At 64.8% G+C, this 57,671-nt stretch carries 48 protein-coding genes (2 of these 48 running past the window's edge); 35 read left to right on the top strand and 13 right to left on the bottom strand.

The window, feature by feature from the left end; all coding sequences use genetic code 11:
- Nucleotides 1–1,514: the 3' portion of a DNA repair helicase XPB gene (locus DL240_RS01665; RefSeq protein WP_111728115.1), read on the top strand. It extends 172 nt beyond the left edge of the window; the window shows 1,514 of its 1,686 coding nt (coding positions 173–1,686); its start codon lies off the left edge, out of view; its stop codon occupies nt 1,512–1,514.
- A gap of 143 nt (nt 1,515–1,657) precedes the next feature.
- Nucleotides 1,658–2,020, top strand: a complete 363-nt coding sequence (locus DL240_RS01660) for a phage holin family protein (protein ID WP_111728114.1) — start codon at nt 1,658–1,660, stop codon at nt 2,018–2,020.
- Between the two features lie 35 nt (nt 2,021–2,055).
- Here DL240_RS01660 and DL240_RS01655 read toward each other — a convergent pair whose 3' ends face one another.
- The 3 genes from DL240_RS01655 to DL240_RS01645 are packed head-to-tail and all read right to left on the bottom strand — an operon-like array spanning nt 2,056 to nt 4,840.
- The gene (locus DL240_RS01655; RefSeq protein ID WP_111728113.1) at nt 2,056–2,640 is read right to left on the bottom strand and encodes a hypothetical protein; all 585 of its coding nucleotides are present in this window, start codon (nt 2,638–2,640) and stop codon (nt 2,056–2,058) included.
- A 35-nt stretch (nt 2,641–2,675) separates the two neighbouring features.
- A complete protein-coding gene (locus DL240_RS01650) occupies nt 2,676–3,554 on the bottom strand; it encodes an ATP-grasp domain-containing protein (protein ID WP_158542281.1) in 879 nt (292 codons plus the stop codon).
- Nucleotides 3,551–4,840, bottom strand: a complete 1,290-nt coding sequence (locus DL240_RS01645; RefSeq protein ID WP_158542280.1) for a serine/threonine-protein kinase — start codon at nt 4,838–4,840, stop codon at nt 3,551–3,553. The genes DL240_RS01650 and DL240_RS01645 overlap by 4 nt, the downstream gene beginning before the upstream one ends.
- Nucleotides 4,841–5,222: 382 nt before the next feature.
- Here DL240_RS01645 and DL240_RS01640 point away from each other — a divergent pair, with 382 nt between their 5' ends.
- From DL240_RS01640 to DL240_RS01620, 5 genes are all read left to right on the top strand, one after another.
- Nucleotides 5,223–6,140, top strand: a complete 918-nt coding sequence (locus DL240_RS01640) for a response regulator (protein ID WP_111728110.1) — start codon at nt 5,223–5,225, stop codon at nt 6,138–6,140.
- Between the two features lie 199 nt (nt 6,141–6,339).
- The gene (locus tag DL240_RS01635) at nt 6,340–9,135 is read left to right on the top strand and encodes a valine--tRNA ligase (protein ID WP_199589698.1); all 2,796 of its coding nucleotides are present in this window, start codon (nt 6,340–6,342) and stop codon (nt 9,133–9,135) included.
- Between the two features lie 33 nt (nt 9,136–9,168).
- Entirely contained in the window at nt 9,169–9,930 is a 762-nt protein-coding gene (locus DL240_RS01630) for a M48 family metallopeptidase (RefSeq protein ID WP_111728108.1), read from the top strand.
- Nucleotides 9,931–9,938: 8 nt separating this feature from the next.
- Nucleotides 9,939–11,666 carry a multiheme c-type cytochrome gene (locus tag DL240_RS01625; RefSeq protein WP_158542279.1) on the top strand — a complete coding sequence of 576 codons (1,728 nt, stop codon included), beginning with the start codon at nt 9,939–9,941 and terminating at the stop codon, nt 11,664–11,666.
- Between the two features lie 194 nt (nt 11,667–11,860).
- Nucleotides 11,861–13,561, top strand: coding sequence for a hypothetical protein (locus DL240_RS01620; protein WP_146618040.1), 1,701 nt, complete (start codon nt 11,861–11,863; stop codon nt 13,559–13,561).
- Between the two features lie 28 nt (nt 13,562–13,589).
- On the opposite strand, the gene DL240_RS01615 is transcribed toward DL240_RS01620, so the two are convergent.
- From DL240_RS01615 to DL240_RS01600, 4 genes are all read right to left on the bottom strand, one after another.
- Nucleotides 13,590–14,957 (bottom strand): sigma-54-dependent transcriptional regulator, encoded by a 1,368-nt coding sequence (locus DL240_RS01615; RefSeq protein WP_111728105.1) that lies wholly within the window; start codon nt 14,955–14,957, stop codon nt 13,590–13,592.
- Between the two features lie 69 nt (nt 14,958–15,026).
- Nucleotides 15,027–16,502: a sensor histidine kinase gene (locus DL240_RS01610; RefSeq protein ID WP_111728104.1), complete on the bottom strand. Its 1,476-nt coding sequence runs from the start codon at nt 16,500–16,502 to the stop codon at nt 15,027–15,029.
- A gap of 4 nt (nt 16,503–16,506) precedes the next feature.
- Nucleotides 16,507–17,616 carry a prepilin peptidase gene (locus DL240_RS01605; protein ID WP_111728103.1) on the bottom strand — a complete coding sequence of 370 codons (1,110 nt, stop codon included), beginning with the start codon at nt 17,614–17,616 and terminating at the stop codon, nt 16,507–16,509.
- Nucleotides 17,617–17,667: 51 nt separating this feature from the next.
- Complete coding sequence (locus DL240_RS01600; protein WP_111728102.1) at nt 17,668–18,210, bottom strand: hypothetical protein; 543 nt, start codon at nt 18,208–18,210, stop codon at nt 17,668–17,670.
- 203 nt (nt 18,211–18,413) lie between these two features.
- Here DL240_RS01600 and DL240_RS01595 point away from each other — a divergent pair, with 203 nt between their 5' ends.
- Nucleotides 18,414–19,964, top strand: coding sequence for an HD domain-containing phosphohydrolase (locus DL240_RS01595; protein ID WP_111728101.1), 1,551 nt, complete (start codon nt 18,414–18,416; stop codon nt 19,962–19,964).
- Nucleotides 19,965–20,114: 150 nt separating this feature from the next.
- Here DL240_RS01595 and DL240_RS01590 read toward each other — a convergent pair whose 3' ends face one another.
- Complete coding sequence (locus DL240_RS01590; protein ID WP_111728100.1) at nt 20,115–20,822, bottom strand: sigma-70 family RNA polymerase sigma factor; 708 nt, start codon at nt 20,820–20,822, stop codon at nt 20,115–20,117.
- Between the two features lie 393 nt (nt 20,823–21,215).
- Here DL240_RS01590 and gyrA point away from each other — a divergent pair, with 393 nt between their 5' ends.
- The 7 genes from gyrA to DL240_RS01555 all read left to right on the top strand — a co-directional run bounded on the left by gyrA (nt 21,216) and on the right by DL240_RS01555 (nt 29,217).
- Nucleotides 21,216–23,765, top strand: coding sequence for a DNA gyrase subunit A (gene gyrA / locus DL240_RS01585; protein WP_111728099.1), 2,550 nt, complete (start codon nt 21,216–21,218; stop codon nt 23,763–23,765).
- A 118-nt stretch (nt 23,766–23,883) separates the two neighbouring features.
- Entirely contained in the window at nt 23,884–24,138 is a 255-nt protein-coding gene (locus DL240_RS01580) for an AtpZ/AtpI family protein (protein ID WP_111728098.1), read from the top strand.
- The gene (locus DL240_RS01575; protein WP_111728097.1) at nt 24,138–24,554 is read left to right on the top strand and encodes a hypothetical protein; all 417 of its coding nucleotides are present in this window, start codon (nt 24,138–24,140) and stop codon (nt 24,552–24,554) included. Before DL240_RS01580 ends, DL240_RS01575 begins: the two co-directional genes overlap by 1 nt.
- Before the next feature lie 3 nt (nt 24,555–24,557).
- A complete protein-coding gene (gene atpB / locus DL240_RS01570; protein ID WP_111728096.1) occupies nt 24,558–25,337 on the top strand; it encodes a F0F1 ATP synthase subunit A in 780 nt (259 codons plus the stop codon).
- Between the two features lie 126 nt (nt 25,338–25,463).
- A complete protein-coding gene (locus DL240_RS01565; RefSeq protein WP_199589697.1) occupies nt 25,464–25,817 on the top strand; it encodes an ATP synthase F0 subunit C in 354 nt (117 codons plus the stop codon).
- 260 nt (nt 25,818–26,077) lie between these two features.
- Complete coding sequence (locus DL240_RS01560; RefSeq protein ID WP_111728095.1) at nt 26,078–27,712, top strand: zinc-ribbon domain-containing protein; 1,635 nt, start codon at nt 26,078–26,080, stop codon at nt 27,710–27,712.
- 44 nt (nt 27,713–27,756) lie between these two features.
- Nucleotides 27,757–29,217, top strand: a complete 1,461-nt coding sequence (locus DL240_RS01555; protein WP_111728094.1) for a zinc-ribbon domain-containing protein — start codon at nt 27,757–27,759, stop codon at nt 29,215–29,217.
- Between the two features lie 54 nt (nt 29,218–29,271).
- On the opposite strand, the gene thpR is transcribed toward DL240_RS01555, so the two are convergent.
- Complete coding sequence (gene thpR / locus DL240_RS01550; protein WP_158542278.1) at nt 29,272–29,859, bottom strand: RNA 2',3'-cyclic phosphodiesterase; 588 nt, start codon at nt 29,857–29,859, stop codon at nt 29,272–29,274.
- An 86-nt stretch (nt 29,860–29,945) separates the two neighbouring features.
- Complete coding sequence (locus DL240_RS01545) at nt 29,946–31,241, bottom strand: CinA family nicotinamide mononucleotide deamidase-related protein (protein ID WP_111728092.1); 1,296 nt, start codon at nt 31,239–31,241, stop codon at nt 29,946–29,948.
- A gap of 128 nt (nt 31,242–31,369) precedes the next feature.
- Here DL240_RS01545 and DL240_RS01540 point away from each other — a divergent pair, with 128 nt between their 5' ends.
- The 13 genes from DL240_RS01540 to hrpB all read left to right on the top strand — a co-directional run bounded on the left by DL240_RS01540 (nt 31,370) and on the right by hrpB (nt 44,739).
- Nucleotides 31,370–34,009, top strand: a complete 2,640-nt coding sequence (locus tag DL240_RS01540; protein ID WP_158542277.1) for a serine/threonine-protein kinase — start codon at nt 31,370–31,372, stop codon at nt 34,007–34,009.
- Between the two features lie 112 nt (nt 34,010–34,121).
- On the top strand, nt 34,122–34,523 hold the full coding sequence (locus DL240_RS01535; protein WP_111728090.1) for an EscF/YscF/HrpA family type III secretion system needle major subunit: 402 nt from the start codon (nt 34,122–34,124) through the stop codon (nt 34,521–34,523).
- Nucleotides 34,524–34,533: 10 nt separating this feature from the next.
- Nucleotides 34,534–35,304, top strand: coding sequence for a hypothetical protein (locus tag DL240_RS01530; RefSeq protein WP_111728089.1), 771 nt, complete (start codon nt 34,534–34,536; stop codon nt 35,302–35,304).
- Nucleotides 35,301–36,020, top strand: coding sequence for a hypothetical protein (locus DL240_RS01525; protein ID WP_111728088.1), 720 nt, complete (start codon nt 35,301–35,303; stop codon nt 36,018–36,020). Before DL240_RS01530 ends, DL240_RS01525 begins: the two co-directional genes overlap by 4 nt.
- A complete protein-coding gene (locus DL240_RS01520) occupies nt 36,013–36,660 on the top strand; it encodes a FliH/SctL family protein (RefSeq protein ID WP_158542276.1) in 648 nt (215 codons plus the stop codon). Before DL240_RS01525 ends, DL240_RS01520 begins: the two co-directional genes overlap by 8 nt.
- Nucleotides 36,660–37,985, top strand: a complete 1,326-nt coding sequence (gene sctN, locus DL240_RS01515) for a type III secretion system ATPase SctN (RefSeq protein ID WP_111728086.1) — start codon at nt 36,660–36,662, stop codon at nt 37,983–37,985. The genes DL240_RS01520 and sctN overlap by 1 nt, the downstream gene beginning before the upstream one ends.
- Before the next feature lie 56 nt (nt 37,986–38,041).
- Nucleotides 38,042–38,533: a hypothetical protein gene (locus DL240_RS01510; RefSeq protein ID WP_111728085.1), complete on the top strand. Its 492-nt coding sequence runs from the start codon at nt 38,042–38,044 to the stop codon at nt 38,531–38,533.
- Nucleotides 38,530–38,922 carry a hypothetical protein gene (locus DL240_RS01505; protein WP_111728084.1) on the top strand — a complete coding sequence of 131 codons (393 nt, stop codon included), beginning with the start codon at nt 38,530–38,532 and terminating at the stop codon, nt 38,920–38,922. Before DL240_RS01510 ends, DL240_RS01505 begins: the two co-directional genes overlap by 4 nt.
- Before the next feature lie 50 nt (nt 38,923–38,972).
- Entirely contained in the window at nt 38,973–39,635 is a 663-nt protein-coding gene (locus DL240_RS01500) for a Crp/Fnr family transcriptional regulator (RefSeq protein ID WP_158542275.1), read from the top strand.
- A gap of 97 nt (nt 39,636–39,732) precedes the next feature.
- Nucleotides 39,733–40,179, top strand: coding sequence for a hypothetical protein (locus DL240_RS01495; protein WP_111728082.1), 447 nt, complete (start codon nt 39,733–39,735; stop codon nt 40,177–40,179).
- A gap of 46 nt (nt 40,180–40,225) precedes the next feature.
- Nucleotides 40,226–41,230 carry an FtsH protease activity modulator HflK gene (hflK, locus tag DL240_RS01490; protein ID WP_111728081.1) on the top strand — a complete coding sequence of 335 codons (1,005 nt, stop codon included), beginning with the start codon at nt 40,226–40,228 and terminating at the stop codon, nt 41,228–41,230.
- Nucleotides 41,227–42,174, top strand: coding sequence for a protease modulator HflC (hflC, locus tag DL240_RS01485; RefSeq protein WP_111728080.1), 948 nt, complete (start codon nt 41,227–41,229; stop codon nt 42,172–42,174). The genes hflK and hflC overlap by 4 nt, the downstream gene beginning before the upstream one ends.
- Nucleotides 42,175–42,180: 6 nt before the next feature.
- Nucleotides 42,181–44,739 carry an ATP-dependent helicase HrpB gene (gene hrpB / locus DL240_RS01480; RefSeq protein WP_111728079.1) on the top strand — a complete coding sequence of 853 codons (2,559 nt, stop codon included), beginning with the start codon at nt 42,181–42,183 and terminating at the stop codon, nt 44,737–44,739.
- Between the two features lies 1 nt (nt 44,740).
- On the opposite strand, the gene DL240_RS01475 is transcribed toward hrpB, so the two are convergent.
- From DL240_RS01475 to DL240_RS01465, 3 genes are all read right to left on the bottom strand, one after another.
- Nucleotides 44,741–45,106, bottom strand: coding sequence for a hypothetical protein (locus DL240_RS01475; protein WP_111728078.1), 366 nt, complete (start codon nt 45,104–45,106; stop codon nt 44,741–44,743).
- Between the two features lie 97 nt (nt 45,107–45,203).
- Complete coding sequence (locus DL240_RS01470) at nt 45,204–46,586, bottom strand: DUF1552 domain-containing protein (protein WP_111728077.1); 1,383 nt, start codon at nt 46,584–46,586, stop codon at nt 45,204–45,206.
- Nucleotides 46,583–48,604: a DUF1592 domain-containing protein gene (locus DL240_RS01465; RefSeq protein WP_146618039.1), complete on the bottom strand. Its 2,022-nt coding sequence runs from the start codon at nt 48,602–48,604 to the stop codon at nt 46,583–46,585. The genes DL240_RS01470 and DL240_RS01465 overlap by 4 nt, the downstream gene beginning before the upstream one ends.
- 154 nt (nt 48,605–48,758) lie before the next feature.
- On the opposite strand from DL240_RS01465, the gene DL240_RS01460 reads away from it, so the two are divergent.
- From DL240_RS01460 to dnaE, 7 genes are all read left to right on the top strand, one after another.
- Nucleotides 48,759–50,570 (top strand): GspE/PulE family protein, encoded by a 1,812-nt coding sequence (locus DL240_RS01460; RefSeq protein WP_111728075.1) that lies wholly within the window; start codon nt 48,759–48,761, stop codon nt 50,568–50,570.
- On the top strand, nt 50,567–51,070 hold the full coding sequence (locus DL240_RS01455) for a DUF1499 domain-containing protein (RefSeq protein WP_111728074.1): 504 nt from the start codon (nt 50,567–50,569) through the stop codon (nt 51,068–51,070). Before DL240_RS01460 ends, DL240_RS01455 begins: the two co-directional genes overlap by 4 nt.
- Before the next feature lie 495 nt (nt 51,071–51,565).
- Entirely contained in the window at nt 51,566–52,006 is a 441-nt protein-coding gene (locus DL240_RS01450; protein WP_158542274.1) for a hypothetical protein, read from the top strand.
- Between the two features lie 90 nt (nt 52,007–52,096).
- On the top strand, nt 52,097–53,707 hold the full coding sequence (locus tag DL240_RS01445; RefSeq protein WP_111728072.1) for an ABC transporter substrate-binding protein: 1,611 nt from the start codon (nt 52,097–52,099) through the stop codon (nt 53,705–53,707).
- Complete coding sequence (locus tag DL240_RS01440; protein WP_146618037.1) at nt 53,704–54,303, top strand: TlpA family protein disulfide reductase; 600 nt, start codon at nt 53,704–53,706, stop codon at nt 54,301–54,303. Before DL240_RS01445 ends, DL240_RS01440 begins: the two co-directional genes overlap by 4 nt.
- A 161-nt stretch (nt 54,304–54,464) precedes the next feature.
- On the top strand, nt 54,465–56,408 hold the full coding sequence (locus DL240_RS01435; protein ID WP_111728070.1) for a CBS domain-containing protein: 1,944 nt from the start codon (nt 54,465–54,467) through the stop codon (nt 56,406–56,408).
- 209 nt (nt 56,409–56,617) lie between these two features.
- On the top strand, nt 56,618–57,671 hold the 5' portion of the coding sequence (dnaE, locus tag DL240_RS01430) for a DNA polymerase III subunit alpha (RefSeq protein WP_111728704.1). 2,513 nt of this gene lie beyond the right edge of the window; only the first 1,054 of its 3,567 coding nucleotides appear in the window; it begins with the start codon at nt 56,618–56,620; the stop codon falls past the right edge of the window.

The following is a 57,671-nucleotide window of genomic DNA, read 5'->3' as shown; positions in this document are numbered from 1 at the left end:
ACGCCGCCGCGCTGGGTTACGAGCCAGAGCATATTAAGGGGAAGTTGGCCGAGTACAGCAAGTACCCGTTGCCCTCGAACCTGTTGGCCGACATCGACGACTTCATGAGTCGCTACGGGCGGCTGAAGCTGGTGGGCGAAGACGATGAACTCTTTCTGGAGAGCGAGGACGATGCGCTTCTGGAAGAGATCAGTCGCCAGCGCACGGTCAAGCCCTATTTGCTGGGGCGCGTGAGTCCGACGCGTTTTCGGGTGGTCAAAGATCAGCGTGGCGTGATCAAGCACGCGCTGATCCGGGTGGGCTACCCGGTCGAAGACCTGGCGGGCTACGTGGAGGGCGAGCCGCTGGAAGTGGCGCTCCGCGAGACGACGGTGGGAGGCAAGGCCTTCGGGCTGCGCGACTATCAGCGCGAGGCGGTCGGGGCGTTCTGGGCCGGTGGTACGGTCAAAGGCGGCTCCGGGGCGATCGTGCTTCCCTGTGGCGCCGGCAAGACGATTGTGGCGCTGGGGGCGATGGCGGCGGTTCAGGCGCAGACGCTGATTCTGACGACGAACATCACGGCGTTGCGCCAGTGGCGTGATGAGATCATCGATAAGACCGACATCGATCCGGAGCTGGTCGGGGAGTATTCTGGCGAGGTTAAAGAGATCAAGCCCATCACGATCACGACCTACCAGCTGCTGACCTACCGTCGGAATAAGAATAGTGATTTTGTGCACTTCGAGGTGTTCAATCAGGCCAACTGGGGATTGATCGTCTACGATGAGGTTCACCTCTTGCCGGCGCCGGTGTTTCGGGCGGTGGCCAACCTGCAGAGCCGCCGCCGGCTGGGGCTGACCGCCACGCTGGTGCGCGAAGACGGCAAAGAGGAAGAGGTCTTCAGCCTGATCGGCCCCAAGAAGTACGATGTGCCCTGGCGGGTGCTCGAGAAGAAGGGCTTTATCGCCACGGCCGAGTGTGCCGAGGTGCGGGTGGAGTTTGAGGATGATGACCTGCGCATGGCGTACGCGCTGGCCGAGCAGCGTCAGAAGTACAAGATCGCCGCGACCAATCCGGCCAAGCTCAAGGTGCTCGATACGTTGCTGGAGAAGCACCGTGGCGAGCAGACCTTGATCATCGGGCAGTACCTCGATCAGCTCGATCAGATCAGCGAGCGCCTGGATGCCCCGATCATCACCGGGCGTACCCCGCAGCCCCAGCGCGAGGTGCTCTACGAGCAGTTCCGCAAGGGGGAGGTGCCGGTGCTGGTGGTGAGTAAGGTGGCCAACTTCGCCGTCGACCTGCCCGACGCCAGCGTGGCCATTCAGGTCTCCGGCACCTTTGGCAGTCGTCAGGAGGAGGCCCAGCGGCTGGGGCGAGTACTGAGGCCGAAAGAGGGCAACAACGAGGCCCATTTCTACTCGGTCGTCACCCGCGACACCACCGAGCAGGAGTACGCTAACAAGCGCCAGCTCTTTTTGACCGAGCAGGGCTACCGCTACACCATTGAGACCGTGGGATCGGCTCCGGAGTAAGGCGGTGAGGCGCCGGGGGGGCGCGGGAGAGGGCTTGAAGCGAGCGCTCGGGTGGGCATCTTTGCCTCACCTGAGCGCTTTCGAGTATGTCGGATATTCGAGTCGCGATTCAGGCCACGTACTCGTAGTTGCGGAGGTTTGCGATGGGCATCTTACTCTCCTGGCTGGTCCTGACGATCGCGGTGTGGGTTACCGCGTTGCTCTTGCCCGGCTTTCGAATCAAAGGCTTTGGGAGCGCGATCTTTGTCGCGGCGCTCTTCGGTGTCCTCAACTTTTTGTTGGGGTGGCTCTTCTTCACGATCTTCGCCATCGGCACCCTGGGACTGGCGGTACTGCTGGCCTTTATCACCCGCTGGATCATCAACGCGATCATTCTAAAGATCGTCGACGGGATCACCGACAAGGTCACGATCGACAGCTTCGGCTGGGCGTTAGGGGCCGCGCTGGTCATGTCGGGCGCCGGCTCACTGGCAGAGTGGGGCCTGCGCGCCATCGGCGTGGGTTGAGGCGCCGGGCTGAGTGTTCGGCCAGGGCCGCGGGCTTATTCGAAGAGGGTGGGCTCGTAGCCGATGGTCAGGTGAGTAGGCCCCTGGCCGCCCTCGTCCCAGTTGGCAAAGAGACGGTATCGCTCCGAGGCCATCATCAGCGTGCCGCGACGGGGGAGGTCTTCGGTCAGGGGGCCGGCGACCTGCATAAAGCGCGCACGGACCAGACCGGCGCCGAGGTTGCGTGACTTCAACTCCAGCGTGGAGAGGCGGTTGTCGTTAAAGGGCCAGAAGCCTCCGCGAATCACCGTCTGGGTGCCGTCGTCATTCTCAATGACGCACCCGTGGAAGGACGCCTCTTTGTGGCGCCAGCCGCCCTCGAAGACCTCCAGCTTTCCGCAGATGCGCTCGAGTTCGGCCATGGCCGGGGCCTGCTCCATTCCCAGGTGCAGAGTTTCAAACTGATCGAAGCCAATGGCGCCGCCACGGGGCACAAAGACCTCGGGCTGGTCGCGGGTGTATTCGGCCACCTGGTCCTCGGTGAGAGAGGGGGCCCGGCGAGCGTTTTTGCAGGCGGTGCTCAGCGCGGGGAGCGCCAGAAGCAGGAGCATGGCGAGCTGGCGAGTGGGGAGTTGAGGCATGAGGATCTCGATGAGCGAGGGTGATGCGGGAAGGGTCAGGTGCGGGTCAGCGCGAGGGTCGCGCGGATGATCTTGCGAGCGATGTTTTTGCCGGTGGCGCCCTCGATGCCTTCGAGCCCTGGCGAGGCGTTGACCTCGATGATCAGCGGACCTTCGGCGCTGAGCAGGATATCGACGCCGGCCATCCCGAGCCCGAGGGCTTCGGCGGCACCAAGGGCGATGTCGCGCAGCTCGTCACTTAAGTCAATGGCCTGAGCGGTGCCTCCCCGGTGCAGGTTGGCCCGAAAGTCGCCCGGCGCTGCGCTGCGCTCCATGGCGCCGACCACTTCGCCGGCCACCACAAAGATGCGAAGATCGCGACCACGGCTCTCACCGATGTAGCGTTGCAGGAGCACCTCTTCTCCCAGTGACCAGAGCGTCTCCAGGGTGGAGCGCAGCGTCTCCAGGGTGTCGCAACGGATCACGCCCACGCCATGAGAGCCGCTGATGAGTTTTAAGATCACCGGCACGCCCCCCAGGGTGTCGACGATCTCTTCCAGACGCTCGGAGTTGTAGATGCTCACCGTCGGTGGGACCGGGAGGCCGGCCAGCGCCAGGTGCTGGATGGAGCGGAGTTTGTCGCGGCAGCGCTCGATCGCCGAACTGGAGTTGAGCGTTACGACGCCCCGCGACTGCAGCAGATCCAGGACTACGAGCCCGGCGCGGGTCTGGGAGGCGCCAAAGCGCGGGACCACCGCGTCGAAGCCTTCCATGCGCAGGCCCTCGGTGCTGAGCACGGTGCCTTTAAGATCGACGCCGGTGGTGCAGCGGCGCGGATGCAGAAAGCGCACATCGTGACCGTCTTTACGAGCGGCCTCCCACAGGCGTCGGGTGGAGTAGAGGTTGCGATTGGTCGAGATCAGCGCAAGCTTCACCGGGGGCCTCCCGAACTCAGCACGAAAAAGAGCGCGAGCACACATAAAAAGGTCAGAATTGCCACCGCAATAAAGGCGAGCGCGCCGAACTTCGCGCGTCGCCCGGGGGCTCGGGGAGAAGGCTCCGAGGATGCGGGGCGCAGCGGTCCACTGGCGAGCGCGGCTTGCTGGCGACGGGCTCTCAGTACGTCGTAATCAATGTCGAGCGACTCCCACTGGCTGGTCTCGGCAATCTCCAGGGGGTCGAGTGAGGGGGCCGGCTCTGCCAGGGGCTCGCCAGGGGAAGCGGCGCCGGCCCGGGGGAGTGCATCCTCGCGAAAGAGAGCGGCGGCCGGCGCCTCCATTGAGCGGGTGGGGGCGTCGGCGTCGTCCTGCGGCACGCCCGATGTCAGGGCAGGAACCAGGGGCGCGATGTCGCCCACCTGGCTGGCCAGCGCGTCGAGGGCTTCCTGCGTCGTTTGAAAACGCCGGGAGGGGGATTTCTCCAGGGCCTTATCAAGCCAGGGGCGCCAGATTTCGGGGACCGCTGAGAGGTCGAAGGGGCGGGGGAACACCAGCTCGTGCATCAGTTCTGCGCGCGTGGTGCCCTTGATCAAGCCCTGGCCGGTGAGTGCTTCGTAGAGCACCAGCCCCACGCAGAAGAGGTCTGCGCTGGGCTCGAGGGGATCGCCCACGATCATCTCGGGGGCGGCATAGCGGGAGGTGCCCACAAAGCTGTTGACGCGGGTCTTGACCAGCGTGACGCCCTCGTCGGTCTCCGCGTTCAGCGAGGTCGACGCTTTAGCGATGCCGAAATCCACCAGTTTGACGTGTTCCTGGCCCTCGGGATCGGTGCTGATGAGGATGTTTTCGGGCTTTAAGTCGCGGTGCAAAATGCCCATGTGATGAGCCGCATCGAGCGCGCTTAAGAGCTGGGCGCCGATGCGCAGCACCTGCGTGTCGGGCAGGGGGGCCTGGTCGGCGATGAGCGCGTCCAGGCCCATACCCTCGACGCGTTCCATGACCAGGTACTCCCCATAGGGTACCGCCACGCCCACATCGAAGACCCGGACGATGTGCGGGTGATCGATGGCGCGCAAAAACTCGGCTTCCTGGCGCATCCGTTCGACGGCGCGCGGATCGTTGGCCGCGGCCTCATGATGCAGGATCTTCACGGCGACCATGCCGCCGGCCTGGTTGTCGCGGGCGGCATACACCTCGCCATAACCGCCGGCACCGAGGCGTGTCTCGATGATGTAACGGCTCGCCAGTAGGGTGCCGGGACTCAGAGCTTGAGGGGGAGTCATCGCAGACCAGGCGATTCGGTCGAGGGGGCAAGGTGCGCCCCCGGAAGTCAAGGGGGCTATGATGACCCCGGCGCGCGCACCAGGCAAGCCCGATTGTCGGTGTCGGGTGCGAAGGGGCGTTCCCGTGGCGCCGGTGGTCGCGCTCGGGGGAGGGGGCCGCCTTGACCCCCGTTGTCGGCACATGATACCGATTCTCTCAGTTGACGCTCCCCTGTACCTTTCCGGGTCGTCGCCTCGCCGCCCGGCGGCGGCGTTCAGACCATAGCCCCCAAAAGTACGGGAGGCCACAGCTCTTTACTGGCGTCCCTTACACGACCGTAGTAAGAAAGAGACTCGTCCGGGCGAAAGTCCGCGAGTTTTCAGCGTTCTGGAAGGAGTTTGCATGAGCCAGACGGTCCTCGTCGCCGATGACAGCCGCACGATCCGCAAAGTGGTCCAGATGGCGCTTAAAGCCTCGACCTATGAGGTCGTGGGTGTCGGCAGCGCGCGCGAAGCTGTGGAGGCGGCTCAGCAGCGCCCCTCGGTGATCTTGCTCGACTACTACATGCCTGACGGTAGCGGTTACGACGTCTGCCGCGCGCTCAAGAATAATACGGCCACCAGTGCCATTCCGGTGATCATGCTGGGAGGCGGCTACAAGAGCTTCGACGCTCAGATGGCCCGCGATTGCGGTGCTTCTGAGGTGGTGATGAAGCCCTTTAAAACCGATGACCTGATCAAGGCCATCGAGCAGGTCGTGCGGGAGCCCGGAGCGATCCCGGCTCCTCCGCGCCAGGCGATGCCGCCGCAGGCTCCGCCGGTGCGGCCGGCCGGTGCCGGAGTGTTCGGCTCGGCGGGCGATGCCACGCCAATGCCGCCGATGCGTCCGCAACCGGCCGTGGGCAGCCAGCCGCGCATCCCCTCGTCGACGCCTCCGCGTACGCCTTCGGGCAGCCAGCCGCGCATCCCCTCGGGAAGCCAACCGCGGATCGCCACGCCGGACATCAACGCCTCGTCGCGCCAGCCCCTGGCCAATACCCCGATGCCCGGGGGCGCTGCCGGAGGTTCCGGAGCCAGTGTGCTGCCGATGGGACGCGCCGAGATCGAAAACTTCATCCGCGAGGAAGTCAAAAACGCGGTGCGAGATGAGCTCCCCGGTCTGCTGCGCAACGTGATGGGCGAGGTCTTCCAGCAGAAGGTGCTCCCGAAACTTCTGCAGCATAGCGATGATAAGATTCAGCAATCGCTTGATGCCCAGCTCACCGAACGGGTCACCCGCCAGGTGCGCATGGAGCTGGAGCGCCTGCTCAGCGAAGAGTGAGCGCATCGCCCCGCTGAGGCACCTTTTTTAAGAGCCCGGGACTTTATCGCCCCGGGCTCTTTTTTTATGTCTGCGCCCCATTCCTGCGGAGTTCCGGGCTGCCTTGCGCCTTGCTGGCGGCCCGGGCTGCGATTAAGAAGGAGGGGCTAAAAGTTGCTCGACGATGATACCGACGTCTTAAACACAGTGAGTGCGCTTCATGAAAGTCGATGAGATCTACGATCCGACACGGGTGGAATCCAACTGGTACGAGTTCTGGACCGAGAAGGGATTCTTTAAGGCAGACGCCAACAGCGAGAAGCCGCCCTACACGATCATGATCCCCCCGCCCAATGTCACCGGTAGCCTGCACATGGGCCACGCGCTCTTTGTGACGCTTCAGGATATGTTGATCCGCTGGAAGCGCATGGACGGCTACGAAGCGCTCTGGCTTCCGGGCACCGATCACGCCGGCATCGCCACCCAGGTGATGGTGGAGCGCCAGCTGGCGGCCGAGGGGACGGACCGCCATGAGCTGGGCCGGGAGGCCTTCATTGAGCGGGTCTGGGAGTGGAAGCGCGAGCACGGTGGACGCATCATCGATCAGCTCAAGCATCTGGGGGCCTCCTGTGATTGGGAGCGGGAGCGCTTCACGCTGGATGAGGGGCTGAGTCGCGCGGTGCGGGAGGCCTTTGTCACGCTCTATGAGGAGGGGCTGATCTACCGCGCGGAGCGTATGGTCGACTGGGATCCGGTCGGTCAAACGGTGCTCTCCGACCTGGAGGTCGATCGCGAGGAGGAAGCCGGCAAGTTCTGGTACATGCGCTACCCGCTGGCCGACGGCTCCGGCGAGATCGTGGTGGGGACGACTCGCCCCGAGACCATGCTGGGCGACACCGCGGTGGCGGTGCACCCGGAGGATGAGCGTTACAAAGACATGATCGGCAAGATGATCGATCTGCCCATCGTGGGGCGCCAGATCCCGATCATTGCCGATACCGAGCTGCCCGATCCCGAGAAGGGCACCGGCGCGGTGAAGGTCACCCCGGCCCACGACCCCAATGACTTTGAGTGCGGCAAGCGTCACAATCTGGAGTTGATCCAGGTGATCGGGTTCGACGCGAAGATGATCGCGCCGGCTCCTGAGGCCTTTGTCGGGCTGGACCGCTATGAGGCGCGTAAGCTCGTGATCGCGCGCTTTGAGGAGCTGGGGCTGCTGGAGAAGATCGAGGACCGCCCCTTTGCGCCCGGCCGCAGCGAGCGCACCGGCGTGATCGTCGAACCGCTCCCGATGCTGCAGTGGTTTGTGAAGGGCAAGCCGCTGGCTGACCCGGCGATTGAAGCCGTGGAGAGCGGGCAGACCGAGATCATCCCCGAGGTCTGGAAGAAGACCTACGACCACTTCATGTACAACATTCGCGACTGGTGCATCAGCCGCCAGCTGTGGTGGGGCCACCAGATTCCGGCCTGGTACTGCCAGGAGTGCGACGAGGTCATCGTCACCCGCGAAGACCCCACCGAGTGTAGCGCCTGCGGCAGCACCCATATCAAGCGCGATGAAGACGTACTCGATACCTGGTTCTCCAGCGCGCTGTGGCCCTTCTCCACGCTGGGCTGGCCGGAGAAGACCCCGGAGCTTGAGAAGTTCTACACCACGCAGGTGCTGGAGACCGGCTTCGATATCCTCTTCTTCTGGGTAGCCCGCATGATGATGATGGGCATTCACTTCATGGGTGAGGTGCCCTTTGAGAAGGTCTTCTTGCACGCGATGGTGCGCGACGCCGCCGGGCGCAAGATGTCGAAGACTGCCGGCAACGTCATCGACCCCCTGCATATGATCTACGGGGCCCAGGCCGAAGACCTCGATCCGAACATCCACGCCGAGTTGCTGCGTCAGTATCCCGAGGGCGTCGACGCCCAGGGCGCCGATGCGCTGCGCTACACCCTGGCGATTTATGCCGCTCAGGGCCGCGATGTGAAACTCGACATCAAGCGCATCGAAGGCTACCGGGCCTTCTTGAACAAGCTGTGGAACGGTGCACGCTTCGGCCTGATGAACCTCAAAGACTTTGAGGCCGCGCCTTACGCCACCTACCAGAGCGAGTCGGATGCGCTGCCCTTTGACGTCGAGGCCATCTCCACGGCCGATAAGTGGATTCTGGCTCGTCTCAACGACACCGTGGCCACGGTGCAGTCGGCCATGGAAGGGTTCCGCTTTAACGAGGCTGCTCAGGAACTCTACCACTTTGTCTGGCATGCCTTCTGCGACTGGTACATCGAGCTTATCAAGCCCACGCTTTATGTGGATGCGCCGGAACTCGCCGGTCAGCGGCGCGCCACCCAGGGCGTGCTCACCTACACGCTCGACACGATCTTGCGTCTAATGCACCCGATCGCGCCCTACATCACCGAGGACATCTGGCAGTCGCTCCCGCGCGGCGAAGATGCGCCGGAGAGCGTGATGATCGCCAGCTGGCCGACGGTGCGCCCGGCGTTGAGTTTTGCCGGGGAGCGCGAAGCGATGGAGACGCTCATTGAGCTCATCACCGCGATTCGCACTATCCGTGGAGAGACCAACGTCAAGCCGAGCCAGACCATTGAGGAGGCGTTCTTCGTGACCGAAGACGCCGCTCAGGCCGCGATCATTGAGGCCGGCGCGGCCTACATTCAGCGTCAGGCCAAGGTCGAGCGCGTCAGTGTGGTGGGACGCGAGAAGGGCGATGCGCTCAGCGGCGCGGCCACCGCGGTGGCCGCCGGCGTGGATATTCGCATCCCGCTGGCCGGACTGATCGACATCGATGAAGAGCGTGCCCGCCTGACCAAAGAGCTTGAGCGGGTGCGAGACGATATTGCCTTCGTCTCCAAAAAGCTCGGGAACGAGAAGTTCGTGGCGAAGGCGCCGGAGGCGATCGTGGCCAAGGAACGGCAGAAGCTCGCGGCATACGAAGAGGAGCAGGCCACGTTGGAGAAGGGCCTGGCCGAGTTGGAAGCGCTGGCCGCCTCGAGCAACGCCTGATTTCCCCCCGCCGCCGGCCCCGCGAGTACAAGGATGTCTCAGCAGAACCTGTGGAAGGATAAGAAAGGACCGCGCCCGCGCCACGGGCAGCTCGTGCTTGGCGAGCTGCCCGCCGGCCTGCGTCTGTCTGTGCCCGAGGCCCAGGCGCTTCATCGGGCGATGGAGGAGCGCCTGGGCGCGGTCGTCCTCATCTTAACCGACAACCGCCGGCGGATGGTCAGCGCCCGGCGCGTGGGCCAGCGCATTGAAATTCGGGCGCATCATATGTTTGTGGGGTGTGCGTCGGAGGTGGTCGACGCGCTGGCCACCCTGGCTCAACGCGCGCCCGGGGTCGAAGCCGCCCGCGCCTGCATCCGGGCCTACATCGCACAGAATCGCGATACGATTCGATTCGACGTCGATGAGGAACGCCTCCAGGCCCTGGGGGAGCATCATGATCTGCAGGCGATGCTCGATCGCTGGCGCGCGCGTTTTCCGGTCGAAGCGCTCAACGATATCGTGATCACCTGGGGCCGTTACGGGCGGGGCCGTCGCTCCATCCGGTTTGGGAGTTTTGACTTCGATCGGCGCTTGATTCGCATCCATCCGGTGCTCGATCAGGCCTGGGTGCCGGATTATTTTGTCGAGTTTGTGGTGTATCATGAGCTGCTGCACGCGCTCTTTCCTCCCCGGCAACTGGCGAACCGACGCGTGGTGCACACCCGCAGCTTTCGCGAGATGGAGGAGCGCTTTCCGCGCTACGCCGAGGCGATGGCCTGGGAACAACGTAACCTGCCCCGACTTCTGGAACGATGATGGCGATGATGAATCTTCAATGGCGCGGCGGCTCGCTGGGTCTGACGCTTCTGGTGATGACCCTGGCGCTGGGCGCCTGTGAGCGCGATACCTCGCCGGCGGCGGAGACGGATACTCAGGCCGCCTCGCCAGTGCCGGAGGAGGAGACGATCACCGAGAAGGAGGCGCCGGCGGAGCTGCTCAAGCCTCAAGATCTGGGGCCGGAAGCGCCGGCGATCTACTTTACCGCCGGGCTCGACGGCTACACCGAGCCCTGTGGATGCACCGCCGACATCCTGTTGGGGGGCATCGACCGGATCACTGCCTTTGTGGATGAAGCGAAAAAGCTGCACCCGCAGGCGCTGATGATCGACGCCGGCGACTGGCTCTTTGAGCACGAGACGATCGAGGCGCATATGGAGCCGCAGGAGCGCGCCAAGGCGGCGGTGCTGGCGGCGGCCCACCGCAAGATGGGCACCCGTTTCTCGGTGCCCGGGCCCCGAGATCTGGCGCTGGGGGTGGACGTCTACCGAGAGATGATGGAAGCCGCCGGGATGACGCCGCTCTCGGCCAACCTCACGCTTAAGGGGCAGGCGCTCCAGGCCAGCGATGTTGCAGATCTGGGGGACTGGACCGTGGCCTTTGTCGGGCTGACCCAGCCCGCGCTGGTCGATGAGATCGCGGGAGTGGAGGCCAGCGACGATGCCGCTGCGCTGCGCCGTGTGCTCGAGGGACTGGATCCGGAGGTGGACGCTCGCGTGCTGGTCTATCAGGGCTCGGCCGAGCGTGCCGAGGAGCTGGCAGCGCAGGCCGGGGTCGATTTTGTGATCCGGGGGCACAACCCCGAGGAGCGGGTCGACGCGGTGGCACTTGATGCCGATACCTACCTGCTGGAGGCTTACGACCAGGGGCGCTATGTGGGGCGTCTCAAGCTCTATGGCGCCGGTGACGAAGGGGCCTTTGTCGATGCCCGGGCGGCCAGCAGCGAGGCGCGCGCGGCGTTGCGCACCCAGATGGAGCACGTCGAAGGAAACCTGCGCCTGCTCGACGTGCGCACCGGCGGCGAGGAGACACCCCTGCGCACGCGTCTCAGCGAGCGGGTTCAAGGGCTGAAAGATGAGCTCAGCCGTCTGGAGCGTGAAGGCTTTGACGTGCCCGAACAGGGTCGCGCTTTTATCTTCGAGGCCGTCGACATGCAGCCAGGCTACCGGCTGGATGATGCCATTAAGAAGGCGCGCGAGGACTACAACGCCAACCTGGCCGAGCTCAACGCGAAGGTCGAACGCGAGGTGCCCCCGGTGGAAGAAGGGCAGGCCTTTTACATCGGCACGGCTCAATGCGCCACCTGCCACGTGGAGGCGCACGCGTTCTGGGAGGGGACTGCGCACGCCGGGGCAGTGGCCACGTTGGAGGAGCGTGACAAGGCCTTTGACCAGAGTTGCATCGGCTGTCACGTGGTCGGCTGGGAGCAGCCCGGTGGCAGCGTGCTGGGCAAGATCACCTACGAGGCCGAACTCGCCGGTCAGACCTACACCAAAGATCTGAACAACGTGGGCTGTGAGAGCTGCCACGGTCCGGGTTCCAACCACCGGATGCAGCCCCTGGATGCCAGCGGGACTCCCCAGCATATTCTCCGAAAACCCACCGCCGAGGCCTGCGCGACCTGCCATGTCGATGAGCATTCTCCGCGCTTTGATTTTGACGTGTACGTACGTCAGATCACCGGCGAAGGACATGCCTATTCTGACGAGCGCTGATCGGCTGGAAAGCTCTTGCACCGCGCCCCCTGATTGTGGGATTTTTCGGGGGTGTCTCGCAGGTCGAAGTTGGCTCTGAGCCCTGTCCTGGGAGCGACGCGATTGCTCGCGTGCTCTGGTCGGCTGGCGTCATCTGGCGCTCGCGCTTTGCAGCCGAGAGTTCACCTCGGCTCAACCCCTTGCCCGGGATGGGGATGGCAATGCTGAAGCAACTCTTCAAACGATTTCGTACCACCGGCGACCCCGCCAGGGACATCGATCACCCGCATCTGCAGGCGATGAGCGAAGCCCCCCCGGGGCGATCCTACCTGGATTTCTTGCTGGAACTGGTGCGCCCGACCCTGGCCAGGCGTCTGGGCGAGTATCCCGACAGCGACCCGGTCCTGGAGCTCGCGGCGGCGACGCTTGCCGAGATGTTCCCCGAGCGTTTTATGCCCCTGGAGGGAGCGCTTCGCGACGCCCATACCCCGGTGCATTCGCCGCCGCCTCCACCGGGCGCCGGTCCGCGCTCCGAGCCGCCGCTGCCTCCGGTTCCTGGTGCGGAAAGGGTGCTCGATGAAGATTCGGATGCCTTTGAGACGCTCGATGAGAGCTCGGTGGTCGCCGAGGCCGCCGTGGAAGAGGAGGCCGCCGAGACCTTTGAGACGCTCGATGAGAGCTCGGTGGTCGGCGAGGTCGTACTGAAGGAAGAGAGCGCTGCGCTGGAGAGCGAGGGCACGTTAAGCGTTGAGGATGATGGGGAGGCGGCGCCGGCCGGCTTTGTCAGCGCTCTGGACGATACCGCGGAATTTGAGCCCCCACCGCTGCGTGGGGCTGCTGCACAGTGGCCGGTGTCGCTCCATGATCCGGAGCTCTTGCACGGGGCACGCGTGTTGCTGGCGGTGCTTCTGGATAATGATCGCCTCCCGGTGCCCCAGCAACTCTCGGTGGCCGAGCTGCTGGTGGCCGCGGACCTCTGGACCCAGCTTCTGGCTCAGACCCAGGGGGTGGAGCAGCGCGTCGAGCCCCTGGCCAGGCTGGTGGAGCAGAAGTTCGCCGACGGCAACTTCGGGCAGGTGAAATTGCTCCTGCGTCTGTTCCCGGCCAACCCGGAGACGCGGATCTCCAACGACCGTCAGATCTTCTATGAAGATATGATCCTGCGCATGGGCATTCATCGTCGCCAGCCGCTGCAGAGCACGACGGTGGAGGAGCTTCGCGGTGGGTTCCGCGGCCTGGCGCTTGATGCGCGGGCCAAAGCCCCGCAGATCTTCGAAGAGCTGCGCACTCGGGCCGGCCTGACGATGCATCTGTACACCCGGGAGCCCGATGAAGTGGCACCCTGGCGTGAACTCGCCAGGGGCAGCGAGCTCCCCGGCGGCGCGAACTACCTGCTGGGCCTGGTGCCGCCGCGGCGCTGGCGTCCGGTCGTCGGGCGAGGGCCGCGCCCGTTGCAGGACCTGCTCCAGGATCACCTGGTCAAGCCGATGGCCCGCGATCATCTGATCTTGCAGCTGAAGGCGGCCTACTTTGTGCTGCGCGCCGTGGGTGATACCGGCCTGGAGGGCTACCTGGATGACTTCTTTAACTTCTCACGTGACGTGTGCCAGGTGGAGGCTGAGCGCTTGATGCCCGAGATCTACCGCCGCACGTTGGGAAGTGCCGAGACGATCGGGGGAATCTTTCTGGAGATGTACACGCGCCACTACCAGGACGCGATCGAAGCGCGGATGGACGCGTTGGATGAGGAGGCGCGGGCAAGCGCCTTTGCCCGGGCGATGGAGGGGATCGCCGAGAGCGATCTGGGGGCGCAGGCGCCTGGCGAGTTCAACCTGGGGGCCTTTGTGCTCGACGCGCACCTGGGTATGCGTTTTTCGCGGCCCGACTTTGGCTTTAAGCTCTATCGCCTGAGTTAAAGCGAGCCGGGGGGCGCCGCCGGAGGGCTCAGGCCTCGATGGCGTAGTCTTTGAGTTTGTAGAGCAGGGCGCGGTGGCTGATCTCAAGCAGCCGCGCAGCCGCACTGCGGTTGCCCTCGGTGCGTTTTAGCGCCCGGATGATCAGCTCACGCTCCAGTCTGGCGGAGAGCTTCTTGATGGAGAGTTCATCCTCGGCGAGCACCTGCTGCAGTGGCGTCTGAGCCTGACGAAGATGTGCCGGAAGATCGTCGATGGCGAGGCGCGCGCCGGCGCAGAGGACCACCCCGCGCTCGATCACGTTGTGGAGCTCCCGCACATTGCCGGGCCAGCTGTAGCGCGTCAGCACCTCCAGAGCCTCGTCGTGCACGCCCTCGATGGCGGTGCCCTGGCGTTGGTTTTGCTCCTCGATGAAATGGCGTACCAGCAGCGGGATGTCGCCCGGACGTTGACGCAAGGTCGGGAGCTCCAACGCAATCACGTGGATGCGGTAGTAGAGGTCTTCTCGAAAAAGGCCCTCGTCCACGCGTTTTTTGAGGTCGTGGAGCGTGGCCGCGACGATGCGCACGTCGACCGGCCGGCTGGTCGTATCGCCTACCCGACGGACCTCGCCCTCCTGAAGCACCCGCAGCAATTTGACCTGGAGAGCCAGCGGAAGCTCGGCGATTTCATCGAGAAAGAGCGTGCCGCCGCTGGCCGCCTGAAAGAGCCCGTCGTGATCGGTGGTCGCATCGGTGAACGCGCCGCGCACATGGCCGAAGAGCTCACTTTCGAGCAGGGCTTCGGGGATGGCCCCACAGTTGATAGCCACAAAAGGTCCCGGGCGGCGTGGAGAGAGCTCATGAATGGCCCGCGCGGCCAGCTCCTTGCCCGTGCCTGATTCGCCGGTGATGAGCACCGTGGACTTAAAGGAGGCCACCCGCTCCAGGGTGGCAAAGATCGCCTGCATGGGGTCGGACTGGCCGATGAGGCGGTCTAGCCCCTGACGCCGGGAGACCCGGGCGCGCAGCGCCCGGTTCTCGGCGCGCAGACGCAGGCGCTCAGCGGCCTTGGCCAGCGTGAGCACGATTTCGTCACGGGTAAAGGGCTTGTCGATGTAGTCGTAGGCGCCGCGTTTGAGCGCTTCAATCGCCAACTCTCGGCTGCCGAATGCGCTCATCATAATGACCGTGGCGTCGATGTTTCGCGCCTTGAGCTCGTCGAGCAGCTCCAGCCCGCCGAGTTTGGGCATGCGCACATCGCATAAGACCAGATCGTAGGTGTTGGCGATGAGTTCTTTAAGGCCATCTTCGCCGTTGTCGACCGCACGCAACGAGCAACCTTCTTTGCGCAAGGTCATCGAGAGCATGTGTCGGATGCTCTCTTCATCGTCGATGATCAAGACGCGCAATTCGTTCATGGGGAGCTCATGCCGGGGGCCGACGTCGGGAGGACCAGATCAGAAGATAGAGGGCGGCCGGCAAGGCGGTCAATCGGGCGCTTCGGTAGCGTGCTCGGGCGCGGCCGGTACCGAGTGGCGAGCGGAGGGGGCCGCGGCCCGGGGCAGACGAAGTTCAAAGTGCGCGCCGTGGTCGAATCCGATCAGAGTGCGCTCGCCAGCACGAAGCTCGCCGCCGACGCGCTCTACCAGCCGTTGCGAGATTGCCAGTCCCAGCCCGGTCCCCTGGCCCGGGGCGCGGGTCGAGAAGAAAGGATCGAAGATGCGCGTGCGCAGCTCCGCGGGCACTCCCGGACCGTTGTCGATAACGTCCACATAGAGCATTTCCTCGTCGGCATGCAGGTCCACAAGGATCTGGGGCGTGTCGAGGTCGGAATCGCTCAGGGCGTCTGTGGCGTTGAGGAGCAGGTTGACCAGGACCTGGCTGAGTTCCGCGGCGATGGCCCGCGCTTCGGGAAGGTCATCCGGGGCCCGGAGCACGAGGTCAACCGGACGCGTTCGGCGCCCCAGGCGCGCCAGTTCCAGGGCTTCGGCGGCAAGCTCACGCAGAACGACGTTTTCGGGGGATGCCTCGGGATGTGGGCGGCTGTAGTCGAGAAGTTGCCGGATGATCTCGCGCATGCGGCTGAGCTGCTTCTGCGTGCGAGCGACCACTTCGCGGGCGCTCTCCTCGTCGAGGTCGCGATCGCCCAGAAGATCGACGTAGCCCATCACGGCGGCCAGAGGATTGCCGATTTCGTGGGCCACTCCGGCAGCGAGTTGGCCCACGCTGGCAAGTTTCTCGGAGCGAATCAGGGAGTCCTGGGTGCGCTTGAGTTCTCGGTGCGCGCGCTCCAGAGCTTCGAGACGCTCCTGGAGCTCGGCGCGCTGGGCGTCAAGCGTGGCGAGCATCTGATTGAAGCTGTGGCCGACCTGCCCGAACTCGTTGCGCGGCAGCACTTTGATGGGACTGGCCAGATCGCCCTCGGCGGCGCGTCGGGTGGCCACACCGATGGCCCGCAGCGGGCGCACGACCACAAAGAAGTAGAAGGCGTAGCCTACCAGCGTCACAAAAAGCAGGGTGAGCGCCAGGTAGAGGAGAAGCGCACGCTGGTTGGCCTCCAGCGCGTGTTGCGCCGGAGCGGCCGAGAGCACCACCCAGGGACCGGATGCCCCGCCGGCGAAGACCGCCGGCGCGCCCTCAAAACGTCCGAATCCCGGCGCAGGGAGAGGCTCTAAGGGAAGCGCGTCGCCGGCAAAAAGTACACCCGGCTGGTCGGCCAGAGCTTCGGTGGCCGCGCCGCGTTGGGAGGGGGGCATCGCGGCGAGCATGCGCGCGTGTCGCCCGGCCTCGTCGAGCAAGAGCTGCTGGACCTGACGCTTGTGGAGTTGGCCCACCGCCAGAGCAACCAGGGCGAGCGCGACCACCAGCAACACCACCAGTCCCACCGAGAGGGTCGCGCGGAGTCCACCGCGGCGGATCGGCCGCTGCCCGGTGAACTCCTCGGTGGTGGGGGGCGACAACATCGGTTCAGAACCCGTAATAGAGGTAGCTCATCGAGGCATACGTCGGCAGAAACTCGCCGAAGAAGAAGTACTCCAGGCCGGCTAGCACGATGAAGGGGCCAAAAGGTACGGCTAGCCCGCCGCCTTCGTCCTCGTCTTGCTCACCTTGGCCCACTTCGTCGTTCCGGGTGGCGCGGTCGGCGGCGTCGGCCGATGTTTCGTTTGTCTGGTGTGTGTCGGCGCTCGGGGACGCTGCCTCGCGCTCTCGCCGAGCCAGCTCACGGGGGTCCTCCTCGGCCAGAATGTCGCGGGAGTCGCGTACAAATCCCGCGCCGAAGAGCGTGCCCAGTCCGGCGGCGATCAGCCCCTGCACGCTGGCCGCAAAGAAGATAAAGATCAGCGCCGGCCATCCCAGCCAGGCCCCCATCAACGCCATCAACGTGACGTCACCCCCGCCGATGCCCTCGACGCCCCGGGCGGCGAAGTACAGAAAAAAGATCGCGATGACCACCAGCGCGCCGACCACCAGGCCGATCAGGCTCATCGACACGCTCACCGGCGGGAAGAACCCGATCATGGAGCCCGGCGCCATTACCGACGCGCTGTTGAGCACCAGCGCGGCGACCACGCCCCCCACGATCGTGGGCAGAGTGAACTCATGGGGGATCAGGTAGTGATCCAGATCCACAAAGGTGATGACCACGAGCATGGCGATGAACAGAAAGTAGAGCCCGAAGGCCAGGCCGAGCGAACCCCAGGGCAGCTGCTCCAGGGAGGCGACCGGTGGCGGAAACCCCATGCGCCAGGGCTCGCCAAGGATGGCAAAGTGGCGCCAGCTCACTTTGACCCAGAGCCCGGCCGAGAGGACGCCCATCAACAGCTCCACCAGCGCGTAGCGTGCCGGTATCTTCACCTCGCAGTGGCGACAGCGGGCCCGCAGCAGGAGCCAGGAGAGGATGGGGATATTGTCGTACCAGGCAATGGGCGTCTCGCATTGCGGACAGCGGCTCCCCGGGCGCACCACCGAGAGCCCGGCCGGGACTCGGTAGATGACGACGTTGAGAAAACTACCGACCACCGCTCCCAGCGCGAACGCAAAGGCGGTGAGTACGTAATAGAAGAGGTCGACGGACATGAAAACTCGGCGCTCGGAGACGTCGCGTTGCACCCGCAGGCGCGCACAAACTCAGAGCCTGACGCTATCACGCGCGCGTTTCTCCCGGTAGCCCCGGCCGAAGTAGAGCAGGTGGGCCAGAACCACGGCCAGGCTCAACGCGGTGGCGACTCCGGCGGCCCCGGGCAATACGAGCGCGCCGCGCTCCACAAGCTCCCCGCCCTGCGGCACGCGCATCGGAGCGGCGCGCGTCAGGCTGACCCAGATCAGCACCAGGCCCATCAGCACGGACATACCCACGGCCATTACCTTCATCAGCGAGCGGCGATAGCGGTAGGCCACCCCATAGACCCAGTACCAGCAGAAGAGGGCGCCCCAGCCCACAAAGACCATCAGGGGATGCCACTCCGCGCGCGCCCAGGCAAAGAGCGAGGCCAGGCCGGCGCCCACCCACACCAGCAGATACGCCGGGTAGAGCAGTCGTGACGCCTTGATGCGTCCGGGCAAGAGGCGCACCTCCGGGCGAGCGGCTTCGCCTCGCTCACCGAGCACCACGCGGGGGGCCTCAGTCGTGCGCGTCTCGGGCGCGCTTTCGGGGGGATCGCTAAAGCTCATGGAGACCGCAATAACAGACAGAAAAGAGGCGAAGGCATGCGCTCGCAGGCACGGGCGCGCTCCCTAGCATGGAGCTTCAGACGGAGGCAACGCCCTCGGCGGTGTGGGGCATTCCCCGGGGACACCGTGATTTGACGCTTGAAATCTCGCTGTGATAGCTCTCAGACGCTTGTACAACGTCTCTTCTTTCAGGTGTAGCTCCGATGGTGCGCGATGAAGTTCCCTCCGGGGAGATCAGACCGGTTCGAGTGCTGGTGATCGACGATGAAACCACCATTCGCGATGTCCTTGTCGATTTTCTCGGCATGGAAGGCTACGACGTGCTCGCCATTCCCACCGCAGAAGAGGGGATAGAGGCGCTGAAGACGCACCGTGTTGACGTGGCGTTGATCGATCTGCAGATGCCCGGGATGAACGGCATTGAGCTGATGGAGTACGTCTGCACGCACCATCCTCGGGTGCTGCCCCTGATGATGACCGGCTACGGAACCGTGGAGACGGCGATCGCCGCGATGAAGGTCGGTGCGTACGATTACCTGCTCAAACCTTTTAAGGTCGATGAGGTCATCCGCGTCATTGAGCGGGGGCTGGAAAAGAAGCGCCTGGAACGCGAGAACGTCCGTCTCAAAGAGCTCGTCGACCTCTACGACGCTACCGAGCGCCTGAGCACGAGCCTGGCCCGCGACCACGTCGATGATCTGCTGGTCGCAACCGTCGGGCAGCAGGCCGAGGCCGACGTGGTGGGATTCTGGCGCCAGATTGCCGGTGAGGCGCCCCGCTTAGAGCTTGCTGCCCGTTGGGAGGAGCCCGACATTCCGATGGCGGGCCGCGCTTTTCTGGAAGGAATCGATCTTCGGGAGCTTTCTTCCTGTGCTCAAGACAAGGTCGCCCGGGTGCTGGGACCCGAGGCCATGGCCACGATGGGCATGGGCTACGACAGCGCTCCCGTCTCCCTGTTTTGTGCGCCGCTCTGGACCAAGGATCAGCTCCTGGGAGTGGTGGTCGCCGCGCGTTTTTCGCCGCGGCCGGCCTTTCGCGAGAGCAAGCGCAAGCTGCTGGCGATCATGATCGGGCGCGCGGCCGCCGCCATGGATAATGCTCGCCTCTACGGTGATTTACAGCAGACGTTTAAGCAGACCATCCAGGCGCTGGCCAACATTCTGGAAGATCGCGATCCCTACACCCGCGGCCACTCCGAGCGGGTCAGTCGCTATGCTCGTCAGATCGCCGAGGGGATGAATCTCAGCGACGACGCGATTGAGCGCGTCGCCGACAGCGCGTTGATGCACGACATCGGCAAGCTGGGCATTCGTTTCGAAGAGCTCAATAAGGCCGACCCGCTCACCGATTCCGAATTTGAGATGTTCAAAAGTCACACCACCCGCGGCAAGTGGATTTTGCAGCCCATCACTTTCCTGCATCCGCTGATCCCCGGGGTCTACCATCATCACGAACGCTGGGACGGGCGAGGCTATCCGGTGGGGCTTCGTGGCGAGGACATCCCCTTGATGGCGCGTATTTTGGCGGTGGCCGATACCTACGATGCGATGACCTCGCACCGGGCCTACCGCCGCGCCCTCCCGCACGATGTGGCCATGCAAGAGCTTGAGAGCTGCGCCGGAACTCAGTTCGATCCGGCGATTGTCGAGGTTTTTGTGCGCGTGATGAGCCGCCAGCGCCGCGATCAGCGCTCCAAGGCCGAGCGCTGGCGGGCCCTGACCGATGCGGATATCCATCCCCGGCCGGGGGACTGACCAGCGCGCCCGAAAGCGCCTGCGCAGGGCGGGATGCGCCCAAAAAAACCTCGCAGCCCGATGGGCGGCGAGGTTTCTTTGGGCGCTTGCCAGGGAGAGGAGGACCTGGCGCACGGGGCATGCCGCGATGCTCCGGAGCCGGTCTGCGGCTCAGGAGGCCGCTTCCACGGCATCGTCATCCAGATCTTCCTTGATGGCGTTGAGCTTCTCGCGGCGAACCGAACGGCGCGTACGGTTGGACTCTTCGTGGAGGAAGGGCTCCATGTCGCGAATGATCCCCCGCTCGTAGGCCGTCTCCACCAGAAGCTCGCGCATCATCTTGCGCCCGCGGAAGAGCCGGCTCATGACCGTACCCACCGGGCAGTCCAGGATGTGAGCGATCTCCTTGTAGGAGAAGTCGTTGAGGTCGGCCAGCACCACCACCGTGCGAAACTCTTCGCTGAGCTGGCCGAGGGCATCCTGCAGCTCGCTGGTGAAGGCCTTGTTGATCGATTCGCGCTCCGGGCTGTTGTAGAACTCGGTGCGCTCGCGGTTGAAGAAGTTCTCCTCGATCGGGCGCAGATCATCGGCGTTGAGGATCTCGCGCTCCTTCTTCTTGCGGCGATACTTGTTGATGAAGGTGTTGGTCAGAATCGTAAAGAGCCAGGCCCGGCAGTTGGTACCCTGCTCGAAGCGGTGCCAGTTGGTGTAGGCCTTGATGAAGGTCTCCTGGACGAGATCTTCGGCGTCTTTCTCGTTTTTGGTGTAGCGAAGCGCCGTGGCGTAGAGCTCATCGAGATGAGGCAGGGCCGTCTCCTCAAACCCGCTGTTCTTGGGAGATTCGCCGTCGGAGCGGTTGAATTCGTTGAGCTTGAGCATGGGGGACTCCTTTCGTGTTTATCTCGCACTCGCCAGCAGGCCTTCTCTAAAGAGCCTCGCTGCGAGGGGATCGAGCTGCGTTCACAAGTAAGACGCCGAGGCCCCGGGAAAGGTTTCAAAAAAGATTCCATCGGGAGTGAAAACTTTCGCTCTCACTGAAGTGATCCGGGCGGCCCGGGCAGACCAATGCCCCGGGGAGGCGACTTACCCCGATCAAGGTTAAGCACCGCCTGGCCTAAGGCCAGCCGGCATCCGCGCCGGCCCTCCACGCTCCCTTGTGAGATCCCCCCGGCCTTGGTAGGGTTCCGCGGCTCTGGGCCGGGCTCACAGCGCCTCTTTGTGATTGCCCGTGCCCCAACTCTGGAAACGACCCGCTTTGGTGAAGGGAACGCGATGACGGATTCGGTCAGCATCATTCCGATCAATATCGAAGAAGAGATCCGGCAGTCCTACATGGACTACGCCATGAGCGTGATCATCGGGCGCGCGCTGCCCGATGTGCGCGACGGCCTTAAGCCTGTCCACCGGCGTATCCTCTTCGCCCAGCACGAGCTCGGCAACCGCTGGAACGTGGCCTACAAGAAGTCGGCGCGCATCGTCGGTGACGTCATCGGTAAGTACCACCCCCACGGCGACTCCTCGGTCTACGATGCCCTTGTGCGTCTGGCCCAGGATTTCAACATGCGCGTGCCCCTGGTCGATGGCCAGGGTAACTTCGGGAGCGTCGACGGCGACCCGGCCGCGGCCATGCGTTATACCGAAGTGCGCATGGCCCGCGTCGCTCAGGAACTCTTGAGCGATATCGACAAAGAAACCGTCGAGTGGATCCCGAACTACGATGACACCATCGAAGAGCCGGCGGTTCTGCCCACGCGGATTCCCAACCTGCTGATCAACGGCTCCTCCGGGATCGCCGTCGGGATGAGCACCAACATCCCGCCGCATAACCTCGGGGAGGTTATCAGCGGGGTGCTCGCGCTGATCGAAAACCCGGAGATCGATGTCGAAGGGCTCATGGAGCACATTCCCGGGCCCGACTTCCCCACCGCCGGTATCATGTACGGTGCCCGCGGTCTGCGCGACGCCTATTCGGAAGGCCGCGGCATCATCAAGATGCGCGCGCGCGCCAACATCGAGGAAGATGAGCGCACCGGGAAGAGCTCGATCATCGTCACCGAGCTTCCCTACCAGGTGAACAAGGCGCGCCTCATTGAGAAGATCGCCGAGCTGGCCCGGGACAAGCGCATCGAAGGCATCACCGACCTGCGCGATGAGTCGGACCGCGACGGGATGCGCATCGTGGTGGAGCTGCGCCGCGATGTGATCCCGGCCATCGTCCTCAACAACCTCTACAAGATGACGGCGATGCAGTCCTCGTTTGGCATCATCATGCTGGCGATTGTCCACGGACAGCCCCGCATCATGAGCCTCAAAGAGGTCCTCAACTACTTCATCGACTTCCGTCGCGATGTCGTCACTCGCCGCACCATCTTTGAGCTGCGCAAGGCCGAAGAGCGCGCCCATATTTTGGAAGGCCTCAAAATTGCGCTCGATCACCTCGACGAGGTCATCGCCCTGATTCGCGCCAGCGCCTCGCCAAACGAGGCCCGCGAGGGGCTGATGAGCCGCTTTGCGCTGAGTGAGCGTCAGTCGCAGGCCATTCTGGATATGCGCCTGCAGAAGCTCACCGGTCTGGAGCGCGACAAGATCCTCGAAGAACTCGCCGAGGTCCTGGCCGAGATCGAGCGCCTGCGCGGCATCCTCTCCGATGAGAAGAAGTTGATGGCGGTGATCGTCGGGGAACTCGAAGAGGTCCGCGAGGCCTATGGCGATGAGCGTCGCACCCAGATCCTGCACAACGTCACCGAACTCAGCGACCTCGACCTCATCGCCGAAGAGGACATGGTCGTCACGCTCAGCCACGCCGGCTACATCAAGCGCACCCCGCTGAGCGAGTACCGCGCCCAGCACCGCGGGGGCCGCGGCAAGCGGGGGATGGATACCAAAGACGAAGACTTCGTCACCGATATGTTTGTGGCGTCGACCCACACCAACCTCCTGATCTTTACCTCGGTCGGGAAGGTCTACAAGTTGATGGTCCACGAACTCCCTCAGGGCTCGCGCACCACCCGCGGCAAGGCCGTGATCAACCTGTTGCCGATCGCCCAGGATGAGAAGATCAAGGCGATCCTGCCCTTCGAAGAGTTTGAGGAGGGCCGCTACATCGTCACGGCCACGCGCAACGGGGTGATCAAGAAGACGGATCTGATGGCCTACGCCAACGTGCACGTCGGCGGCATCATCGCGCTGAGCTTTAAGGATGACGACGATGAGCTCATCAGCGTGCGCGCGACCAGTGGCGATGATCGCATCTTCCTGGCCAGCAGCGACGGTCAGGCGATCTGCTTCCATGAGCAGGACGTGCGCTCGATGGGGCGCTCGGCCGCCGGCGTCTACGGGATGCGCTTCCGTTCCGGAGATACCCTGGTGGGGATGGATGTGATCCCGGCCGGCGATACCACCTCGGCCGTGCTCACGATCACCGAGCGCGGCTACGGCAAGCGCACCAGCGTGGAGGACTATCCCACCCAGGGCCGCGGCGGTAAGGGCGTGGTCACCATCAAGACCAACGAGCGCAACGGCGCCCTGGTGGGCATCCGCGTGGTCGATGAGACCAACGAGCTGATGATGATCACCGACAAGGGGCAGGTCCTGCGCACCCGGGTGGCGCAGATCTCGACCTACGGCCGCAACACTCAGGGCGTGCGGGTAATGAGCCTGGATGATGACGAACTGGTTGTCTCCATCGCCGCGCTCACGGCGGACGAGGAGGACGAGGACGACGCCCTGCTCGAAGAGGGCGCCGACGCCGACGAGGCTGGGGAAATCAGCGAAGAATCCGGCCCCGAAGAGGGCGTCGAAGACGGCGATGATGACAACTGATTCGAGGTGGTTGACGCCCTTCAATTCCCTGTGTTACAGGGTGCGCGCCGCTGCTCGGGGAGGCGCTTGCAGGCAGGATCTGCGGGCATCTCTCGGGGCTTGGCGCGAGGTGGTTTAGATGGCCTCTTCGCCAGAAGATGACAGGCAGACGCGACCCAGAAGCCCCTGGCTGGTCGCCGGCGCCATCGGAGCTCTGGGCTTTGAGTTTGTCGGGTTTGTACTCGGCGGTGCGTTTATCGGCACCAGACTCGATGCCCACTTTGGAACGGCCCCGGTACTACTTCTGGTGTCCATGGCGTTGGCGATGCTCGGCGCCGGGTGGCATGTCTGGAAGATCTCGCAACGGTTTTTGAAAACACAAGGTGAAGACTGATGGCCAGGCTCGACCGAAGCTTCGTCAACGGGGTTTTCTGGCGCATGCTGGCGCTGGGAGCTCTGCTGGCGCTGATGACGGGCTGGGCAGTCTCCCTGCGCTTTGGCTACTCCATGGCCCTGGGCACGCTCTTTGCGGCGCTCAGCCTCCGTGCAACGGCCTTTGTCGTCAGGAAGATGTTCAATGGCGCCATCAACGGCAATCCCGCAGCAAGGGGAGGCGCTGTTGTTCTGGTGTTCAAGCTGGCAGCAAACTGCGTTGCCATCTGGTTTTGCCTTTCGACCCTGGGTGCCCACGCCGTAGGCTTTATCCTCGGCTACAAAGTGTTGTTACTCGCGCTGGGCTGGCAGACTTTTTCCACTCGTAAGAGTCGCCAGCAGGTTGAGGACAACGCCGCTGACAACGAGAGCACGTAGTTCATGGCTGATTATACGTTTTTAGACCTCATTCCCGCGTTTGCCGAACAAGAACACGGAGAGGGATGGAATCACATCTTCGGCGACCCTGTGCTGAATCCCTCGGCCGCGGTCGGTATCACTCACGTGGTGTTCACCGGTGTACTGGTGCTGCTGATCACGGTGCTTGCACTTGTCGCCAGCCGTAAGTACCGCAAGCGCGACGAAGCCCTGGTCCCGGTAGGTAAGTTCTCGGTGGCCGGATTCTTCGAGGTGCTCTTCGAAGCGGTGATGGGCATGATGAGCGACCTGATGGGCAAGAAGGCCGCCAAAAAGTTCTTCCCGCTGATCGCGTCGCTGGCAGTCTTTATCTACCTGGGCAACCTGATGGGGCTGGTCGTGGGCTTTGCGCCGCCGACTTCAAACCTCAATACGGGGCTGGCCTGCGCGATTGTCGTCTTCCTGGTGTACAACGTCTCCGGTTTCATGGAGCAGGGATTCGGCTACATCAAACATTTCATGGGGCCGATTCTCTTGTTGGCTCCCCTGATCTTTATCATCGAATTGGTGGGACACGCCTTCCGCCCGGTCAGTCTGGCAGTGCGACTTACCGGTAATATGACCGGGGACCACATGGTCCTGGGCGTGTTTGGGGACCTGGCCGCCGGAATCTTCGGAGTTCCTTTCCTGATCCCGGTACCTTTCCTCTTCCTGGGCTTGCTGGTTTGCACCATTCAGGCGTTGGTCTTCAGCCTGTTGTCCAGCATCTACATCGCCCTTGCCATTGAGCACGAAGACCATTAAACGACTCGCCAGAAAGGTTGTTGGCCTAGACGGCTTTCATCAGGGCGTATCAACACATTGATACCCGTCACAATGGCGCACGCCGCAACTTGTATCGGCGTCGCGCGAGCTAGGAGGACGCAGTCCATGCTGAAGAAAAGCACGATCACGTTTTTGAGCACTTTCGCAATTGTCGCACTCTGGAGCACCTCGGCGTTTGCCCAGGGTACCGCTGCTGCGGCCGATAACGTCTTCACGACCTACGCATGGTTGGGCGCCGCTTCGGCCTTCGGCGTGAGTCTTGCTGCCCTGGGTGGATCGCTGGGGCAGGGCCGTGCTGCTGCCGCCGCCCTGGAAGGTATCGCTCGCAACCCGGGCGCCGCCGGTAAGCTCTTCACCCCGCTGATTCTGGGTCTGGCCCTGATCGAGTCGCTCGTCATCTACGCGTTCGTTATCTCGATCCTGATGGTCCTGAACATCGACATCACCGCGGCCCTCTAAGTCGTTGTGAAAGCGATGAAAAAGCCCGGCTTCGGCCGGGCTTTTTTTATGTCCGGCGTTGGGCCGCGGCCTCCCGCCGGGGCGCGGGCTCTAACTTGCGTGGGGTGGGGGCCTGTGTTTTAATGCGAAATCTGGAGGCGGGCGGTCCGGCGCACGATACTTCGCGCTCAGGACCAGGGCTGCAGGCCCCAGACGCCCGGGTCCCGACGCGTTCGCGCGTGGCCCTCCCTTGATCCATACCATCCGGAGCAGAGCTCGGAATGATCGTCCAGTGTCCCAGCTGTTCATCGCGATATCGCGTCAATGACGCCAACATTCCGGCCTCGGGGGGCAAGATCAAGTGTCCTTCGTGCGCACACGCCTTCGTGGTCTACCCGGAGGCGCCGGTGGAGCCGGAGTACGAGGCGGATAAGACCTCTGTGGCCGAGCGTCCCAATATCCACGAACTCCTCAACTCCATGAATCAGCACAAGGCCGCGGCTCAGGCGCCGGCGGCCGGTGAGGACGAGGTCGCGAAGACCGAGGTGATGTCGGGGGCGGAGCTTCCCGACTTCGCCAGCATGTTTGGGGAGGGCGGGGACCAGACCGTCGAGATGTCGAATCCCCTGGGCAGCGGCTTCCTTCCCGGCATGGGCGGGGCGCAGCCGAGCGACGAAGACGATCTCAACACTCAGGAACTCTCTCCGGATATCGTGCAGCAGAGCCTGCAGCATGTGCGGGCCCAGGCCAAAGCTGTGCCCGCGGCGATGCCCGAGCTCGATGATTCGCCGGCCACCCAGATTGCGCCTCCGCCGTCGATGGATGAGCTGGCGCCGCGTCAGCGCCTCTCCGCATCGGTCGAGCCCACGCCGGCCCCGCGGGGGGCCGCGAACTTCGGGGCCACGCCGGCGCCGGTGGGCTCCCGAGGCTCATCGCCATCTTCGCCGGGGATGACGCCGCCGGCCGCCGCTTCGGACATCGATCCGGGGCACGACGGCCCCTGGAAACTTCAGACTAACTTCGGACTGACCTACGAATTTGCCGACAACAAGAGCCTGCGCACCTGGCTCGCCAGTCGTGATGACCTGGAGGGCTACAAGCTCTCGGCCGGCGGCGAGTTTCATGCGTTGAGCAGTTATCCGCAGTTTCAACCCGAGGGCGGGGCGGGGCGTTCGGGGAACTTCTCGGTTGGTTCTTCCGGCGGGCAGGCTCCGATACCGGGGATGGCGGCCTCGCCAGCTCCGATCGGCGATGGAATGAGCCCTCCGCTGGCTCAGCCCGGGGTGTCGCCGATGACGCCTGCACCTGCGGCTCCTGCGCCGGCTCCGGCGGCAGCGTCGCCCTTTATGACCGCGGGCATGCCGGCGGTCGGTCAGAATCCTGCCGGTGCTCCGGAGCGTGTGAAGATCGATCCCAACGCCGGCTTTCGTCCGCCTTCGCGGGATAGCAACGCGCTGACGATGGTGTTGTGGGGAGTGTTCGGGATTCTCGGGCTCGTGGCCGTGGCGCTGGGGTTACACCTGGGCGGAATCGTGACCTTCCCGGTCCTTGGTGGCGAGTCGACGGTGTCGCCCCAGGCCCCCGCACCGGCGGCCCCCGCCGCAGGAGCGCCGGTTCCGGCGGCAGCCGCCGCGCCCCAGGCTCCGGAGAGCGCTGCCCAGGATGGCGCTCGGCAACGGGTGCAGGTGGACCGCATGCTCGAGGATGCGCGTGTTGATATCGATTCCAACCGCCTCTCCTCGGCGCTCGATCGCCTCGAGACCGCTCGGCTTCTCGCTCCGGAGCGCATTCAGATCTACGACATGAACGCTGAGGTCTACGAGAAGCTCGGCCAGAGCGATAAAGTCGAAGAGATGCGCCAAAAAGCCCGGGAGCTTCGAAACGATGGTGGCTCTCCGCCTCCCACGATGGAGTAGGCGTGGTTGGCGCCCCCTGAGGCCGCCACCGGCCACCAAGGACCATGGACGTCTCTTGCCCGCAGTGTCAGACACTCTACGAGTTTGATGAGGCTCAGCTGCGCTCGGCTGGTTCCGTGACGCTTCAGTGCAGCCAGTGCGATCATCTCTTTCGTCTGGAGCTGCCCGAAGAACTTCGCGATGAGAGCCAGCGACGTTGGATGGTGCGTCAGCATGCCAGCGGAGATGTGCTCTACTTCTGGGGGTTCGATGAGCTGCATCGTTGGCTTATGGAAGGCAAAATCGACCGGCGAGATGCGATCTCGCGTACCGGTCGGCGCTGGAGTGAGCTGGGAGAGGTTGGCGAGTTCGCGCCGATCTTTCAGGCGGTGGCGTCCATCGCCGATTTGAACCGATCGGCGGGGGCGACGTCTCGGGAGACGTCGGCTCCGACCGCGCTGCACCCGTCTGAGCGCGCGCGTCGCGCCACCGCACCTCAACACCGGGCCCGAGACACCCCGGCGCCCCGACCGCGCACGACGCCCGAAGTGTCTCGGCCGCCGCGGGGTGTTGAGCCGAGCCCTGTCGCTACAACGCATCCTACTCCTCAGCCCGGGAAGTCGGCGAAGGCGCCGCGTGCCAATCTCGATGTGTCGCGCTTCGGTGGCGGGGACGCGCGAAGTTCCGGGGAGAGCCGGCCGACCGGAGAGGGCTTCCAGGCCGGACATCTGGGCCAGGCTGAGCTTCGGGAGGACGACTGGTCGCTGGGGGATCTGAGTGTTACGCAGTCGGATTCGCAGCTGGTGCTTCAGGGGCGGGGCAAGCGTCGCTCCAGAGGGCGCCTGGGGGCGATGGTGCTCGGGCTGGTGCTTGTGGGCATCGGCGCGGCCGCCTGGTACGGGGGCTGGGTGGATCACCTGCTTGAGGGACGCGCGGAGGAAGAGGGGGCCGAGGTCGCCTCGGAAATTCCCGACGATGAGAAGGGAGCGGGAGGGCGGAGTCTGGTGGAGACTCGCCGCAGGGTGGGTGATGCCGTAGCGAGGTCGCGACGTCAGGTGTTTCTGCCGCAGTGGGCCGAGGCTGTGGCCGAGGCGCGGCAGCAGGTAAGAGGGGCCCGCGAGCGTAGCGAGCGGGCCGTGCGGCGCAGCGGTTCTCAGGGGGTGAACGAGGTCCTGGCGGGCGCCCGACGGGCACTCCGGCGGGGCGATGCGAAGCTCGCACGGGCCCGCTACCACCGGGCAATCGAGCTCGATGAGGGCAACCCCGAGGCGATCACCGGGCTGGGGTGGGCGCTCCTGGAGCTGGGCTCTCCGGACTCGGCGGCGGCCCAGTTTCGCCGGGCCCTTCATCGGCAGGCCAGCTTTGGCGATGCCTACATCGGTCTGGGACGCGCCGAGCGCGCGCGGGGGAACGTGCAGGGGGCGATCGAGGCGTACGAAACCTATTTGGCCCGCCTTCCTGGCGGGCCCCAGGCCTCGATTGCTCGTTTTCAGAGCGAAGAACTTCGTCGCAGCCTTGGCCAGTAGCCGAGCATTGCGGGGGCAATGTGGTCAGAACGTGCTCAGGAGGGAGCGTGGGGCTCAGTGAGTACCCAGCGGGAAGCGCGAGACCACCTGGTAGCGCGGGCCATCATGGCGCAGGTGCGATTCATAGAGCACCAGATCCTTGATGTAGCTTTTGCCAAAGCTCACCGACTCAAAGGGCGTCTGCAACTCGGCGAGGTTCGGGGCCGCGCGTGATTTGAGCCGCCCCAGCGTAATGTGGGGTAGAAATTCCCGGGGGTCGGCCGGCACGCCGAGTTCCTGAAGGTCCCGCTCCAATGCCTGTTGCAGCAGTCCGAATACCTCGGCGCTCTTGGCATCAAGCCCGGCCCACAGGATGCGCGGGCGAGCCGGCTCGGGGAAGGCCCCAAACCCCCGACACTCCACTTCAAATGGGAACAGGGGTTCGGTTAGACGCTGCAAGGTCGATTCGAGCATGGAGACGAGTTCCGGGGAGGTGTCCCCCAGAAACTTCATCGTCAGGTGAATGTTCTCGGCGTGGGTCCAGCGCACCCGAAGATCGTCGCCGTAGCCCGAGCGCAGACGTTCACGAAGTTCATCCTGAAAGAGCACCAGGCGCTCAACCACGTTGATGGAGAGATCTACAGCGATGAAGAGGCGTCGCATCATAAGGGCGTAGGGGGGCAGGAGAAGAGGTCAGCGCGGAGCCTGTGGGTTATCGACCAAAGCCGGAGCTCTGACAAGCACAAGGCTCAGTCAGGCTGTGGCACACCGAGGTCAACCTGTCGGTCGTCGAAGGGGCCCCGCAGTGTGTGTGCCTCAAGGCGGTCTTCGAGTCGCCAGAGCAAGAGCGAGAGCGCGGTGTAGACCGATGCCAGGCGAATGTCGTCCCGATCGCGCCCTGGCGAATAGGTGCGGCGATGGTAGGTGCCCTCGGGCGTGGCCAGGGCGAAATCGACGGTCCCCACGGGTTTCTCGGGCGTGCCTCCAGCGGGGCCAGCGACGCCGCTGATCGCCAGGCCAAAGGGCGCGCCGGCTTCGCGCGCTGCGCCGCGCGCCATCTGGCACACCACCGCGGCGCTCACGGCTCCCTCCTTTTCCAGAAGTTCGGGATGGACACCGACCGCGTCGATCTTGGCCTGATTGGCGTAGGTCAAAAAGCCTCGCTCAAACCAGGCGGAGCTTCCGGGCGTTTCGGTCAAGGCCGCGCCCAGCATCCCTCCGGTGCACGATTCGGCCACGGCCACGGTGGCCTGGGCTTCTTTGAGCCGGCGTCCCACGCGGGCAAAAAAAGTCTCATGCCCCTCGGTGATGAGGTAAGTGCCGATGCGCTCTTTGACAAAGGTCACCATCTCCGCCAGCGCCTCCTCTTCGGGGGCTTTGAGGGAGACTTCAATGCGTGGAAAACTCGCCCGGTAGCCCACCCGGCCCTGCAGGCGTGTAGCGAGCTCCTCGATACCGGCGAGGTCCGTTTCGAGTTTGGATTCACCGGGGCCGTAAAACTGCAGGCGCGTGGTGGCAGCCTGCTGGTCGGAATCAGTGCCCAGGACCGGCAGCAGGTAGCGTTGTACAAACCACTGAAACTCCCGGGGGACTCCGGGAAAGAAGAAGGCCTGGGTCCCCTTATGATCCACTCGAAACCCGGGCGCGGTGCCGACCTCGGTGGCGAGAATCGTGGCGCGAGAGGGGAAGGAGCACTGGCGACGGTTGTTTTCGCTCAGGGTGTAGCCGCGCGCGGCCGCGCGCGCCTGGAGACGTTGCAGGCTGGTCTCATCGTGGAGCAGCGTGTCCTCACTCCAGTTGGCCGCGGCGTCGCGGGTGCGATCGTCGGCGGTTGGCCCCAGTCCGCCGCTGACCACGATGATGTCGGCCGTACTCATGGCGTCGAGAGCGGCAATAATGTGTGCTTCGTCGTCCCGGACCACACGCATCTCCACGACTTTGAAGAGACGATCTTCGCCGCGCATCATCACGTGATGGGCGTTCTTGTCGCGGACTCGCCCGTCGAGCAGCTCGTCACCGATGCATAAAAGGCCTAGTCGCTTCATGGTCGTGCTCCTTCTGTTGAGACTCCGCAGGCGTGCTTGACGCTCTTCTCAGAGGTCTTCTAGAGTTGGCGCCGGATTTGCTCAAGTCGAAGTGTGTGATGATATTCTGCGGGCTTCTGAGGTCGCCGATGCCCGAAGAGTTCGGGACGTATCAACTTATCCGAAAGATCGCTCAGGGGGGCATGGCCGAGGTCTTTGAGGCCCGGGCCCGGGGGGAAATCGGTGGTTTTAGCCGCCCGGTGGCGATCAAGCGCATGTTCCCGCATCTCGTCGATCGTGACGACATCATCACGATGTTCATCGATGAGGCGCGCATCGCCTCGCGTCTGCAGCACCCTAACATCGTGCAGATCTATGACCTGGGCGTGGTCAAGGGCTCGTTCTACCTGGCCATGGAGCTTGTCGAGGGCCTGGACCTGCGTCGGGTGTGTGAACTGGGCGTGAAGCAGGACTATTTCATGTCGCGCGAACTCGCCGCGCGCGTGATCGCGGAGGTCGCGCGCGGGCTTCATTATGCGCACACCCGCTGCGACGACCAGGGCCGCCCGATGCGCGTGGTTCATCGCGATGTCTCGCCACAGAACGTGCTCTTGAGCGTCGATGGTGCGGTCAAAATCTGCGACTTCGGCATTGCCAAGGCCGAGAGCCGCCTTACTCATACGCGCACTGGCGAGTTTAAGGGGAAGTTCTCGTACATGAGCCCCGAGCAGTTTGACGGGGGGAAGGTCGATCACCGCAGTGATATTTTCACCCTGGGGATTGTGCTCTACGAGATCACGACCGTCTCGCGCCTCTTCCGCTCGCGTACCGAGTACGAGACGATGCGCAAGATCACTGAGGGCGAGATTACGCCGCCTACTGACGTGCGCGCGGACTACCCGGAGGCGCTGGAGCGCATTGTGCTCAAGGCCCTGGCCCGGGCTCCCGAGGAGCGTTTTGAGCACGCCGGTCAACTCGCCGAGGCGCTGGAAGACTGGCTCTTTGAGCGGCGAGTTCGGGTCGGCACCACGCAGCTTGCCGAGTACATGCAGGAGTTGGAAGCGCGCGCGCAGGCTGACGCCGAGCCAGTCTTGTCGGCGACCCCGGAGGGGGATGATATCACGCGTCCGGTGACCATCTCGGAGCAACACTTCGTGCTCGATGATGACGACCTCGAAGTGCTCGAGGATGTGGATGTCATCGAGGAGCGTACCCGGGTGCCCGCCGTCGACGTTTCCACCTTGCAGCTGGGAGAGGGGGTGCAGAGCGAGGGACCTCCCGAGGTGTTCGGTGCGCCGGTGGTCGAGGTGCGTCGCATCTCCACCGAAGAACGTGCCCGGCGTCAGGACTCGGAGCTCAACTCGGAACTCCCCGTCAACTCGATCGATGAGACGCTGGTCACAACCCGGCGCGTTGGCGACGTTGCGTTGGCCGTCGAACCTGAGGCAGGCGACGCGGAGGCCGCCGGGGATGAGACGCTGATCACAACCTCAGAGATCTATCTGAGTGAGCATGTGGTGGAGGAGCAGGCCGCCGAGGCCTATCCCCCGCGCCCGGTTGAGCGTCTGGAGGCAGAGCCCCAGCCCCGGCTGGATGCCGGTGAGGATAAAGGAGCGTCGCAGGACGACTCCTTCTGGCGCAAGATTCCCGACCTGAAGGTCGCGTCTTCCCGGCAACCTTCGCCCTGGTCGTCGCAGGGCCAGCCCGCGGTGACCGCGGCGATGGCTACCCTGGAGGCGGAGCGAGGCGCGGGCGTTTCCAACAAGGTGGTGTGGCTCGGGGCGCTCCTGCTTATCGCCGCGTTGGTCGGGGGGCTCGTCTGGGCATTGGGAGGGGCCTCGGGCATCACGGAAAGTGATTCTGATATCCATCTTCAGGCATCTTCGGCGGCGCCCGGCGACATGAAGCCCAGGGCGATAGCCACGGAGCCTGCGGGGGCGGCAGTCATCGTCAACGGCGTACGACTCCAGGGGCGAACCCCGCTGAGTGTGGAACTGGCCAGCGGGCGAGCGCATGAGCTGTGGGTGATGTTGGATGGGTATCATCCGCAGCGTGTCGTGGTCGGCGATGAGGAGGCGCTGACGCCGGTGTCGCTGGAGCGTGCCGTAGGCAGCGCGCGGGCCCGGGTGAGCTTTGAGAGCACTCCGCCCGGGGCTACGATTTACCTCAATGGGGAACGTCTGGGGGTGACTCCCCTGCGTTTGGAGAACGTCGCGGCCGATCATGTGAGTCACGTGCAGTTGGAGCTCTTGGGGCACCGCCCGCATGTGGCCTGGCTGAAGTTTCAGATCGATGAGGACAACACAGTCTCCGGGGGGCTTGCACCGGAGGAGAGCACGTCGACGTCGGTGCGCGTGAGCAGTCCGCCCCGAAGTAGTCGCGTGACAGTGGATGGGCAGGTGGTGGGGTCTACGCCGGTGGAGGCGGTGCTGCCGTCGGCGAAGATCGTCGAGCTGGAGATCAGCGCGCATGAGCATCTCCCCCGGTCCTTCGCCCTCGATCTGCGCAGGGTTGCCAGCGTGCAGATCGATCATGGGCTGCGTCCGGCTGACCTGGGCCAGGGCACGCTCAGCCTGAGCGTGGAGCCCGCGGCGGCCATCTACATCGGCGGGCGCTCCTATGGTGCCGGTCCCGTGCGCGATCTTGAGCTTGAGGAGGGGACTCACACCGTGATCTTCGAAACCCTGGAAGGGCGGCGCCTGCGAGCGGCGGTGGAGATCGTCAGCGGGAAGCACCTTCAGCTCCATGCCCAACATCAGGGCGACCAGGTGGAGTTGGCGCCGCGCTGAGCGCCTGGTCCGAACTTTTTTCTAAAAATCCGGGGAGGACACGCAAACTCCGGTCACGTCTCTCGATAATAACGAGAGCCCGGCAACCCGACGTGACCAGGAGATATTGCAGATGACCGATCCTATCTCAGCATCGATCGCCTCTCAGGCGGCGCAGGCCATGCAGGAGCAGGCGCAACCGGAGGTTGCGCCCTCCGGCGGCAAGAGTTTCGCCGAGGTGCTCAACGCCCCGCAAAGCGAGCCCGGAGCGGCGCCGGAGACGGCTCCCATTGAGGCAAGCGCTCAGATCGACGAGACGCAGCGTCTGGACGCGTACATTGAGGGGATTCTGGGCGATGAGGGACGGATCCACGAGCTCCTGGAGTCCAGCATGCGCGGCGATGCTCTGGGGCCGCAGGAGATGCTCGAGATGCAGGCGCTCATCTACAGCTACAGCCAGAAGGTCGAACTCACGACCAAGGTCGTAGAGAAGGCCACCGGCGGAATCAAACAGGTCATGAATACCCAGGTCTAAGGGAGGGAAGATGGGCGGTCGATGGTGGTACCTACTTGTGGCAACCGTGGCACTCTTTGCGCTGGCCTGCACTGAGCCGCTGCATCATGGGCTGGACGAGGCGCAGGCCAACCAGATGGTGGTGGAGCTTAGCCGGGCGGGTTTTGCGGCCGTCAAAGAGCCCGACCCGGCGGATCCGGCGCTCTGGGTGGTCAAGGTGCCCCGCGTCGAGCGGGTCGAGGCCTGGGAGCGCCTGGAGCAGGCCGGTCTGCCGCGTCCTGCGGAGTCGGGATTTGGAGACTTCTACCCCGGAGCCGGGCTGATTCCCACGGCTCAGGAGGAGCGCGTGGTACTGCAGTACGCCACGGCTCAGGAGATTCGCACCAGCCTGTTGAAGATCGATGGGGTTGTCGACGCGCATGTTCACCTGGTGCTTCCCCAAAAGGCTCGAGTGCAGCTGAGCAATGCTCCGCGCCCGGAGCCCCGGGCCAGCGTTCTGGTGCGCTGGCGGACCCTTGAGGAGGAGGGGCCCGCAGTGGGGCCGGACGAGATCCGGGCACTGGTGGCCGGTGCGGTGGAAGAGCTCCAGCCCGATCAGATCGAGGTGGTGATGACCCGCGTGCAGATGCCGCCAGCTCAGGAGCGCGAGGCGATCTTTGCGGAGGTCGGTCCCTTGATTGTCGCGCCGCAGAGCGCCGCCCTGGTCAGAGCACTGATTGTGGGGATGGGCTTGATGATCATGGCGCTTTCCGCCGGTCTGGTGGTGTTGGTGGTGCGCCGCCGTCGCCAGGAGGGCTTATGAGCCGGCCCCTGGCCATGACCGAGGCGGAGCGGGGGTTTGCACGAGCCTGGCATGGGGTGCGTGAGCGGGGCGGGCGAGGACCCGCGTGCGATCCGGCTACGAGTGCGCCGCTGACGCACGCGCTGGAGGGTTGGCGAGCGTCCGGCCCGGCGTCCGGTGAGAAGGTGCCAGGCATCTCCGACGAATCGGAGGCTTACGACGCGCGCACGCTTCTCAGCGGTCCCGGGGCGGCGGCGCTAACCTCCCTCACACGTCTGGGAAGTTATCTTGTCGCGTCCATGAGGCCGGAGGCGCCGCTGCGTCCGCTGATGGAGCTTACGCTGGGACTTCCGAAAGACCAGGCGCTGGAGCTACGGACCTGGCTCCTGAGCCCGCCGAAACTTTGCGATGGGTTGCAACGTCGGGTTCAGGAGACCTATGTGCGTCTGATTGGCAGTCATCGCAGTCCGGACAGGCTCGCGGAGCTGGGGCTCTTTTTTGTGGCGCAGGTCTCCGCGCTGCGTCATCCCGGGCTGGGCATTGAGCTTCGTGGACTGCTCGACGGTCGTTTACGGGCGCGTCAGGACGACTTTGAAAAGGCCGCGCGACGCTCCAGTCGGGCCGACCTGGTTCCGGCCATCGAAGAGGTGATCGTCCGTCTTCTGGCACCCCGCACAACCGAGCCCGGGGAGGAGAGGTGCGAGGCTTCCGGGGAAGATGAGGCATCCGATGAGTGAACGAGCTGATATCCGAGTGCTTCTTAAGGCCGACACTGAGTTGGCCCGTGCCGTTCAGCCTGCCTTTAAACAGGCGCGCGTGGTGCGCGCTCGGGTGTTTGACGACCTGGAGCGCCTGGGGGAGACGCTTGATGAGCTTCGGGAGAGTGCCGCCCGGGAGCTCGCGCAGGCTCGTGCTGAGGCGGAGTCGATACGTGAAGAAGCTCGTGCCGAAGGCCTGCGCGAGGCGACTGTCGAAACCCTGGAGCGACTCTCCATGGCTCGTGCGGAGTACGATGCGCTGCTCAAGCGCGCCGAGCCCGACATGGTGCGGCTGGCGTTTCAGATTGCCCGACGCCTGATCGGGGAGGCGTTGGAGGTGGCGCCCCAGCGCGTCGAGGCGATGGTTGCGCAGTCGCTGGAGTTGGTGCGGGGGAAGCGCCAACTCCTGTTGCGAGTGCATCCAGACGATCTTCAGGCGTTGCGTCAGGCCGAAGAGCGACTCTCCTATGTGGTGGGCGGCGCATCGGTGCATTTGCAGGCCGATGAAGATGTGGAGCGTGGAGGGTGCCTCATTGAGACCGAGTCGGGGCAGATCGACGCGCGCCTGCAGACCCAACTGCAGGTGCTCCAGGACGCGCTCCTCGAAGGAGGCCAGTGATGCTTGATGGCGAGGGATCGCTTCTTTCGCGCTATATGGAGCGCCTGGACTCGGCCAGTCCCGTCCGAGTGACCGGGCGAGTGCAGGCGGTGACCGGGCTGGTGGTCAAGGCCAGCGTGCCCGATGCCGCGATCGGCGACCTGGTTGAGATTCGTCTGGGACGAAGGGGGGTGATGCCCGCCGAGGTGGTGGGATTTGAGGGGGAGCTGGCCGTCCTCATGCCCCTGGGGAGCGTCGAGGGGATTGGCCCCGGCGCCGAGGTGGAGTCGACCGGTGAGCCGCTGAGTATGTATTGCGGGCCGGGGCTCCTGGGGCGAGTGCTCGATGGGCTGGGGCGTCCCATCGATGGCGGGCCACCGCTTGGAGGGGCGGGCTTTAAGCGCTGGCCTATTTTGCGTGAGGCACCCGACCCCTTTCAGCGTCGCCGTATCACCGAAGCCCTCTCGATGGGGGTACGCGCCATCGATGGCTTGCTGACGGTGGGAAAGGGGCAGCGCGTGGGGCTTTTTGCGGGTAGCGGCGTCGGCAAATCCACGCTGATGGGACAGATTGCGCGTGGGTGTGAGGCCGAGGTCATCGTCATTGCCCTGATCGGTGAGCGTGGCCGGGAGGTGAGAGACTTTCTCGAAGAGGTGCTCGGTGAGGAGGGCATGAAGCGGGCGGTGGTCGTGGTCGCCACCAGCGATGCTCCGAGCATGGTGCGTCTGAAGTCAGCGTTCGTGGCCACCGCAATCGCCGAGTATTTTCGTGCCGAGGGGGCCGAGGTGCTCATGATGATGGATTCGGTCACACGATTTGCCCGGGCTCAACGCGAGGTGGGACTGGCTGCTGGCGAGCCGCCGGCCCGTCAAGGCTACCCGCCCAGTGTCTTTTCGATGCTGCCTCGGTTGCTGGAGCGTACCGGCAACGACGCCACCGGATCGATCACGGCGCTTTACACCGTGCTGGTTGCCGGCGGCGACATGGAGGAGCCCATTGCCGATGAGGTCCGGGGCATTCTCGACGGTCATATTCTTTTGAGCCGTAAGCTCGCCAGTCGAAGTCATTGGCCGGCGATTGATGTGTTGCCCTCGCTCTCGCGGGTGATGCGTTCGGTCACCAGCGCCGCACATGTGGAGGTGGCCGAGCGTTTTCGCCAGGTGTTGGCGATGTATGAGAGCCGCCGCGATCTGATCAGCCTGGGCGCCTATGAGTATGGCGCCGACGAGGAGGTCGACTTTGCCATTGATTGCATCGAGGAGATGGAGGCGCTCCTGAAGCAGGGGCTGGATGAACATACCTCGCTTGAGGAGACCATTGAGCGGATCAGTGACTTATTCGGTTAGCCCGACACTTTGGTCGGTGTCACAACGCAGTCAACTCCAGGGAAGGGAGGAACGAGATGACCAGTGAGGCGTATGAGTTGCAGGTGCTCCTGGAACTTCGACAGGGGGAGCGCGAGCAGGCCGAGGCGGTGTTTGCCGAAGCGGTTGCGGGGTTGGAGCGTGTACGTCAGCGTGTACGCGAGGCTCAGCGCGTGTGGGAGTCGAGGGAAGCGAAGCGTCGACAGGGCGCGCAGGATTTTGATGCGCGGGCGCGGCAAAAGGGGCTGGCATTGGGGGAGCTTCAGACCATGGATCGATACCTGGAGGGGCTACGCTATCAATGCTCCGAGGCGCAGGAAGAGCTTGCCAGAGTGCAGGAGGAGGAGCGCGTTGCGCAGCGTCAGGTCCATGCCGCGCAACGGGCGATGCAGGGGGCCATCAGCGCACTTAAAGCGGTGGAGAGTCACCACGAGACCTGGCAGGACGAGCAGAAAACCCGCGCTCGCCGCCGGGCGGAGATGCAGATGGATGAGATCGCCACGCGTCTGTGGCGGGAGCAGCAGCCATGAGTCGTATTGATCAGAGTGGGGCTCCATCCACGGCCTGGCCGGAGCAGGCTCACGAAGAGGTCGGGCAGCTGCGCCGAGCCATCACCGAGCACCTGCATGAGGCCACGCTCCCGGCGGAAGTGGCAGCGATGATGGGGGAGTTCCTGGCGCAGCCGGCATTGTTTGCGCCGGTAAACACCACGCGCCTGGCAGCCCCCTCCCACACGCCCGACCCCGGCCAGTTGCGCGGGGCGCTGCTCAACGCCCGGGCTCAACTCTCCGAGCGTGCCGGGCTGGCAGGACCCGAGGCCCCGGCGCTCCAGGCCGTGCTCCAGATCTTGGATGAGCATCTCGAACTCAAAGCCGAACTCATTGCCAGATGCGCCGGGGACGTCGCCCGGGTAGGCTAGTCGCCCAGAGCGCGCTCGCGTCGAGCGCGCTGTATGACGGCGAGGGCGCAGTGGTAGAGCAAGAATCGAGAGCCAATATCTGGAGGTTTCGGGGGCTGATCACCGGTCAGCAGGCCGAGGCCGCCTTTCGCGAACTGCGTGAGCGGGGCCGCGTGGAACGCTGGGGCCACGCGGCGCGCATTCATCTGGAGGGCGAGCACGACGAGCTCATCGTGGTCCTGAGCGGTCGGGTGATGGTGGGGCGCGAGCTGCGCCTGGGCCGCGGCGACGCTTTCGCGCCATTTTCTGGCGAAAGCCAAGAAGTGATTCCAGAGGCCCGTGCCCACCAGGAGACCACCATTGTGGTCATGGAGCGCGATGAGCTTCGAGATATCGTAGAGCCGATCTTGAGGGAGCGGGCGGTGGTGTCGGGATCCATCTTTAACCGCCAGGAGCTGCGCGTACCCCTGGCTCCGCTCTTGCGCTCCTCGGCCAGTACACGTCTGGGACAGGTCATCCTGGAGATCGTGGAGCGATATGGGGAGCACCAGACCGAAAATCTCCGCCGCGCCCCGGCGCTTTCCACCGCCCAGCTCGCTTCGCTCGCCGGGCTAGAGCGCGAACGTACCCGTCGCGCTCTTACGCTCTTGGAGCGCGCCGGATTGATTGCCCGCTCGCGCGGCGCGCTGACCGTGCGAGACCTGGAGGGCCTGCGGCACTATGTCCTGGGCTGATGGCTCTCCTTGCCGCCGCGATCGCCCCCCGTTAGAGTGCCGCCGCCTGGTTGTCCCCGAAACAAGCGGCCCCTCTTGCGGCCCAAGGAGTCTGGTGATGGTAGAAGTTCTCGTTGCGATTCATAACGTATTGCGCTGGGTCGTGCTCATGGCGGCGTTTGCCGCCATCGCTGGTGCCTGGCAGGGCGTGATCTCCAAACGCGCCTGGACCAAAGGTGACCGCCTGCGCTCGGTGGTCCTGGTCGCCTCGCTGCACACTCAGCTTTTGCTCGGGCTGGTGCTCTACGGGCTCAGTCCGGTGGTACGCTCCGGCTTCGCCGACATGGCCACCGCCATGGGAGAGCGCAGCATTCGATTCTTTGTCGTCGAACACATCTTTTTGATGATCGTGGCCGTGGTGGTGGTTCAGGTCGGCTCGATCATGGCCAAAAAAGCCGACAATGATGCGGCGAAGCATAAGCGCAGCGCGATCTTCTTTACGGTTGGGCTGCTGCTGATCCTCGGAGCCATTCCCTGGTTCCGTCCGCTCTTCCCGGGGCTCTAAGTGTGATAGGCTCAGCGCAATTCAACTCGAAGCGGAGGCCTGACCGATGGACCTGAGTCGATTCAAGTTGCCTGCCGGGCCCCTCGGTAAGGGCCTTCCGGGAATGGTTGCGCTGGGCATCGTGGCGCTGGTGCTTGTGGGAAGCTCCATGTTCCAGGTCGATGCCAACAGCGTCGGCGTGGTGCTGCGCATGGGGAAACTCTCGCGCTCGGTAGGCCCCGGCCTGCACTTTAAGGCGCCGCTCGGGATCGAAAAGGTCTACGAGGTGCCGGTTGAGGAGCAGCGCAAAGAGGAGTTTGGCTTTCGCACCGTACGGGTGGGAGAAACCACCCGCTACAGCGATAGCGAGCATGAGGACGAGTCGCTGATGCTCACCGGTGATCTCAACGTCGTCGACGTGGAGTGGACGGTGCAGTATCGCATCAGCGACCCTTACCTCTATCTCTTTCGTGTGCGCGATGTGGAGCACACCCTGCGCTACATGTCTCAGGCGGTCATGCGCGAGTTTGTGGGCGACCGCACCGTTAACGAGGTCCTCACCGCCGGTCGCACCGAGCTTGCGACCTCGGTTCAAGCACGGCTCCAGGAGTTGTGTAACCGATACGAGATGGGCATCGCTATCGGCCAGGTCATCCTTCAGGACGTGACGCCTCCCGATCCGGTGAAGCCCTCGTTTAATCAGGTGAACCAGGCTCAGCAGGAAATGGAGCGCATGATCAACGAGGCGCGCCGCGACTACAACGCGGAGATACCGCGGGCGCGGGGCCGTTCTGAGCAGCTGGTGCAGCAGGCCGAGGGGTACGAACTCGATCGTATCAACCGCGCAAAGGGCGAGGTAGCCCGTTTCCGGAGCCTCTACGCCGAGTACGCCAAAGCCCCCGAGATCACGCGGCAGCGCATCTATCTGGAAACCATGGGGCAGGTGCTTCCTAAGATTCGCCGCAAGGTGATTCTCGATTCGGAGGCCACCAACACCATGCCCGTGATGCAGCTCGGGGACGTGAATGGTCCGGGGCTCGCGCCGATGGCGGCACAGGGAGGTCAGCGATGAAAGGTAGCTGGAAGCGCTCCTTTGTGTGGGCGGGGATCATTCTGGCTTTCATCCTTGCCAGCAACGCCACGCTGGTGGTCGATGAGAATGAACAGGTGGTCATCACTCAGTTCGGAAAGCCGGTGGGGCAGGCCTACACCGAGCCCGGGCTCTACTTTAAGACCCCCTTCATTCAGAGCGCGCATCGCTTTGAGAAGCGTTTTCTCGAGTGGAATGGCAACCGCAATCAGGTGCCCACTCGCGACAAGCGTTTTGTCTGGGTGGATACCTATGCGCGTTGGCGGATTGTCGACCCGCTGCGTTTCTATCAGCGGGTGCGTGATGAGCGCGGGGCCCGCTCGCGCCTCGACGACATCATCGACGGCGCCACTCGAGATGCGGTCGCTAACCACGATCTGATTGAGCTGGTACGTTCGACCAATCGGGTGCCCCTGGTCGATGAGGACCTGCAACAGGACGAAGACGACCTGCAGGCCGGGCTGGCCGCGATCGAACATGGCCGCAGCAAGATCATGGCCGATGTGTTGAGCCAGGCGGCCGAGCTGGCTACTGACCTGGGCGTCGAAATCCTGGACGTGCGTTTCAAGCGCATCAATTACAACGAAGATGTGCAAAAGCGCGTCTACGAGCGCATGATCGCCGAGCGCTACCGCATCGCCGAGAAGTTCCGCTCGCAGGGCCAGGGGGAGGCCGCGCGGATCAGCGGGGAAAAGGAGCGTGAGCTCAAACGTATTGAGTCCGAGGCGTTTCGTCAGGCCGAAGAAATCCGTGGTCGCGCCGACGCGCAGGCCGCCGCGATTTACGCCGAAGCCTACGACGTCGATCCGGAGTTCTATCGTTTCTTGCGGACGATGGAGAGCTACGAAGACGTGCTCGGTGAAGATTCGGTGTTGATGCTCACCACCGAGAGCGAGTTTCTCGAGTACCTTAAATCATCACGCTAGGAAGGCATGAGTCGTTTGCCTATTGATGAGGTGCTCCCCGAGATTGTCGGGGCGCTTCGAGCCCACTGCGGCGTGGTGATTGAAGCGCCGCCCGGTGCCGGCAAAAGTACCCGTGTGCCGCCGGCGCTGCTCGATGCCGGTCTGGCCGGCGGCCGGCAGGTGGTGATGCTCGAGCCACGGCGCGTGGCCGCGCGCGCCACCGCGGGCCGCATCGCCCGGGAGCGTGGTGTGCGCCTTGGCGAGGAGGTCGGCTACCAGGTGCGCTTTGACCGACGCGCCGGTCCCGACACGAAACTGCTGGTGATCACCGAGGGCATCCTGACCCGCTGGCTGCAGCGCGATCCGCTGCTCGACGATGTGGGCCTGGTGATCCTCGATGAGTTTCATGAGCGCAGCGTGCATAGCGACCTGGCGATCGCGTTTCTGCGCGAGGTTCAGCAGGTGCGCGATGATCTCAAGGTGGTGGTGATGTCGGCCACCATCGCCACCGCGCCGATCGCGGAGTTTCTCGACGTACCGGTGGTCAAAAGTCTGGGGCGGACCTTTCCGGTGGAGGTGGAGTACCTGGCGCAGCCGCCGGAGGAGCGCCTGGAGTATGAAGCTGCCCGCGCCGCGCGCCGCTATGTCGGCGGGGCTGATGATGATGGCGGCGACATCCTGATCTTTTTGCCCGGACGAGCCGAGATTCACCGTTGCCTCTCGGCGCTCGAGCGTTGGGCACCGGCCGAGGGCGTGGCCTGTTATCCGCTTTATTCGGCGCTTTCCAATGAGGAGCAGGATCGGGCGCTGGCTCCGGGGGGCGGTCGGCGCATCATCGTCTCGACCAACATCGCCGAGACCTCGCTGACCATCGAGGGGGTCACGCTGGTCATCGATTCGGGGCAGGTGCGCACCATGCGCAGCTCGCCGGCCAGTGGGCTCAATGAGCTGGTGCTGGAGCATGTGAGCCTGGCCTCGGCTAATCAGCGCGCCGGCCGGGCCGGGCGCGTGCGGGCCGGGCGCGCGCTGCGTTTGTGGACGCGTGCGTTTGAACACCGGATGGCCGCGTATGACGATGCTGAGCTTCAGCGCGTGGAGTTATCGCCGGTGGTGCAGGAGGTGGTGGCCTGGAGTGGCGCGGACCCCGGGGAGTTCGGGTGGTTTGAGTCGCCGCCCGCGCCGGCGCTTGCCCAGGCGGTGGAACTCTTGCGTCAACTCGGCGCGCTGGAGCCCGACGACTTTCGCACGACGGACGTGGGGCGCCGTCTGCTCGACCTTCCGCTGCACCCTCGCCTGGGCCGCATGTTGATCGAGGGCGAACGCCGAGGGTGCGCGGCCCAGACCTGCGCGATGGCGGCGATTCTCTCGGAGCGTGATTTTGTCACGTCGGTGGCGTCCGACGCCCCGGCCGGCCGCAGCGACGTGCTGATCCGGGCGGAGTTGCTGGAGGATGCGGCCCGCGGCAGTGGTCAGGCCGCGCGGCGACTGGGGCTGGGAGTGCATCAGGGTGGGGCGCGACGGGTGGCTCAGGTGCGCGATCAACTTCTCAAGACCATCGGCGCCCGCCGCCCGGATACCGGCGATGCAGTAGACCTCCTGAAGACGCTTCTGGTGGCCTTTCCCGATCGCATCGCGTTTCGGCGCGAAGATGGCGCGGCGCGTTTTGTGATGGTGGGAGGAGAGGCGCTGGCGCTGGCGCGCGAGAGCGTGGTGCGTGACGCCGAGGTGGTGGTGGCCGCCTCGATCGGCGGCCGCACCCGGGCCCGAGACGCTGTGGGCGGCGTGGCCAGCCGGGGGCTCATTCGGATGGCCAGTCAGGTGGAGATGGCGTGGCTCGAAGACGTTTATCCCCGGCGTTTTGATGAACGCGTGGTGGTGGCCTTTGATAGCGAGCGTGAACGGGTGATGGCCGAGCGCCAGCGGCGCTTCGACGGGATCGCGCTGGAGCGTCAGGTGGCCTCCGTTGACAGGCATGCCGATGCTGCCGAGGTCACGACCTGCCTGCTGAACCACGCGCTGGACGACGTGGTGGCGGCCTTTGGTCTGGGCACCGATGACGCCCAGTTTTTGCTCCGCTGGGAGTGTGCGCGGCGGTGGTTCCCGGATGCGGACTTTCCTCGACTGATGCTCGATGCGCGCCGGGGGGACCCGGCGCAGCCCATCTGGGAGCAGGTCTGCTGGGGGAAGCGCTCTCTGGGGCAGTTGCGTGCCATGAACCTGGGGGCGCAGCTCTCGGCGTACTTAAATCGGGAGCAGCGCCGCCTGCTCGACGAGGAACTCCCCCCTCGTCTGGAGGTGCCTTCGGGGAGCCAGATTCGCCTGGAGTACCGGCTGGAGGGGCCGCCGGTGCTGGCGGTGCGCATTCAGGAGGTGTTTGGCTGGCTCGACTCCCCGCGCCTGGCTCGCGGGCAGGTCGCGGTGCTGTTGCACCTGCTGGCGCCCAACTATCGGCCGCAGCAGGTGACCGACGATCTGGCCGGCTTCTGGGAGCGCACCTACCCCCAGGTGCGCAAAGAGCTGCGCGCGCGCTACGCCAAACACCCCTGGCCCGAAGACCCCCTGCAGGCCCGGGCCATTCGCAAATAGGCTACTCGCCGGATTCGACCACCTCGATGGGGCCGTGGTTATCGCAGTGATCGCCGTGGGGGTGGTGCAGGTGGCCGTCGACCAGGTAGTCGATATGATCGCCGTGGGGCACCGGTTCATGGCCACAGCCCGGCCCGTGTACGTGATCGGGAGGGTGGGCGCCGCAGCGGTGGTAGGGGGTGCAGCGCTGGGGGTTGATGTCGGTCACCTCGATGCGGTGCTCCTCGACCATGTCGCCTTCCTCGGGGTGGTGGAGATGCCCGTTGTGCAGGTAGTCGACGTGATCCTCGTGCTGAATGGCGGTGTGGCCACAGCCCGGCTCATGATGGTGTCCGTGGTCGTGATGGTGCTCGTGCAGATGCGTCATGGCGGCCTCGGGGGCAGCGTTGAGACTTAAAAGCGGGCGAACACCCTTAAAATTAGCCACCCGGGAGCGCCGCCCAAATCTTCGCCTCGGGGCCGCTTCAGCTCAGATTGAGCGGCTCGGTGCAGTGACGGGCATCGCCGAAGGTACGCGTCTCCACGCCCACCGCGCCCAGGCAGGCGGTGTAGAGGTCGTTGACTGCGCGACGCCTTCCGTCGCTCACGCGGTGGTGATAGCCGGTGCGCGCGGCAAAGGAGCCGCCGGCCACCATGTAGAACATCTCATCGTGGTTGTGGGTGGCCGGGTTGGAGAGTTCGGTGCCCACCAGCACCACGGAGTTCTCGAGCAGGGTGTGTCCGTTGGCCTCCACGAAGCTCGGATCGTCCAGGCGTTCCAAAAGCTCGGCGAGCATCGTCATCTGGAAGAGGGTGTAGGTGGCGAAATCGTTGTCGGGGCGGGCGTTGTAGCGGTGGCCCAGCTCGTGGTGGGCGGCCTGAGTGCCGGGCAAAAAGAGATCTTCGCCGCCGGCGCCCAGCATCACGCTGGCAAAGCGGGTGAAGTCGCAGCGCAACGCGGTGGCCAGCAGGTCGGCCTGGAGTCGAAAGACCTCGGCGTATTCGGAGTAGCGGGTGTCGGCGTACGAGGCGGGTTGATCGGGCCGGCGGCACTGGGCGCGCATCGCTTCATCGTGGCGTTGGGCACGGCGCTCCAGCTGGCGGAGCTGCTCCAGGTGGTCGGCGATCTGGGTGCGGCTCAAGGGATCGAGGCCGTAGCGTGGGCTGATCACGCGGTGGTATTCGGGCAGCACCGTGTCCAGGATGCTCTGCTGGCGCGCGCCGGGGAGGTTGCCCCGGTCATCGTGACCGAAGAGGTGGTGAAAGGTGTCCAGCGGGTTGAGAATCGGCGGGTTGGGCTGGTTGATGCCGCGCCAGGACTTGATGTGGTAGGTGCGCGTGTTGGGCGCGCCGCGCATCACGCCCAGCTCCAGCGAGGGGAGCCGGGTGTCGGGGCGCAGGCGCTGCAGGGCGACCTGCTCCAGGGAGGGGCCGCCGGCGGAGTTGGCGTAGCGTTTGCCGGTGTGGTCGACCCGGTCGTGTTCCAAAAAGGGATTGGAGGCGCCCACGGCAAACGCGCCGCTGCCCCGGCTGTGATCGTCGCCGGAGCCTTCTTTGCCGGCCGGGTCGCTCAGCCCCGAGATCAACGCCAGGCGGTGGCGCACCCGGTGGAGCGGGGCGAGCACGCCGGAGAGCTCGGTGAGCGGCCCGGCGTGCTCCGGTAACCAGAGTTCGGGAGGGCAGCCGTTGGCAAAAAAGAAGGTGATCAGCCGCCGGGGGGCCTGCGGCGTGGCGGCCTCGGTGGCCCGCAGGAGCCGGTGACCGGTGAGGGCGTCGCCGCCCAGCGCGGCGATAAAGGGCAGCCCGATCGCCAGGGTGCCGGCGCCGCGCAAAAAGGCGCGGCGAGTCATGGTCTTGTCTCGGCTCACGGTTGCTCTCCCGAATAGTGGTGCTGGCGAACGCTGCGAAAGGCCTCGCTGGTGACGATCGCCACGATGATGTCGGTGTAGGAGCGCCCCCCGGCGCGCGCCTCGGCGATGATCGCCTCCAGGGTACAGCGATCGATCTCGGCGGCCGGGCGGCCCAGCGCGTACTGGTACATCTGTTCCACCATGCAGCGCTCGGCGTCTTCGCTGGTGGCCAGGAGTTCACCGAGCTGGCGTGCGCCCTCAAAATGCAGGGTGTCGCGCTCATAGGGGCTGCGCGTGATGGCGCCGGTGGTGTCGACCGGATGCCCGGTGTCGTCGAGGGTGCGATAGCGCCCGGTGGCGTCGAAGGCCTCCAGCCCAAAGCCTATCGGGTCGACCCGTCGGTGGCAGAAGTTGCACGAGGGGCTCTCGCTATGACGGCGCAGTCGCTCCCGGGTGCTCAGGCCTTCGGTGTCGGGGGCGGCCTGCATCACGGCGTTGGAGGCCGGCGGGGGCACCGACTCACACAGAAAGCGCTCCCGCACGAAGATGCCGCGTTTGACCGGGGAGGTGGTGTCGTTGCTGGTCGTCGCCGTCAGCAGCGCGCCCTGGGTCAGGAGCCCGCCACGGGGGCTCTCGGGAGCCCAGGCGTAGGGTTGCGCGGGGTCGCTCGGCGCCGCGACTCCGTAGTAGGTCGCCAGGCGCGGGGTCAGAAAACTAAAGCGGGCATCGAAGACCGTGAGCCAGTCGGCGGCGCCATCAAAGGCGATGGCCTGCGCGAAGTGCTCAATCTCCCGGCGCATGTCGTCGATGAGATGGGCGGAGAAGTCGGGGAAGGTCTCGGGGCTTCGCTCCACGGTGGTCAGGACATCCAGGTGCAACCACTCGGCCAGGTAGCTCTTAAACGCCCGGCGGGCTTTGGGGTCGGCGAGCATCCGGCGCGCCGCGGCCTGTAGGCCGGCGGCGCTCTCGAGTTCGCCGTCGGCGGCAGCGTCGAGGAGCGCGGCGTCGGGGGCGGAGTGCCAGATGAAGTAGGAGAGGCGACTGGCCATCTCGTAGCCCGAGAGCCGGCGCACCCGGTAGGCGAGGTCATCCCCGGGATCGACCTCGGCGCGCAGCGGGCCGAGCACCTCGACCTGGAGCACGCGCGGGGCCACCGTCGCGCCCGGGGGCCGGTGCAAGGCGCGGGCCTCCAGGCGCAGGGGGCGCGTCTCGCTCTGCGTGGCATCGAAGCTCAGCGCGAGGTGACCCACCCGAAAGGGTTCGAGAGTCGCGGTGGTGCGGGTGTCTCCCAGAGCCAGCTGCGCGTGTTGAGGGTAGGGGGCGTCATTGGCCAGCTGCACCCGGGCGCGGTAGGTGCCCGGCTGAAGTTGTACCCGGGATTCTTTGCCCTCCGGCGGCAGGGGGCCCTCCAGCTGCTCGGGCTTGTACATCGCGGCCCGGGGAAGGCCGGTGTCGAGGCGATCGCTTTCGAGGCGGTACAGAAACTGGGGGGCCTGCAGCAGGGCCTCGATCACCAGGCGCGCGCCCGCGGGCGCGCTCTCCTCGCTGGCAAAGAGCTCGGCAAAGCGCTGCACCTCCGCGCTGGTGGCCGGGCGCCGGAAGAGGCGATAGGCCGCCTGACGAACAAAGTCCTGCTGGCAGCGGGGCGTGCTCTCCGCGCAGGTCTCCAGCGCCACCAACCAGGGGTGGTCCGGGGCCAGGGCCTGGGCCGCTACCCGGGCCAGGTGCGCGTAGACCTCCACGTGCCGCCCGGTCGCCAGCAGGCCCCAGGCGGTGTTTTTGAACCCGCTGACGTAGGACTCCCGCGGCAGGCTCTCCTGCCAGGGGCTCAGGTCCACGCCGAGCACATCGCCCACCGTCCAGACGTACTCCTGGTGGGTAAGTCGGCGGGAGTAGCCCGGGCCCGGGTCCAGATCGGCGGCCTCGCATAATGGCGAGGCGTCATCGCCCGGCGGCGATTCGAGCAGCGGGGTGGGGCAGGCCGGCAGGAGCGTGGCCAGCATCAGAAGCAGCAATGGCGCGGGGCGAAGGGACACAGGCGATCTTCTGTGGAGAGGGGATGGAGGCGGAAAGTGCCCGCGGGCGGGAGGATTTTTGCTCCCCCGGGTGCTTCATCATAGGATGGCGCCCGAGCGTCTTCCAGCGCTCCTTGGTCACTGGCGAGATTGCGCGAGCACCGGACTTCACTCCATGGTCGGACCCACTTCATTCGTCGACTATTCAGTACGCCACCTGGCCCACGCGCTGCTGGGGCAGGGGCTGCTCTCCCGAGAGCAGGCGCAGCGGGCCGTGGAGCAGGAGGGCGCCCTGCGCCAGGCGCTGCTCAAAGAAAAGGCCGGCCACGGTGGGCGGCGGCGTGCCGGCTACAAGGTGACGCCGGCCGAGGTCATCGCGCGCCTGGAGTTTCGCCAGCCCGGAGGCGACCTGCTCGACGAAGACGCGATCATGGCTGCGCTCGCCAGCGACGCCGGCCTTCCCTTTGAGAAGCCCGACCCGCTGGAGCTCGACATGGAGCTCATTGCCCGCACGATGAGCCGCCCCTTCGCCCAACGTCACAGCTGTGTGGCGCTGCGGCGAGAGGACGGTCGCACGGTGATCGCGGTCGATAACCCCTACGATCGCCAGCTTTTGCACGAGCTGCACACGTTGATCCCGGGCGAACTCAGCATTGTGGTCAGCCCCAAGAGCGACATCCTGCGCATTGTGACCGAGGTCTACGGGCTGCGCTCCTCGATCTCGGCCGCTCAGGAAGAGCTCTCCATCGGCATGGACCTGGGCAACCTCGAGCAGCTCATTCGCCTCAAGGATGTGGGCGACATCGAGGCCACCGACCGCCCCATCGTCAACGCCGTGGAGTACCTGCTGCACTACGCCTTTGATCAGCGGGCCAGCGACATTCACCTGGAGCCCAAGCGCGATCGTACCGTGGTGCGCCTGCGCATCGACGGCGTGTTGCACGGTGTCTACGAGTTTCCGCGCGCGATTCACGCCGCGCTGATCAGCCGGGTCAAGATGCTCGCGCGCATGGATATCGCCGAGAAGCGCCGTCCGCAGGACGGGCGCATCAAGACCGAGCGGGGAGGGCGAGAGATCGAGCTGCGTGTCTCCACGCTGCCGGTGGCCTTTGGCGAGAAGGCGGTCATTCGCGTGTTTGACCCGCAGGCGCTGATCCAGAGCCTGGATCATATTGGCTTCTACCACGACGATCTGGTGCGCTGGCGCGACTTCATCAACCGCCCCCACGGCCTGATCTTGGTCACCGGCCCCACCGGCAGCGGCAAAACCACCACCCTCTACTCCACGCTGCGCGAGCTGGCCGGCCCGGACGTCAACATCACCACGGTCGAAGACCCCATTGAGATGGTCTACGAGGAGTTCAACCAGGTGTTGGTGCAGCGGCGCATCGACGTCGACTTCTCGACTGCGCTGCGCACCATTTTGCGCCAGGACCCGGACATCATCATGGTCGGCGAGATCCGCGATGCGGCGACCGCGGCGATGGCCACCCAGGCCGCGCTCACCGGCCATATGGTCCTGTCGACCCTGCACACCAACGACACCCCCTCGGCGGTGAGCCGGTTGATCGACATGGATGTGGAGCCCTTCTTGATGGCCTCGACCATGGTGGGGGTGATGGCCCAGCGTCTGCTGCGCACGATCTGCCCGCGCTGCAAGGTCCGCGGCGAACTCAGCGCCGAGCAAGTCGAACTCCTCCAGATCAAACTTCCCCCCCGAAGTCAGACGACGTTGCCGATGTGGTACGGTCAGGGATGCGTGAAGTGCCGGGGCACCGGGTACTACGGTCGCACCGCGATCTTCGAGTTGTTGTCGGTCGATGAGTCCGTGCGACAGCTGATCGCCCGGCGCGCCAGCGCCCCGGAGATCCGCAAGGCCGCCCGCGCCAACGGCATGATGTCTCTTCGAGAATGCGCCATTAAAAAATTAGCCCAGGGTCTCACGACCTTTGAAGAAGTAATGACTGTAGTATCGGACGCGACATGAAACGACGCCTTTATCTTACGGTAGGTTCGGTGGCCGGACTCCTGGTGCTCCTGATGTTGGTCAGCGCCTGCATGTGGCCGATGATCAATGTGGTGGAGACCGGACAGACCGCGGAGTACCCGGAGATTCAACCGGGCTATTACTCCACCGAGCCCGAGCGCATCCTGCACGAGTCGGCGGCCAGCGTGGAGGCGCTGGAGCGCTGGACCCTGGTCGAAGAAGATCGCGCGCAGCGGCAGATCGTCGCCGAGCGCCGCACTCGTCTGGGTTTTGTCGATGACATCACCATTCGCGTGGAGCCGGTGACCGAGTTTGTGACCCAGGTCCATGTGCGCAGCGCGTCGCGGGTGGGCAAGGGGGATTTCGGGCAGAACGCCCGCAATATCGAGGAGTTCTTTGGCGAGTTGGATGCGCGCCTGGGCTCGGTGAAATTCGACCCGCAGAGCGCGCAGGCCGAAGAGGAAGAAGGGGCGGCCTCCGAGCCGGCCGAGGGCTCGTAAGTTCCCGCACACCCCTCGTCCCTCCTCAGTAAAGCGTTCGCGAACGTCTTTGGACCCCCTCGCCCCCCCTGCCAGGCGTTCGCGAACGTCTTTGGACCCCCTCGACCCCCTCGGCCAGGCGTTCGCGAACGTCTTTTGACCCCCTCGACGCCCCCTGCCAGGCGTTCGCGAACGTCTTTTGACCCCCTCGACCCCCCCTGCCAGGCGTTCGCGAACGTCTTTGGACCCCCTCGACGCCCCGTTCGGGGTATGCCCGGGCGTGTCCGGTGGCGGGCGAAGGCGCGCGCGGGCGATGCACCGGCGCATGTCGCCATCCAACCCGGTGTGAAGGCCTTTTGCCGGTTGTGGTCAAGGCCTACTCCGCTGCGCCCGCCAGGCCGGGGTGTGCAAGGCGTAACGTTGCCCTGGATACGCCGTGGCACGACATTTGAAGAAGATGTGGGTGGGAGCGCCCCGGTGGCGCATGCTTCAACGCAGTGTGGTGAGGGTAGTGTCATGAGAAAACGACGACGAGCACGAGGGCTCTGCGGACCCTCACTTCGCCGGGGGGCGGCTCTCTTGGGGCTGGTCGGGAGCATGATGGTGGCCACACCGGCCTGGGCATCGGAGGAGCTGGGAAGCACCGGGGAGCTGGTGGTGCGCTATACGCTCATCGCGGTGGGAACGGCGATCGTGCTCGGGGTGCTCGGGAAGCTGGCGCTGGAGATCGCGCGCCTGGTGGGCTGGGTAGGCTCCGACCGCGTGGCGCGACTGCGGCGAGGGCTGCGGGTGAGCTTCGGAGCAAACTTCCTGCTGGCGACCATCGCGCCTTATCTGGCGCTGAACTTTGCGCTGGGATCGGTGCTGACCTTTCTGGGGCTCTCGGCGCTCCTGGTCTCGGCCTGGGCCTTTGGCGCCACCCGTCAGCCCGAGGCGGAGCGTGTCGGCGGGGTTTGACCCCTATTTTGAGGCCGCGTATCTTCGGGGCGCGAGCCCTGCCCAGGGACGCTTCTCCCCGCTCCGGTTCTGCCACGAGTTTCGCCTCCTATGCTCCACACCCGGTCTCCTTTTCGGTGGCTGATGCTTCTGACCTGCGCGCTTGTGCTGGCGGGCATCGGCACCACCGGCTGCTCGTCCTGCTCCCAGGAGTCAGATCAAGGCGCCGCCTTCGTGGTGTTGCTCGACGCCTCTCCCAAGGGGCTTGATCCGCGCTTTGCCACCAGCGACTCCAGCGCAAAAATTGTGGGCCTGCTCCACGCCGGGCTGGTCTCGGTGGACACCGCCGACGGGGCCCGGGAGTTGCGGCTGGCCCGCACCATCGAGCAGACCTCGCCAGTGCGCTACGAGGTGGAGCTGCGCGACGACATCTATTTTCATGACGGCATGCCCGTGACATCGGCCGATGTCGAGTACACCTACATGGAGCTCGACAGCGAGCTGGTGCGCTCACCTTTTGCCGGGCTTACCCGTCGCATTGATACCTTTGAGGTGCTCGATGAGCGCCGCTTTATCATCACGCTCAAAGAGCCCCACGCCCCCTTCATCAGCGACATGGCCCTGGGCATCGTCCCTCGGCATAAGTGCGCCGGGCATAAAGAGTGCGAGGGCGACCCGGTGGGCGCCGGGCCCTTTGCCTTTGTCTCCCAGGAGGGCGACCTGCGCGTGGAGCTGCGCGCCTTCGCCGGGTACTACGACGGGCGCCCCGACATCGATCGCCTGGTCTTTAAGGTGGTGCGCGACGACAACGCGCGCCTGCTCGCCCTGCTGGGGAACACCGCCGACGTGGTGCAGAACGCCGTCGCGCCGTTGATGCTACCGGTGGTCGAGAAGTCCGATCGTCTGGAGATTTTGAGTACCCCTTCGTTTAAATACACCTACCTGGCGTTCAACCTGGAGCATGAGGTCCTCCAGGACCTCAAGGTTCGCCAGGCCATCGCGCACGCCATCGATCGCGAGTCCATCATTGAACACAAGTTTCGCGGCAGTGCGCGCCTCTCCACCGGCATGCTCGCCCCGGATCACTGGGCGTATGAGGGCGAGGTGGCGCGCTTTGCGTTTGATCCGCAACGCGCCCGGGAGTTGCTCGAAGAGGCCGGATATCCGCCGGGCGCCGACGGGGTGCGCTTTGAACTCGATTTCAAAGTCTCGGCCAGCAAGTTTCGGCGCTCCATGGCAGAGCTGATCTCGCAGCAGCTGGGGGAGGTGGGCATTAAGGTGACCGTGCGTGCCTATGAGTGGGGTACCTTTTTTCACGACATTCGCAGCCGCAACTTCGCGATCACCACGTTGCAGTGGCCCTCGGTGATGGAGCCCAGCCTCTACCGCTGGATCTTTCACTCGGAGAACATCCCCTCGGCCGAGAATCGCGCCGCCGGGGCCAACCGGGGCGCCTACCGTAACGCGCGTGTCGATACGCTGCTGGAGGCCGGCGATCGGGAGACCGACCCGGCGCGGCGACGAGCGATTTACGCGGAGGTGCAGCAGATTCTGGCCCGCGAACTCCCCTATGTGTCGCTGTGGCACGAAGATAATATCGCCATCCTCAAAAAGGGGACCGAGCGCTACTACACCACGCCCAACGCGCGTTTTGACGCGCTCAAGCAGGTGGTGCCGGCCCATAAAGCCCCATCGCCTTCTGCCCCGCAGGATCCCCGGTGAATGAGAACCCTTCCCCGTCGCCGTCGTCGGTTGAGGCCGCGACCTCGTCAGAACATCCGCCGTCCATCGATAAAAAGGGCATGGCCACCGGCACGCTCATCGCGCTGGTGGTGGTGACGCTGCTGGCGGTCAACGTCTGGAACCTCTATGGCCCGAGCAAAGGGCTTAAGGCCGGGGAACTCGCGCCGACGCTCGATTTGCCGCATATCGGCAGCGGGGAGATCGTGGGCCTGGAGGAGTTCCGGGGGCAGGTGGTGCTGATCGATTTCTGGGCGACCTGGTGCCCCCCCTGCCGCGAGCAGATGCCGGCATTGCAGAACATGGCCAACGACCCGGAGCTGGGGGCGGCCATTGTCTCGGTCAATACCGACGACCCGGACGAGGGGCGCGAGCCCCTGGTGGCCGGGTTCATGAATCAGTTCGGGCTGACGCTGACCACGCTCCTCGACGACGGCCAGGCGCGGGCGCGCTACAAGGTTGGCGCCATTCCCACCCTGGTGGTGGTCGATCCCGAAGGCGCGGTGCACCGGGTCAGCGCCGGACTGCACTCCGAGGATGACCTGCGCCGGATGGTCGCCGAGGCCGCCGGGCGCTGAGGATAGCGCACTGCGTCATTCTTTTATCGTTTGGGGGGCAAAAATCGCGATTTCCTTAGAAATCTGGCTCTCTTGCATCCTTCCTCCTTGGAAAGGGGGGAAGGTGTCGTCTACGCTGATCGTTCCAGAAGAACAAACGTAGACTGCGTGGAGATCGTCGGATGGGTGAACACGACGTTACAGGCATGGTCGATGGCGAGCAGTTGCGCCATTTCATGCGTCGCTTGTTGGGAGATGTACGAGCGCTGGAGAAGATGCTCGATGAGGGCATGATCGAGAGCGGTGTACGTCGCATCGGTGCCGAGCAGGAACTCTTCCTACTCGACAGCTCGTATCGGCCGGCGCCCCTGGCCATGCAGGCGCTGGAGCGCCTCAACGACGGGCGCTTTACCACGGAGTTGGCCCAGTTCAACCTGGAGTTCAACCTGGAGCCCCGGGTCTTTGGCGGCGACTGTCTGGGCCGGATGGAAGACGACATCGTGGAGCTTGTCGACAAGGTCCGCCAGGTGGTCTCTGAGCAGAAGGGGCATGTGGCGCTCTCGGGCATTTTGCCCACGCTCCAGAAGCATGACCTGGGGCTGGAGATGATGACGCCCAACCCCCGCTATCGCATCCTCAACGATGCGCTCAGCCGCCTGCGTGGAGGCGATTACGAGTTTTACATCAAGGGGCAGGACGAGTTTATCGTCAAACACGACTCGGTGATGCTCGAGGCCTGCAACACCTCCTTTCAGGTGCATTTTCAGGTGGGGCCCGAGGAGTTCGCGCGCCTCTACAACGTCTCGCAGGTGGTGGCCGCGCCGGTCACGGCGCTGGCGGCCAATAGCCCGCTCCTCTTTGGGAAGCGGCTCTGGCATGAGACCCGCATCGCGCTCCTGGAGCAGTCGATCGACACCCGACCCACGCGCCATCATATGCGCGACTTAAATCCCCGGGTGACCTTCGGTACGCAGTGGATCGATGACTCGGTGTTGGAGATCTTTCGCGAGGATATCGCCCGTTTCCGCCTGCTCTTCGCCACCGAGCTGGATGAGGACCCCTTTGAGGCACTCGCCGCCGGGCGCGTCCCCGGGCTCAAGGCGCTCTGCCTGCACAACGGTACGGTCTACCGCTGGAATCGCCCCTGTTACGGGATCAGCGAGGGTAAGCCGCACCTGCGCATCGAGAACCGGGTGCTCCCCGCCGGCCCTACGCCGGCCGACGAGGTGGCCAACGCGGCGTTCTGGTTCGGCATGATGGCCGGCGTGATCGACGCCTACGGCGACATGCGCGAGAAGATGTCCTTTGATGACGCCCGGCATAACTTCTTTGCCGCGGCTCGCCATGGGCTGGACGCGCCGATGACCTGGCTCGATGGAAACTCCGGCACGGTGCGCGAGATCATTGAGTCGACGCTGCTGCCCCTCTCCCGTGAGGCGCTGCAGCGCCACGGCATCCGCCAGCAGGACGTCGATCGTTACATGGGCATCATTGAGGAGCGGGTGCGCACCCGGCGCACCGGCGCGACCTGGCTTTTGCAGTCCTACACCGGGCTGGGGACGAACCTGGCGGCCAGCGAGAAGCTCAGCGCGTTGACCGCGGCCACGGTGCGGCGTCAGGAGGCCAATGAGCCGGTGCACACCTGGCCGCTGGCCTCGGCCGAGGAGCGGACCAGCTGGCGCGATAACTACCTGAAGGTCTCGCAGTACATGACCACCGATCTGATCACGGTGAACGAAGGGGAGCTCATCGACCTGGTGGCCAGCGTGATGGACTGGCAGCACCTGCGTCACGTGCCGGTCGAAGATAACGAACATCGGCTGGTGGGGCTGGTTACCCGGCGGACAATGATGCGTCTGCTCGGCAGCGGTGCGCTGCGCGATGAGGACCCGGTGCCGGTGAGTCAGATCATGGAGCGCAACGTCATCACGGTATCTCCTGATACCCTCACCCTGGATGCGATTCGGATCATGGGCGAGCAGCGCATCTCGTGTCTCCCGGTGATCGATGGGGAGAAGTTGGTGGGGATCATCACCGAGCGCGACTTCATGGACATCGCCCGCGATCTCCTGGCCGAGAAGCTCAAAGGGGAGGATACGCACAGCGAGGCGCGAGCCGCCGAGTAAGGCCGTGCCTGGGGGGCCGGGGTGGGGCACTGGAGGCGATCGAGCGCAGGCTCGATCGTCTTTTTTTGTGGGAGGGGCGCCGTCCGGGGCGCCGACGATCTTCTCCGGGCTCCTTTACGCTGGTCGGGCCCGGAGAGTATCATCCGCCGCGGCGCTGAAATGAGGCGCAACGCGTTGTCCGCTGAACTGTTTTGCTCCAGGTTTTCCCGATGTCTGAGTTCGTTCATCTGCACGTCCACACCCAGTACAGCCTCCTTGACGGGGCGATTCGCATTCCCCGGTTGATGAGCCGCATCAAAGAGCTGGGCATGGGCGCGGTCGCCATGACCGACCACGGCAATATGTACGGGGCGGTGGACTTTCAGAAGGCCGCGGCCAAGGCCGGGGTCAAGTCGATCATTGGCTGCGAGATGTACATGACCTCGCATCCCTACGAGGAGTCGAAGGAGCCCAAGAGCTACCACCTGACGCTGCTCGCGCAGAACCTCACCGGCTACAAAAACCTGATGTACCTCAACTCGATGGGCTGGCTGAACGGCCAGCACCCGCGTACCGGGGCGCCGCGCATCGACTTTGAGCTGCTGGCCGAGCGTAACGAGGGCATCATCTGCCTCTCCGGCGACCTGGGCGGGGAGATCAACCAGCATATCCTCCGCGGGGATATGGACGCGGCCAAAGCGCTGGCCGCGCGGTATCGAGAGGTCTTCGGCAAGGAGCGTTTTTATCTGGAGGTGATGGACAACGCGCTTCCGGAGCAGCGCAAATGCACCCAGGCAATGGTCGAGATCGGCCGCGAACTCGACATTGAGCTGGTGGCCACCAACGATTGCCATTACCTGGCGCGGGAAGATGCCCGGGCGCACGCGGTGTTGATGTGCATTCAGCTGGGCAAGAATGTCGACATCGATCGCATCATGGAGCACGGCGTCGATCAGCTCTACGTGCGCAGCGCCGAGGAGATGTACGAGGCCTTTGCCGACATCCCCCGGGCCTGCGAAAACACGGTGCGCATCGCCGAGATGTGCGACCTGGAGATCCCGCTGGGGGCGGTGTTTCTGCCCCAGTACGACGTGCCGCAGGACTTTCGCGACGCCCACGTTGACGCCGATGCCCGCGGGATCATCCACGAGTACTTCAAGCACGTGGCCCGTGTCGGGCTGGACGAGCGCTTTGCGGAGTTCGAGGCGCTGGACGTGGCCTACGACCGCCAGGAGTACCGGGAGCGCCTGGAGGTCGAGATCGGGATCATCTGCCAGATGGACT

It is taken from the genome of Lujinxingia litoralis (assembly GCF_003260125.1).
GTDB lineage: Bacteria > Myxococcota_A > Bradymonadia > Bradymonadales > Bradymonadaceae > Lujinxingia > Lujinxingia litoralis.
Note: the sequence above shows the minus strand (reverse complement) of the source record. Positions and strands in the feature narration are given on the sequence as shown.

Excerpts from the sequence above, each read along its gene's own strand:
- DL240_RS01505 (WP_111728084.1), top strand. The coding sequence starts at position 38,530 with ATGAGTCGTATTGATCAGAGTGGGGCTCCATCCACGGCCTGGCCGGAG.
- hflC (WP_111728080.1), top strand. The coding sequence starts at position 41,227 with ATGAAAGGTAGCTGGAAGCGCTCCTTTGTGTGGGCGGGGATCATTCTG.
- DL240_RS01460 (WP_111728075.1), top strand. The coding sequence starts at position 48,759 with ATGGTCGGACCCACTTCATTCGTCGACTATTCAGTACGCCACCTGGCC.
- DL240_RS01580 (WP_111728098.1), top strand. The coding sequence starts at position 23,884 with ATGGCCTCTTCGCCAGAAGATGACAGGCAGACGCGACCCAGAAGCCCC.
- DL240_RS01575 (WP_111728097.1), top strand. The coding sequence starts at position 24,138 with ATGGCCAGGCTCGACCGAAGCTTCGTCAACGGGGTTTTCTGGCGCATG.
- DL240_RS01545 (WP_111728092.1), bottom strand. The coding sequence starts at position 31,241 with ATGAAGCGACTAGGCCTTTTATGCATCGGTGACGAGCTGCTCGACGGG.
- DL240_RS01630 (WP_111728108.1), top strand. The coding sequence starts at position 9,169 with ATGTCTCAGCAGAACCTGTGGAAGGATAAGAAAGGACCGCGCCCGCGC.
- DL240_RS01455 (WP_111728074.1), top strand. The coding sequence starts at position 50,567 with ATGAAACGACGCCTTTATCTTACGGTAGGTTCGGTGGCCGGACTCCTG.
- DL240_RS01655 (WP_111728113.1), bottom strand. The coding sequence starts at position 2,640 with ATGCCTCAACTCCCCACTCGCCAGCTCGCCATGCTCCTGCTTCTGGCG.
- DL240_RS01645 (WP_158542280.1), bottom strand. The coding sequence starts at position 4,840 with ATGACTCCCCCTCAAGCTCTGAGTCCCGGCACCCTACTGGCGAGCCGT.
- sctN (WP_111728086.1), top strand. The coding sequence starts at position 36,660 with ATGCTTGATGGCGAGGGATCGCTTCTTTCGCGCTATATGGAGCGCCTG.
- DL240_RS01450 (WP_158542274.1), top strand. The coding sequence starts at position 51,566 with ATGAGAAAACGACGACGAGCACGAGGGCTCTGCGGACCCTCACTTCGC.
- DL240_RS01435 (WP_111728070.1), top strand. The coding sequence starts at position 54,465 with ATGGGTGAACACGACGTTACAGGCATGGTCGATGGCGAGCAGTTGCGC.
- DL240_RS01565 (WP_199589697.1), top strand. The coding sequence starts at position 25,464 with ATGCTGAAGAAAAGCACGATCACGTTTTTGAGCACTTTCGCAATTGTC.
- DL240_RS01475 (WP_111728078.1), bottom strand. The coding sequence starts at position 45,106 with ATGACGCATCTGCACGAGCACCATCACGACCACGGACACCATCATGAG.
- DL240_RS01525 (WP_111728088.1), top strand. The coding sequence starts at position 35,301 with ATGAGCCGGCCCCTGGCCATGACCGAGGCGGAGCGGGGGTTTGCACGA.
- DL240_RS01620 (WP_146618040.1), top strand. The coding sequence starts at position 11,861 with ATGGCAATGCTGAAGCAACTCTTCAAACGATTTCGTACCACCGGCGAC.
- DL240_RS01555 (WP_111728094.1), top strand. The coding sequence starts at position 27,757 with ATGGACGTCTCTTGCCCGCAGTGTCAGACACTCTACGAGTTTGATGAG.
- DL240_RS01600 (WP_111728102.1), bottom strand. The coding sequence starts at position 18,210 with ATGAGCTTTAGCGATCCCCCCGAAAGCGCGCCCGAGACGCGCACGACT.
- DL240_RS01520 (WP_158542276.1), top strand. The coding sequence starts at position 36,013 with ATGAGTGAACGAGCTGATATCCGAGTGCTTCTTAAGGCCGACACTGAG.
- DL240_RS01540 (WP_158542277.1), top strand. The coding sequence starts at position 31,370 with ATGCCCGAAGAGTTCGGGACGTATCAACTTATCCGAAAGATCGCTCAG.
- DL240_RS01595 (WP_111728101.1), top strand. The coding sequence starts at position 18,414 with ATGGTGCGCGATGAAGTTCCCTCCGGGGAGATCAGACCGGTTCGAGTG.
- DL240_RS01510 (WP_111728085.1), top strand. The coding sequence starts at position 38,042 with ATGACCAGTGAGGCGTATGAGTTGCAGGTGCTCCTGGAACTTCGACAG.
- DL240_RS01560 (WP_111728095.1), top strand. The coding sequence starts at position 26,078 with ATGATCGTCCAGTGTCCCAGCTGTTCATCGCGATATCGCGTCAATGAC.
- DL240_RS01605 (WP_111728103.1), bottom strand. The coding sequence starts at position 17,616 with ATGTCCGTCGACCTCTTCTATTACGTACTCACCGCCTTTGCGTTCGCG.
- DL240_RS01610 (WP_111728104.1), bottom strand. The coding sequence starts at position 16,502 with ATGTTGTCGCCCCCCACCACCGAGGAGTTCACCGGGCAGCGGCCGATC.
- DL240_RS01530 (WP_111728089.1), top strand. The coding sequence starts at position 34,534 with ATGGGCGGTCGATGGTGGTACCTACTTGTGGCAACCGTGGCACTCTTT.
- atpB (WP_111728096.1), top strand. The coding sequence starts at position 24,558 with ATGGCTGATTATACGTTTTTAGACCTCATTCCCGCGTTTGCCGAACAA.
- DL240_RS01635 (WP_199589698.1), top strand. The coding sequence starts at position 6,340 with ATGAAAGTCGATGAGATCTACGATCCGACACGGGTGGAATCCAACTGG.
- DL240_RS01640 (WP_111728110.1), top strand. The coding sequence starts at position 5,223 with ATGAGCCAGACGGTCCTCGTCGCCGATGACAGCCGCACGATCCGCAAA.
- DL240_RS01445 (WP_111728072.1), top strand. The coding sequence starts at position 52,097 with ATGCTCCACACCCGGTCTCCTTTTCGGTGGCTGATGCTTCTGACCTGC.
- DL240_RS01590 (WP_111728100.1), bottom strand. The coding sequence starts at position 20,822 with ATGCTCAAGCTCAACGAATTCAACCGCTCCGACGGCGAATCTCCCAAG.
- DL240_RS01495 (WP_111728082.1), top strand. The coding sequence starts at position 39,733 with ATGGTAGAAGTTCTCGTTGCGATTCATAACGTATTGCGCTGGGTCGTG.
- hrpB (WP_111728079.1), top strand. The coding sequence starts at position 42,181 with ATGAGTCGTTTGCCTATTGATGAGGTGCTCCCCGAGATTGTCGGGGCG.
- hflK (WP_111728081.1), top strand. The coding sequence starts at position 40,226 with ATGGACCTGAGTCGATTCAAGTTGCCTGCCGGGCCCCTCGGTAAGGGC.
- thpR (WP_158542278.1), bottom strand. The coding sequence starts at position 29,859 with ATGCGACGCCTCTTCATCGCTGTAGATCTCTCCATCAACGTGGTTGAG.
- DL240_RS01660 (WP_111728114.1), top strand. The coding sequence starts at position 1,658 with ATGGGCATCTTACTCTCCTGGCTGGTCCTGACGATCGCGGTGTGGGTT.
- DL240_RS01535 (WP_111728090.1), top strand. The coding sequence starts at position 34,122 with ATGACCGATCCTATCTCAGCATCGATCGCCTCTCAGGCGGCGCAGGCC.
- DL240_RS01625 (WP_158542279.1), top strand. The coding sequence starts at position 9,939 with ATGAATCTTCAATGGCGCGGCGGCTCGCTGGGTCTGACGCTTCTGGTG.
- gyrA (WP_111728099.1), top strand. The coding sequence starts at position 21,216 with ATGACGGATTCGGTCAGCATCATTCCGATCAATATCGAAGAAGAGATC.
- DL240_RS01615 (WP_111728105.1), bottom strand. The coding sequence starts at position 14,957 with ATGAACGAATTGCGCGTCTTGATCATCGACGATGAAGAGAGCATCCGA.